The following is a 48,380-nucleotide window of genomic DNA, read 5'->3' as shown; positions in this document are numbered from 1 at the left end:
GACTGGCGCTGGCCCCGACGCTGCTGGAGGATACGAAGCGTTTTAGCGCAGCGGGCGCTCCGCTTGCCCTCGTCATCGCCCCCACGCGCGAACTGGCGCTGCAGGTCAAGCGCGAACTCGAATGGCTCTATGAAGTGGCAGGCGCCACCATCGCCTCCTGCGTCGGCGGCATGGATATGCGCAACGAAAAGCGTTCGCTCGAACGCGGCGCCCACATCGTCGTCGGCACTCCGGGGCGGCTCTGCGACCATATCCGCCGGGATTCGCTCGACATATCGGCGCTACGCGCCGTGGTCCTGGACGAGGCAGACGAAATGCTGGACCTCGGCTTCCGCGAGGATCTGGAATTCATTCTCGAAACGGCGCCGGCCGACCGCCGCACGCTGATGTTCTCGGCGACCGTCCCGCGCTCGATTGCGACGCTTGCCAAGAACTATCAGCGCGATGCCGTCCGCATCAGCACCGCATCCGAACAGAAACAGCATGGCGATATCGAATATCGTTCGCTGGTCGTCGCCCCGGGCGACCGGGAAAACGCGATCATCAACGTGCTTCGCTATTACGAGGCGCGGAATGCCATCGTCTTCTGTTCAACCCGTGCCGCGGTCAATCACCTGACGGCCCGCTTCAACAATCGCGGCTTCTCGGTGGTGGCGCTCTCCGGCGAACTCAGCCAGAACGAACGTACCCACGCGCTGCAGGCCATGCGCGACGGCCGCGCCCGTGTCTGCATCGCGACCGACGTTGCGGCACGCGGCATCGACCTGCCGGGCCTGGAACTGGTAATCCACGCCGATCTGCCGACCAATCCCGACACCTTGCTGCATCGAAGCGGACGCACGGGGCGTGCGGGCCAGAAGGGCGTTAGCGCGCTGATCGTCCCCGTCAATGCGCGCCGCAAGGCCGAAAGGCTTCTGGAAAATGCGCGCATCACCGCGACCTGGGCGAAACCACCGTCGGCGGACGAGGTTACGAGCCGCGACGATGAGCGCATCGTCGCCGATCCGGCATTCGACGAACCGCTCCGCGACGACGAGCAGGCAATCGTGCGCGCCCTGATCGACCGCCACGGTGCAGAGAAGCTGGCGGCGGCCTTTGTGCGGCAATTCCGCTCCGGCCGCTCCGCGCCGGAAGACCTCGCCAATGTCTCGTTCGGCGACGACCGCAGGAAGAGTCCGCGCGATGCGGCCGTGATGTCGCGCGACGATTTCGACGCACCGCGCGCCGACTTCACCGACGGCAGGTGGTTTTCGCTCTCTGTCGGCCGCAAGCAGAACGCCGAGCCGCGGTGGCTGATCCCGATGCTCTGCCGTCACGGCAAACTTTCGAAGCGCGACATCGGCGCGATCCGGATGCAGCCGGAGGACACCTATGTCGAGTTGACGGCCGAAGGCGCCGAACGCTTCCTTTCGGCGATCGGCCCGAACCGCACACTGGAAAAGGGCATTCGCGTCAAGGCGCTCCCGGGCACCCCGGATCTCTCCCAGCAGCGACAAGAGAAAACCGCCTTCGCGAAGAAGCAGTCGCCCGACGCTGCACGCGAGGATTTCAAGCCGAAGCGTAAGTTCGAAAAGAAGCAGCCTTTTAGCCAGGATGCGCGTCTTGAAAAACGGGACGAAAAGCCCCGGAGCAAGAAGGGCAAGCCCGAAGCGCAAAAGGACGCGGGCGGGTTCAAGCCCAAGGCGAAACGCGCCAACGCCAAGAACCGGCAGCACTAGGCAGCACTAGATAGTCGGCCTGACACCTTCGTTGATGCGCGTCGCATTCTTGCCACGGCGGGAACGCGGCGCGCGAAACGCCGGCCGGGAGACCGCGGAGCCCCATGGCGAGCGCCTTGCGCAGCGCGAAAATACCTGCGTCTCTTCGAACATGGTTCGATGAATACCAGCGCTGCGTGTGTCGCAGAGATGTTTTTCTCCAAAACATGCATACCACGCCGCTGACATTCTCTTTGCGGGTCGATCTCGCACGTTTCCTCCTCGAAAAGCGCCACGATTGCGCTATTCTGCGAAAAACAAACGCACAGCCGCAAAGGAGCAGACCATGAGCCTCCGTATCAACCAGACAGCCCCCGACTTCACCGCTGAGACCACCCAAGGCACAATCAATTTTCATGAATGGATCGGCGACGGCTGGGCCGTCCTCTTCTCCCATCCGAAGAATTTCACGCCCGTGTGCACCACGGAACTTGGCGCCATGGCCGGAATTGAAAACGAATTCCGCAAGCGCGGCGTCAAGATCATCGGCATCTCCGTCGATCCCGTCGAAAGCCACAGCAAATGGAAGAACGACATCAAGGTCGCAACCGGCTTCGACGTCGAGTATCCGCTGATCGGCGACCGGGACCTCAAGGTGGCCAAGCTCTACGACATGTTGCCGGCCGACGCCGGTGATACGGCGGAGGGCCGCACACCGGCCGACAATGCCACCGTTCGTTCGGTCTATGTCATCGGCCCGGACAAGAAGATCAAGCTGATACTCACCTACCCGATGACGACCGGCCGCAACTTCAACGAGATCCTGCGCGCCATCGATTCGATCCAGTTGACCGCCAAGCACCAGGTGGCGACACCGGCGAACTGGCAGCAGGGCGAGGACGTCATCATCACCGCGGCGGTGTCCAACGAGGACGCGATCCAGCGCTTCGGCTCTTTCGATACGGTCCTGCCCTATCTCCGGAAGACGAAACAGCCGACCGCATAACGTCAGCGGCTCAGGCGTCCGAATATGCGGCCCATGAAGCGCCTACTCGGCGTTCATGGGCCGTCGGCTTTTCGAAGGCCGGCCGGGCTCAGGCCTCCAGAAACCGCAGCCCTGCCACGGCAACGATGATCATCGCGATGCAGACGAGGCGAAGCCAGGACACCGGGTCACCGAAAAGCACGATGCCGAGCACGGTGATGCCCACGGATCCGATGCCGGTCCAGGCGGCATAGGCGGTGCCGGCCGGCAGCTCCCGCATCGCGATCGTCAGGAGGTAGACGCTGCCGAGTGCCGCCGCGACACCGATGATGCTTGGAACGAGCCGCGTCCAGCCTTCGGCATATTTCAGCGCAAGGCCCATGGCGATTTCGACGGCGCTCGCCGCCAGCAGGGTGATCCATGCCATTGCTATCTCCATCCAGATTTTCAACTCTGGACCCAATCTGGTAGGGTAGGCACCTAAGGGCAATTACGCACCTTTTGGTAACTATCAGAATGTCTTCCGAACCGGCAGAGAAATCCGCGGCCTCGACGCCGAGCGTCTTCGACCCGACCTGCTCATCGCGCCACGCGCTGGAGCTTGTCGCCAGCAAATGGGCGATGCTGATCATCTCCGCCCTGGATGAGGGGCCGATGCGCAATGCCGCGCTGATGCGCAAGCTCGGGGATGTGTCGCAGAAGATGCTGACGCAGACGCTCAAAGAACTGGAGCGCAACGGGCTCGTGATCCGCGACGACAAACAGACCGTGCCGCCGCACGTCGAATACCGCCTGAGCGCGGTCGGGCGGTCGCTGAGCGATACGCTTGTGGTTCTTGACCGCTGGGCCGAAACCCATTTCGGGGAACTCGATGCAGCGCGCGAGCGCTATGACGCGGGACGCCGCGATTGAGCTGCGTCAAGCTTCGTTCGGTCTACTCGCCATCCATCTGCGACTGTGCGATCACCTTCACCGCCCAATCGGCGAAAACCCGCAGCCGGCTGCTCAAATGCCGGTTGGGTGGATATACGAGATAGATCGGCGCCGGTTCGATCTGCCAATCAGCGAGCACCGGCCTCATCGCACCGGATTGCAGATCGTCGCGCACCATGAAGCGTGGTGCCTGGACGACTCCGAGACCTGCCCGCGCGGCGGCAAGATAGGTCGTCGCTTCGTTTGCCGCGACAGCGTAACGGCCTTTGACCTCGATCTCCTCATTTCCTCGCTTGAAATGAATCGGCATCGGCTGCCCGGTCTGCGGCCGGAAATAACCGACGACATAGCAATTCCTCTCGAGGTCGGCCGGATGCTGCGGCGTCGAGTGGCGATCGAGATAGGCCGGTGACGCGCAGGCGATGAAGCTCATTTCCGTAATGCGCCGGGCGATCAGCGACTGGTCGGTCAGCGTGCCCACGCGGATCGCACAATCGACGTTTTCGGCGACATAGTCGATCGTCCGATCCGAAACGCCGAGATCGATCTGGATGTCGGGATATTTCTTGTGGAACTCGGGCAGCGCGGGAAGGATAACGAGGTTGGCGATCGCACTCGCCATTTCGACCCGCAACCGCCCCTTCGGCAGGCTCTGCGCGCTCGACAGGCTGCCGTCGAGTTCGTCGAGATCGGAAACAAGGCGGGCCGCTCGTTCGTAATAGAGTGCGCCGTCGGGCGTCACCAGAACGCGCCGCGTCGTGCGGTTGAGCAATTTGGTGCTTAGGTGCGCTTCCAACCCCTGGATGAGGTTGGTCACCGTCGCCTTCGGCATATTGAGCGATACGGATGCCCGGGTAAAATTGCCGGTCTCCACCACTCGAAGAAAGGCGCGCATGGCCGTGAGCTGGTCCATTTTCAATAACCGAATTGTTCGAAATACCGAATAGTGTAATCAGAACCCGCCGACTATTCCAGACAAAAGACAATGTTATGCTGCAAACATCGCGGGCTGTCCCTCATCTAGGGATTGTCCTATGGCAGAGACAAGAGAGATGAACACGCATTTTACGGAAGAGACGATGCAGACGGCCCACGGGGCGTGCCGCGCGCGCGTCTACCGAGGCGCGTCGTTGCTCGTTCCGCCTCCGGTGGTGCTTCATTTTCACGGCGGTTCCTTCGTCGGGGAATCGGTCGCGGCCGGCGAGAAAGTTGCGAGCGCGCTTGCTGCCGCTGGGGCCGTGGTCATTTCGCCGGAATATCCTTCGGCGTGCCTCAGCCCGTTCCCGGCGGCGCTCGAGGCTTCATACGCCATGCTGTCGTCGATGCGTAGCCGCTGTCCGCAGTTCGCGCACAAGAAGTCCATGCTGTTCGTTGCCGGGGAGGAAGCGGGCGGAAATCTCGCAGCCGGCCTGGCCCTGATGGCACGCGACCAGTTTCTCTCGGACCTCAAGGGGCAGATCCTGCTGTCGCCCCTGCTCGATCCCTGCATGGCGACGGCGTCGTTCCGCAAATTCTGTCCGCAGAGTTCGGTGCAGTCCATCGCCGAAGGCTGGCAACGCTATCTCGGTGAACGCAGCGGGCTGACCCACCCCTACGCGGCCCCCGGGTATTGCACGCGATTGCAGGGGCTTGTTCCGGCCCTCGTCATCACCAGCGAGCAATGTCCGATGCATGACGAAACGGAGGCCTATGCGGAGCGCCTTCGCCAGGCCGGGGTCCCGGTAAAAATGCACGTCCTGCCGGGGAGCGCCACCTGGCTGCCTGCCAACACCTCGTCGCAGGAAAACTGGCCCGCGCAGGAACAGACCATATCCGGCATTTTCTCCCGCTTCTTCCAGGATGCAGGGGCGAAGCCAAACTCGCAGATGAAAACGAACTAGGCCGGCTCCCAACCGGCAAGGAGAAAACATGACGTCGACCGTTACCCGCCGGGTCCTTTGGGGCGCCGGCCTGAGCATCCTATTGTCCATCGCCGGGGGAACCGCCGTGTTCTTCGGCGTGCCCTATCAGTACAAGGCCGACGCCGCGACTGAAACAGCTGCGGCGCCTGCCGTCCCCGTTTCGGTTGCGAAGGCGGAATCCCGGCGGATCACGACCTGGGAGAGCTTTTCCGGACGGCTCGAAGCGATCGAGCGCGTCGAGGTGCGTCCCCGCGTTGGCGGCGCCATTCTCAAATCGCATTTCCGTGAAGGCGCACTGGTGGAGAAGGGAAACCTTCTCGTAACCATCGACCCAGAACCTTATGCTGCCGCCGTCGAGCGTGCAGAGGCTCAGGTCGCCGCGGCCGAGGCGCGGGTTGCACTCGCGAAAACCGAGCTCGAGCGCGGCCGCAAGCTGGTCACTACGAGCGCGATACCGCAAAGCGGAGTCGACCAGCGCCTAAGCGTCTTCGACGAGGCTCAGGCGAATGTCCGCTCGGCAAAGGCGGCGCTGCGTTCCGCCCGGCTGGACCTGCAATATACCGAAGTTCGCGCACCGATCTCCGGCCGCGTTAGCAGGCTTGAGGTGACGGCCGGCAACCTGGTCGCCGCCGGCTCCGCCTCGCCGGTCCTGACCACGCTCGTCTCGATCGACCCGATCTATGCGAGCTTCAACGTCAGCGAGGAAGTGGTCGCGGCGGCTCTCGCCAAGCTCTCCGCTTCGGCGGCCGGCAGCGCGATCGAGAGCATTCCCGTGCAGATCGGCACCGCCGCCGACGAGGGAACGCCGATCAGTGGCCACATCCAGCTCATCAACAACGAGGTCGATGCTGCAACCGGTACCATCCGCGTGCGGGCGGCGCTCAAGAACGCCGACAGCAGGCTGATTCCGGGACAGTTCGTCCGCATCCGCATCGGCGATCCGGCTCCCGCGGAAAAGCTGGTGATCAGCGACCGTGCCATCGGCTCGGACCAGGACAAGAAGTTCGTGCTGGTCGTCAGCGCCGACAACAAGGTCGAATACCGCCAGGTAACACTCGGACCGACCGCCGATGGCCTTCGGATCGTCGAAGCCGGGCTGAAGGCGGGCGAGAGCATCGTCGTCAATGGGCTGCAGCGCGTCCGACCGGGCGTCCTCGTTGCCCCGCAGCCGGCCGAGGAAGCGACCGCTTCGATCGCCAAGCGATAGTTGAACGCGCCGCCTCGCCTCTCTCGAGGGGACGCGCGGCGGCGCCCGACCGAACATCAAAGTGCATGCTTCCACGCTCGCGGTGAGCATTCTCGCCGCGGATGCCTGGTTCTTGCCCGAAGTCATCCCAAGGGGGATTGTTATGAACTTCTCACGCTTTTTCGTCGACCGCCCGGTCTTCGCGGGCGTTCTCTCAGTGCTCATCTTCGTCGCGGGCCTGATCGGCATGACAGGTCTGCCGATCTCGGAATATCCGGAGGTCGTGCCGCCGCAGATCGTCGTGCGCGCCCAATATCCCGGCGCCAACCCATCGGTGATCGCCGAGACAGTCGCGACGCCGCTCGAGGAGCAGATCAACGGCGTCGAAGGCATGCTCTATATGCAGAGCCAGGCGACCGCCGATGGTTTGATGACGCTGACCGTCACCTTCGAACTCGGCACCGATCCTGACCAGGCCCAGCAGCTCGTGCAGAACCGCGTCTCGCAAGCCGAACCGCGCCTGCCGGAAGAGGTGCGCCGTCTTGGCGTGACGACCGTCAAGAGCTCGCCGGACCTGACACTGGTCGTTCACCTCCTCTCGCCGAACGGTCAATACGACATCAACTATCTGCGCAACTACGGCGTCCTCAACGTCAAGGACCGCCTGGCTCGCATCGATGGCGTCGGCCAGGTGCAGATCTTCGGCGGCGGCGACTATTCGATGCGCGTCTGGATCGACCCGCAGAAAGCCGCCGAACGCGGGCTCGCCGCCGGCGATGTCGCAAACGCCATCCGCCAGCAGAACGTGCAGGCGGCCGCCGGCGTCATCGGCGCCTCGCCTTCGGTTCCCGGACTCGACCTGCAGCTCTCCGTGAATGCACAGGGACGTCTGCAGACGCCGGAGGATTTCGCCGACATCGTCGTCAAATCCGGAGAGGGTGGCGAGGTCACGCGTCTCGGCGACGTCGCACGTGTGGAAATGGGCGCTGCGGACTACTCGCTCCGGTCGCTCCTCGACAACAAGGCCGCCGTCGGCATGGGCGTCTTCCAGGCGCCGGGCTCCAATGCCATCCAGATTTCGGAAAACGTGCACAAGGCCATGGCCGAGCTGAAGCTGACCATGCCCGAAGGCGTGGATTACGAGATCGTCTACGACACGACCCAGTTCGTGCGCGCCTCGATCGAGTCCGTCATTCATACGCTGCTCGAAGCGATCGCGCTCGTCGTCCTCGTCGTCATCGTCTTCCTGCAAACCTGGCGCGCCTCGATCATTCCGCTCGTAGCCGTCCCGGTGTCGATCGTCGGCACCTTTGCAGTGATGTATGTCTTCGGCTTCTCGATCAACGCGCTCAGTCTCTTTGGCCTGGTGCTGGCGATCGGCATCGTCGTCGACGACGCGATCGTTGTCGTCGAAAACGTCGAGCGCAACATCGCGCAGGGACTGTCGCCCGTGCAGGCCACCTACCGCGCAATGTCGGAGGTGTCCGGTCCGATCATCGCGATCGCGCTGGTGCTGGTCGCCGTCTTCGTGCCGCTCGCCTTCATCACCGGGCTGACGGGACAGTTCTACCGCCAGTTCGCGCTCACCATCGCGATCTCGACGGTGATCTCCGCCTTCAACTCACTGACGCTTTCACCGGCACTGGCGGCGCTGTTGTTGCGTGATCACCACGCACCGAAAGACTGGCTTACACGCGCAATGGACAAGCTCTTCGGCTGGTTCTTCCGCGGCTTCAACCGCTTCTTCGGCCGCAGCTCCGAGGCCTACGGCCGCGGCGTGGGCGGGATCCTCTCCCGCAAGTCGCTGATCATGGGCGTCTATGTGGTACTTCTCGGCGTCACCTTCGTCTTGTTCCGGGCCGTTCCCGGCGGTTTCGTGCCGGCGCAGGACAAGCAGTACCTGATCGGCTTTGCTCAACTGCCAGACGCAGCGACCCTCGACCGGTCGGAAGACGTCATCCGCCGCATGAGCGACATCGCGTTGAAGCACCCGGGCGTCGAGAACGCCATCGCCTTCCCGGGCCTTTCGATCAACGGTTTTACCAACTCGTCCAACTCCGGCATCGTCTTCGTGGCGCTGAAGCCCTTCGAAGAGCGTAAGACGCCCGAGCTTTCGGGCGGCGCGATCGCCATGCAACTGAACCAGGAGTTCGGTGCGATCCAGGACGCCTTCATCGCCATGTTCCCGCCGCCGCCCGTCCAAGGCCTCGGCACGACGGGCGGCTTCAAGCTCCAGATCGAAGACCGGAACGGGCTTGGCTATCGGACCCTCGACGAGGCGGCAAAGGCCTTTCTCGCCAGGGCCGCTCAGGCACCGGAACTGGCTGGCCTCTATTCGAGCTACCAGATCAACGTGCCGCAGCTTTTTGCCGATCTCGATCGTGTGAAGGCGCGCCAGCTCGGCGTGTCCGTCACCGACGTATTCGAAACGCTGCAGATCTATCTGGGGTCATTCTATGTCAACGACTTCAACGCCTTCGGCCGGACCTACAGCGTGCGCATCCAGGCCGACGCGAACTACCGCAGCCATGCCGACGATATCGGCCGGCTGAAGGTTCGATCGCAGTCGGGCGAAATGATCCCGCTTTCGGCGCTGTTGAAGGTCGAGCAGACCGTCGGCGCGGAACGGGCGATCCGGTACAACGGCTTCCTCTCGGCCGATATCAACGGCGGTCCGGCACCAGGCTACTCCTCCGGCCAGGCGCAGGCCGCGATCGAAAGGATCGCCGCCGAGACGCTGCCGCCCGGCATCGGCTTCGAATGGACGGATCTGACCTACCAGCAGATCCTCGCCGGCAACTCGGGCATCCTGGTCTTCCCGCTGGCGCTGCTGCTCGTCTATCTCGTGCTGGCGGCCCAGTATGAGAGCCTGACGTTGCCGATCGCGATCGTGCTGATCGTGCCGATGGGCATCATGGCCGCACTGACGGGCGTCTGGCTGACGGGCGGAGACAACAACGTCTTCACCCAGATCGGGTTGATCGTGCTCGTCGGTCTCTCCGCCAAGAACGCGATCCTGATCGTCGAGTTCGCCCGCGAGCTCGAACTTTCCGGCAGCAGCGCAGTGAGCGCGGCGATCGAGGCGAGCCGGTTGCGCCTCAGGCCGATCCTGATGACCTCGATGGCCTTCATCATGGGCGTCGTGCCGCTCGTCACCTCCACCGGTGCCGGTGCGGAAATGCGCTCGGCCATGGGCGTCGCCGTCTTTGCCGGCATGATCGGCGTTACCGCCTTCGGCATCTTCATGACGCCGGTCTTCTACGTGCTGATCCGCAAGCTCGCCGGCGAGCGGCCGCTGAAGCACTCGGGAGCACACATCGAAGCGCCGCACCTCGCCCCAGCCGAGTGAACGGGAGTCCCCTGCCCGATGGCGCCTCAAGCGGGCCGGACGAGAAATCGTCCGGCCCGCTCACGTTACGTCATTTCATTGTTTCAACAGTGAAATGATCTGGCCCTTTGAAACAGCGCAATCCGGACGGAAAACCGCTACACACCTTTCCTGGAATTGCACTGGGAGCCTACTGCATGTTCCTTGAACCGAGCGCGGGGCTGTAGCGCCGCCATCGCGCGTGACAGCCGGCACTCGATCGGATAAACCAGCAGCCTCCGACCTCACAGGCCTGCGTGCCGCGCAGATGGCATTCCGATAGATGACCTCCACCGATCCGATCACCAATCTTTCCACGCTTATTCGCTGCCCGTCCGTCACCCCCGCCGAAGGCGGCGCCTTGACCGCGCTGGAGGCGATGCTGACTCCGCTCGGATTCCGGGTCGATCGAGTGATAGCAAGCGAAGTCGGAACGCCGGACATCGAGAATCTCTACGCCCGGCTGGGAAGCGATGGCCCGCACTTGATGTTCGCCGGCCATACCGACGTCGTGCCGGTCGGCGACGAAGCCGCCTGGACGCATCCCCCCTTCTCCGCGACGATTGCCGGCGGCGAAATGTATGGGCGCGGCGCCGTCGACATGAAGGGCGGCATTGCCTGCTTCGTGGCGGCCGTTGCCCGCCACATCGGGAAGCATGGAGCGCCGAAAGGTTCGATCTCGTTTCTCATCACCGGCGACGAGGAAGGCCCGGCCATCAACGGTACGGTGAAGCTTCTTCAGTGGGCGGCGGCGAAAGGCGAGCGCTGGGATGCCTGTCTCGTTGGCGAGCCGACCAATCCCGATGCGCTCGGCGACATGATCAAGATCGGCCGGCGCGGCTCGCTCTCCGGCCGCATCACCGTTCACGGCGTCCAGGGACACGCAGCCTATCCGCATCTTGCCGACAATCCGGTGCGCGGCATCCTGCAGCTCACGGAGGCATTGATGGACCTCCCTTTCGACGGCGGCACCGAGAGCTTCCAGCCCTCGAACCTCGAGGTCACGACCATCGATGTCGGCAATCCGGCCGTCAACGTCATCCCGGCGAAGGCGAGCGCCAGCTTCAACATTCGCTTCAACGACAAATGGACCGCCGAAAGCCTCATGGCGGAAATCATCGCGCGGCTCGATCGTGCCGCGGCGAGCGACAAGCTCAGGCCGGGCCGTGCGCCGGTCCGTTACGACATCGTCTGGAACGAGCGTCCGAGCCACGTCTTTCTGACGCGCAACAACGCCTTGATCGAGTCGCTTTCCGGCGCGGTCGAGGCCGTCGTGGGGCGCCAGCCGAAGCTCTCGACCACCGGCGGTACCTCGGATGCGCGCTTCATCAAGGATTATTGCCCCGTCGTCGAATTCGGCCTCGTCGGGCAGACGATGCATATGGTCGACGAGCGCGTTGCCGTCGCCGATCTCGAAACCCTGACCGAGATCTACGAAACCTTCCTCGCCCGCTGGTTCGGTCATGCCGCTGCTTGAGGAGGTGCTCGCCTACATCAAAGGGCTGTGGCTGCTCATCCGCGGTGACCGCGAGGGGTTCCGCTGGCTGGACATCAGCGAGAGCGGTCTATGGCGCTCATTCGCAGCGATCCTCTGGTCCCTGCCGGCGATCGCCGTGACCTGGGCGTCCTGGCGGCTTTATTACCTTTCGGCGATGCCGGCCGGCACGACGATCGGCTTCGGCTTCATCCTGAAACTGTTTGTCATAGATCTTGCCAGTTGGCTCCTGCCGATCATCCTGATCGTGATCCTGTCGCGTCCGCTGGGATTTGCCTTTTTCGTGGTGCCCGTGATCGTCACTACCAATTGGCTCTCGGTGCCGCTCTCCTATGCCATGGCGCTACCGGCGGCGATCCGTCTGGTGATTCCGGGCAGCGAGGGACTGACAAGCCTCATCTGGCTGCTGCTGCTGGTCGCAAGCGTCGGCTTGCTCTTCCGGCTTCTGCGCACGGTCACCGGCGACCAGACCTTGCTCGCGGCCGCGCTGACGGCGCTTTTCCTGCTGCCGTCGATCATGATCGGCGAGTTCCTGCAGCGTTTCTTTGGTCTTGTTCCAGGCTAGCGAAACGCTAGGCATAAAGACCGCGCCTGACGAGGATCAATAATCCACCTGCATGAAATAGAGGCCGTCGGGCGGTGCAACCGGCCCGCAGGCCTTCCGGTTGCGCGCTTCGAGCGCAGCCTGCAAATCGTCCGGCGTCCACTTGCCCTCGCCGACCAGCTTCAGCGAGCCGGCGAAGGAGCGAATCTGATTGTGCAGAAAACTCTGGGCCGTCGCGCGAATCTCGATGAGATCTCCCGTTCGCGTCACGTCCAGCCGGTCGAGCGTGCGCAGCGGGCTCGTTGCCTGACAATGGGCCGAGCGGAAGGTGGTGAAGTCATGATAGCCGACCAGCCGCTGCGCCGCCTGATGCATCGCCTCATGGTCGAGCGTCTTCGGCACCCACCAGGCACGCCGTGCCTCAAGCGCCAGCGGCGAGCGGCGGGAGATGATGCGATAGAGATAGTGGCGGCGAAGCGCCGAGAAGCGGGCGTCGAACTCCGGTGGCGCTTCAAGCGCGTCGAGAATCGAGACGCGCTCGCCGGCAAGCGTCAGATGGGCATTGAGCGCGTTGCGCAGCGTGTGCGTCTTCCATTGGCGTGTGAGATCGGCATGCGCCACCTGCCCCATCGCGTGAACGCCGGAATCGGTGCGTCCCGCGCCGCGGACGGAGACCGTCTCGCCGGTCAGCGACAGGATCGCTTTCTCGATCGCCCCCTGGACGGAGGGGCCGTTTTCCTGGCGCTGCCAGCCCACATAATCGGAGCCGTCATATTCGACGGTCAGACGATAGCGCGGCATCAGGCGATCCTCGTGCCGGCAGCGACAGGCGTTCCGCGCAGGAACTCGGCGACCTCAAGCGGCTTGCCGCCGGCCTTCTGCAAGCGGGTCGGCCGGACCGCGCCGTCGCCGCAGGCGATGGTCAACGCCTCGTCCAATACGGTGCCCGGCGCGCCGGTTCCCTTGGTCTTCTCGGAATTCAGCACCTTTATCCGTTCAAGTTTCCCGCCGATCGTCAGCTCGAACCAGGCGCCGGGAAAGGGTGAAAGGCCGCGAATATGGTTGTGCACCTCACTCGCCGGTTTGGTGAAATCGATGCGGGTCTCGGCCTTGCTGATCTTGGCGGCATAGGCTGCGCCCTCTTCCGGCTGCGGCGTCAGCGGCAGGTCACCCGCTTCGAGCTTGGCCATCGCCTCTTTCATCAAGGCCGCTCCGACCTGCATCAGCTTGTCATGCAGTTCGCCCGCGGTCATCGTCTCGCCGATCGCAACGGCCTTGGTGAGCGCGACCGGACCGGTATCGAGCCCCTTGTCCATCTTCATCACCATCATGCCGGTCTCGTGGTCACCGGCCATGATCGCGCGCTGGATGGGCGCTGCGCCCCGCCAGCGCGGCAGGAGCGACGCATGTCCGTTATAGCAGCCGTGCCTCGTTCCAGAGAGGATTTCCTCGGGCAGGAGCAGCCCATAGGCGACAACGACGGCGACGTCGGCATTGAACTTGCGGAAGGTCTCACGATCGGCCGCATCCTTGAAATTCGGCGGGGTCAGAACCGGAACGCCGAGAAGTTCGGCTGCCTGATGAACAGGCGATTTCTGCAGGTCGAGTCCGCGCCGACCGCCGGGACGCGGCGGCTGCGTGTAGACGGCTACGATCTCATGGCCTGCCTCGGCGAGCGCGACAAGTGTGGGCACCGAGAATTCCGGCGTCCCCATGAAGATAATGCGAAGCGGCAAGGCGGCAAACTCCGTCTCTTGAAATCAGGCTGCGCCCGCGATTTTGGCGCCGACGCGCGGGTGCTTCAGCTTGTAGTGAGAGCGGGACGCGGACGGAAAAACCGCACACAGTTTTCCTCATCCCGCTCTACGGCACCGCGCGTCTTATCAGACGCGCAAGGATCGCCGTAGCATTTTGGCCTCAAATCGATTCCGGTTTGAGGAACCATGCAGTAGATGTCAGATCGCCTTGGCGCCGCGTGTCTTGGCCGCCTTGGTGAACTTGCGGATCACCATATCCCGTTTGAGCTTGGAGATGTGATCGATGAACAGAACACCGTTCAGGTGATCGATCTCGTGCTGCAGGCAGGTGGCAAGCAAGCCGTCCGCCTCGACCGTCTGTTCCTTGCCTTGGCGATCGAGATATTCGACGGTGATTGCGGCCGGGCGCTCCACCTCCGCGTAGTAGTCCGGGATCGACAGGCAGCCTTCCTCGTAAACCGAGCGCTCATCGGAGGACCTGACGATTTTTGGATTGATGAAAACGAGCGGGCTCTTCTCCTCGTCTTCCTTCGACACGTCGAGAACCAAAAGGCGCTTCGGTACGCCGATCTGGATTGCGGCAAGGCCGATGCCCGGCGCATCGTACATGGTTTCCAGCATGTCGTCGGCCAGGCGACGGATGTCATCGTCAACGGTCTCCACCGGTTTTGACACCTGGCGCAGAACCGGATCGGGAAGGATGATTAGCGGCTTGATCGTCATGCTGATCCCATAGCCGATCTTTCCGCTTGCGCGCAAGAACATTGCCTCCGGCAAAGATCGCACAAACCGCTGCTTGCTGCTTGCGAAAGCTGCGACATGTTTGTTCTTGTTTTGATCTGGTCTTCGGGCGCGAATCTGTTAGGCTGCGGCCATGGAGCCCATCGCCCTTTCCTTCGAACAGCCGCTGTTTCTCATCGGCGCCCTGCCCGTTACGGCCGGTCATCTCGTCACGGCCGCCGCCGTTCTCATGATGCTCGCGAGCCTCATGCTTGCGCGCCGCGCGCGGTCGGCCCGCGACGAGCGAGACGAGCAAATGGCAACGCTCCTTGCCGCGCAGACGGAATTGCAGGGCCGGATCGCCGCCATGACCGAAGTTTTCGGCACGCGCCAGGCGGAACTCAACCAGTCCCTCAGCCAGCGCATCGACGGAATGACGCACCGGATCGGCACTTCGATCAGCGAGCAGACGAAAGCCACGCACGAAAACCTCCGCCGCCTACAGGAGCGGCTCGCCGTGATCGACAACGCCCAGAACAACATACAGTCGCTGGCCAAGGACATGGCCGGGCTGCAGAGCATTCTGGCAAACAAGCAGACGCGCGGGGCGTTCGGCCAGTCGCGCATGGAAGCGATCGTTGCCGACGGGCTGCCGATGGGCGCCTTCGCCTTCCAGGCGACGCTCTCCAACGGCGCGCGTCCGGACTGCACCATCCGCATGCCGAATGGCCAGCCGCCGCTGGTCATCGATGCAAAGTTTCCGCTCGAAGCCTGGAACGCCATGCGCGACGCGGCGACGGCCGAACGGCGGCAGCAGGCGGCGCAGGCCTTCCGCCGCGACATGGAGGTGCATATCCGCGATATCGCCGGCAAATACCTTTTGCCGGGAGAAACGCAGGACACGGCCTTCCTCTTCGTTCCCTCCGAATCGATCTTTGCCGAGATCCACGAGCACTTCGAGCCGATCGTGCAGAAGGCGCATCGCCAGCGCATCGTCATCGTCTCGCCGTCGCTCCTGCTCCTGTCGATCCAGGTGATCCAGGCGATCTTGAAGGATGCCCGCATGCGCGAGCAGGCGCACCTGATCCAGGGCGAAGTCGTGCGCCTGATGGAGGACCTTTCGCGGCTCGACGAACGTGTGCGCAAGCTTCAGGGCCATTTCGCGATGACCCAGAAGGATGTCGACGATATCCTCATATCATCAGACAAGCTGACCCGGCGCGGCGCCAAGATCGAAGCCCTGGAACTTGCGGCCGAGGCCGAACCCGGAAAGAGCGAGCAGGGCGGACGGCCACTTGACAACCGGATGGGGCAATTGAAGCTGCGGGTGGTTGACGAGGACTGACGCGGTCGGGCACTCTTCGCGAAAGTCAATAATCCGACGGGGCATCTCCACATGATCACTGTCCTTGGGTCCATCAACATGGACCTGATCGCCACCACCGCGCGCCTGCCGAAGCCCGGCGAAACCGTCGCCGGAACCGGCTTCTCGACCGCCGCCGGCGGCAAGGGCGCGAACCAGGCGCTAGCCGCCCGCCGCGCCGGTGCGTCGGTGCGTATGGCCGGCGCCGTCGGCTGGGACAGTTTCGCCGAAGGCGCGCTGGCGCTGCTGAAAGAGGCCGGCGCCGACCTTAGCCTTATCAAGACGGTCGATGCTCCTACCGGCACTGCACACATCATTGTCGGCGGCGATGGCGAAAACGTCATCGTCGTCGTCGCCAGCGCCAACGCGACGGTGAGCGATAGCGACGCAACGACGGCGCTCGAAACCATGTCAGCCGGTGACACGCTGATGCTGCAGCTTGAAATTCCCGCTACCTCCGTAGAGAAGGCGCTTGCGGAGGCCAAACGCCGTGGCATCCGCTCCATCATCAACATCGCGCCGCTGACGCCCGACGCCGCCCGCCTCGGGCGCATGGCCGACACCGTGATCGCCAACGAAACCGAATTCGAGTTGCTGGCCGGCAAAAGCGGCATCGACGCCGCTGCGCGCGAGGCGGCGATGAAACAACTTCACCAGGAGACCGGGCAGACCGTGATCGTGACGCTTGGCGCCGAAGGCGTGATCGCCATTCACGACGGGGCCGTTCACCGCGCCAAGGGTTTGACCATCGAACCGGTCGACACCGTCGGCGCCGGCGACACCTTCTGCGGCTATCTTGCCGCAGGGCTCGATGCGGGACTGGCCTTCGCCGACGCGCTGCGGCAGGCGGCGGTCGCCGGATCGCTCGCCTGCCTCAAGCCTGGCGCGCAACCGGCAATACCGCTGGCAATCGAGGTTGCGGCTCGCCTCTGAGCCGCGCGCCCTTTTGCGGCCCATTTGCACCCGCTTCGCAAACCCGACAGCCCATGTCGCGCCAGTTAAACTCAGACCGCGGAATTTGCGTTTGGCGATGGTGATTCAGCCTCGGCGTTGGCCGGATCTTAAGATTTGATCCTCTATTCAGATGCGTGAGAAGGTCGACCGCGATCAGGTTTGACCGCCTCCTTCGTGCCGGTTGGCATCTGGCGCTCCATGATGGAGTTTCACCCCACAATTCGGAATGCGTCACGCCGCGGGTACCAAGCCCGCGGACCTCTCAGTATGTGAGGATTTCATGTTCAAGTTCCAAGCCAAATCACTGGCGACCAAACTGATCGCTGTGACAGGCGGTACGATCGCGCTCGTGCTGCTCGCCTCGAATTTCGTTCTCATCTCCCAGACGCAGGATCGCGTCGAGACACTGGTCTTCGACGGGGCCCAAGCCGAAGCGAGGGCCATCGCTTCCGACATTGCGGGAAGCGTCGGCGAACTCGCTGCCGCAGCACGCACCATGTCCGGCGTGCTTGGCCGGGGCCACGCCGGAAAATCGACCGATCGCGTCGGTGCAATCAATCTCTTGAAGGCCAATCTCGAGCAGCACAGCTTTGCCTTCGGCAGCTGGTTCGCCGAGGAAGCGAAGGCCTATGACGGGCGCCAGGAAGACGTTGCCAACAACAAGGAACTCGGCGGCAACGAGGAAGGCGTCTTCACGCCCTACTGGTCGAAGAACCGCAACGGCGAAGCGCAGTTCTCGACCTTCAAAGCGGACTACGCCGCCGAGTGGTACAGCCTGGCCGCCAAGAGCGGCAAGGGCGCGATTACGCAGCCCTACCTTGCGGAAGGAACCGACGTCCCGACCACGATGAGTTCGATCGCCTATCCGGTAATGTCCGACGGCAAGCTGATCGGCGTAGCCGGCGTCGACATTTCACTTGCCTCGCTCGCCGATGACCTCGCAAAGCTCAAGCCTTTCGGCTCGGGCCGCGTCTATCTGCTGTCGCAGAGCGGCAAGTGGCTTGTTTCGCCGATCCCCGATCTGCTGATGAAGGACTATGAAGGCGAAGGTGCCGATATCGTCAAGAATGCCCTGTCGTCGGCGACGTCAGGCACGATCAAGAATCTCACCTATGACGGAAACGAACCCTTCGACCGTGTCGTCTATCCGTTCAAACTGCCGAACGTGAACGCCAACTGGGTGGTGCTCGTCGATGTGCCGCGCGCAGCGATCAACGCGCCGGTCCGCGACCAGACCTATATGATGATCGTCGGCGGCCTCGTCGTCCTCGGTGCCGTCCTTATCGGCCTCTATTTCGCCGTTCGCGGCTTCGTGCAGAAACCGCTCGCCGGTCTCGTCAGCGACGTTCAGACGCTCAGCAACGGCGACTACACGAACCCGATCGCTGGTCAGGACCGTTCCGACGAAACTGGTTCCGTCGCCAAGGCGCTCGAAGGCTTCCGCCATCAGCTCGCCGACACCAGGCGTCTCGAAGGGGAAGCCCGCCACGAGCGCGAGCAGGCGGAACTGCAGCGCAGCCGCTCGGAAAGCGAGCGCGCCGAGAGCAGCGCCCTTCAGCGCGACATCGTTGCCCGCCTCGGCAAGGGTCTGTCGCATCTGTCCGCCGGTGACCTCGCCTTCCGCATTACCGACGAATTCCCCGGTGAATATGCGCAGTTGAAGCGTGACTTCAACGCGACCATGGAGAGCCTCGAGGAGACGATCCGGACCGTCAATCACTCGGTCGTCAACATCGGCAGCGGCACCGCCGAGATCAGCAACGCCGCCAACGACCTGTCGCACCGGACGGAACAGCAGGCCGCGAGCCTTGAAGAAACAGCGGCCGCCCTCGACCAGCTCACTTCACAGGTGCACGCCAGCGCCGAGAATGCCAAAGTCGCGGCAAAATCGGTCGAGGTGGCGAGCAGCGATGCCGAGCAGTCGGGCGAGGTCGTGCAGAAGGCGATCGCCGCCATGCAGGGCATCGAGCAATCCTCGCACGAGGTCAGCCGGATCATCGGCGTCATCGATGAGATCGCCTTCCAGACAAACCTCCTGGCGCTCAACGCGGGCGTCGAGGCTGCCCGCGCCGGCGACGCCGGCAAGGGATTTGCGGTCGTCGCCCAGGAGGTCCGCGAACTCGCGCAGCGGTCGGCAAATGCTGCGAAGGAGATCAAGACGCTGATCAACACCTCCGCCGGCCAGGTCCGTGAAGGCGTGGATCTCGTCGGAAAGGCGGGCAGTGCGCTCGAAAAGATCGCCGAGCAGGTGGTGCAGATCAACGGCCTGATCCGCCAGATCTCAAGTTCCGCCTCGGAACAGGCGGTCGGCCTGAAGGAGATCAACTCGGCCGTCAACCAGATGGATCAGGTGACCCAGCAGAACGCCGCGATGGTCGAAGAAACCACGGCCGCCAGCATGGCGTTGAACGACGAAGCCGGCGCATTGAGCACGCTGGTTTCCCGTTTCCGGGTCGCTCAGCAGACGCCGGCCCCGTCTTCTTCCGAGATGCTGCGTGGTGCAGCCGAACGAATGCGCGCGGCCGAGCGCCCCGCCTCTGCTTCGGCTGCCGCCAAGGACAGCCGCCCGGCGCAACCGCGCAGCGGCTATTCGGCATCGACACAGCGCGTTATTGCGCAGACGTCCGGCGCCAACGCGCTCGCCCAGGACAATTGGGAAGAGTTCTGAGCCCCGATACGACGAACAGCAAGACGGCGCCCGAGAGGCGCCGTTTTCATTTGCAGGAAAGGATTGAGCTTGGCTGCGCCATCATGTCGCCCGTCAGATGCGCGCCAGGCGGTCCGTCAGGAGATCGAAAAAGCCCTGATCATCGATGTGGCGCATCACCTTGGCATTGTGCTCGCGGCCGGTCACCTGCCACCAGTCGACGACGGTCATGCCGGCCGTCAGGGCGGAGTTCGTCTCGATCTCGACATTGCAGTCGCGCCCGGTGAACAGTTCCGGCCGCAGGAGATAGGCGATCACCGTCGGGTCATGCAGCGGCCCGCCGTCAGTGCCATACTTTTCGATGTCGAAGCGCTCGAAGAACTCCAGCATTTCGGCCATCGCGATCGCCGCGGGACTGCCGATCTCGCGGATCTTCTGCACCCGGGCCTTGTGGGTCAGGACGCGGTGCGTCACGTCGAGCGGCATCATCACGATCGGAATGCCGGAGCGGAAGACGATCTCGGCAGCCTCCGGATCGACATAAATGTTGAATTCCGCCGCCGGCGTGATGTTGCCGCCCTCGAAGAACCCACCACCCATCATTACGAGTTCACGTATCCGAGGCGCGATTTCCGGCGCCTTCGTCAGGGCAAGCGCGATGTTGGTCAAGGGGCCGAGCGTGCAGAGCGTAACCGTGCCTGCGTCCTCGGCGAGCAGGGTCTCGATGATGAAGTCGACGGCGTGCTCCTCCTGCAGCGGCATCGTCGGCTCTGCCAACACCGGACCGTCGAGCCCGGTCTTGCCGTGGACATGCTCGGCCGTCACCAGAGGTCGCGCGACCGGCCGCTCGGCGCCCGCGTACACCTTCACATCGGCCCTGTTGCAAAGCTCGCAGACGATGCGCGCGTTCCGGGCTGTCAGCGAAAGCGGAACGTTGCCGGCGACAGCGGTGATGCCCAGAAGGTCGATCTCCTCCGGACTGCCGAGGGCGAGCATGATGGCGGCTGCGTCGTCCTGCCCGGGATCGGTGTCTATGATTATCTTTCTTGCGTTCGACACTTTCTCCACCCTCCTGGCTCACGATGATCCGGATCTCGTTAATCCGCGAACGTGGCCGATTCTACGATATTGAAGCAGGATTCGAACGGAAAACCGCTCACACTTCCCTTCCCGCTCCGATTTGGCGCAGCGAACTATGATTTGCGCGCGCAGCCTAGGCAAGCGGCTTGCACTCGTTGCGCACAGCTACCATATTGCAGCGTGGATGCTGCTTGGCAGGTCCGCATGATGGTCGCTTGAGCTGCAAGGACTTGGGAAATGAGCAGGATTACGCCCTTTACCAGCCCGCTTCTGCTGGGCTTCGACACCATGGAAAAGACCCTTGAGCGCATCGCCAAGGGCAACGACGGATATCCACCCTATAACATCGAGCGCATTCGCGGCGACGCATCTTCCGATGCGCCGGAACGGTTGCGGATAACGCTCGCGGTCGCCGGCTTTTCCGAAGAGGACCTGGACGTCACGACGGAAGAAAACCAATTGGTGATTCGCGGCCGCCAGGTCGACGTCGGCGAACGGGACTATCTGCATCGCGGCATTGCCGCCCGGCAGTTCCAGCGCACCTTTGTTCTCGCCGACGGCATGAGGGTTCTCGGCGCCGAGCTGCGCAACGGTCTCCTCTCGGTGGACCTCGTGCGGCCCGAACCGGTCCGTATGGTAAAGAAAATTAACATTTCCGTCCCAGAGTAGGATAACCGGCGGGATTTTCCCCTACCCGGCGACCACGGAGTGTCACCATGGGACTGAAAGCCATCAACACATCGCTGTCGAAGAACGACCTTGCGCATCTTGGCGAGGGCGAAGTCGGCTATATCCGCAAGATGCGTTCGGAGGAGGTCTCCCGTTGTTTCCCGGAAGCACCCGAGATGGGACCCGGAATCGACCTGTGGGCCTTGTTCGGCGCCGACGGCACGCCGATCCTTTTGACCGACAATCGGTCCAGCACCTTCTTCAAGGCGGCCGAGGACGATCTTCGCACCGTCAGCCTTCATTGAGCGGCTGAAGCGAATCACCTGAATTGGCCCCTCATCCGGCCTCTCCCTGCGAGAGGGGGTTAGGGTGAGGGCGAAACGTAGCAAGTCCTAGACACGGCGAAAGGTGAGATAGGCGGAACTCCGCCCCTCGCGGCGCGCCTTGGCCTCGTAGCGCGTGCTCGGCCAACCTTCGAAAGGCGAGAGCCAGTCTGCTGCTTTCTCCGCCGTCCACTCGAAGGCTGTGTGATCGCGGCAATGGATGAGCGTCCAATTGACATAGGTGTCGATGTCGGACGCGAAGCAGAAGAGGCCGCCGGGCTTCAGGATGCGGGCGAAGCGATCCAGGTTGACCTTGGAAACGAAGCGCCGCTTCCAATGCTTCCGCTTCGGCCAGGGATCGGGATAGAGCAGGTCGATGTGGTCGACGGAAGCGTTCGGCAGCCAGTCCAGCACCTGCGTTGCGTCGTCGTCATATAGCCGGACATTCGCGAGCTCTCGCGCTTCGATCTGTCCGAGCAGCTTCGCCATCGAGTTGACGAAAGGCTCGACGCCGATGAATCCGGTTGCAGGATCCTCGGCGGCACGATGAACGAGATGCTCCCCACCTCCGAAACCGATTTCCAGGCGAATGCGCTTCACCGGCTGCGGGAAGAGCGTCGTGAGTTCAGCCGGTGCGGGCTGCGCGAGATCGAGCCGCAGCGAGGGCAGCAGATGCTCGAGATGGGCTGCCTGGCGTTCACGCAAGGGCTTGCCCTTGCGGCGGCCAAAGAATGCCTCCGTGGCTCTGGCACGGCGCGGTTCAGTCATCACGATCTTCCTTCAAAGAGCAAAGCGGACACTCCAATCCGGAGCATCCGCTCTTGATCCTGCAATGTGGTACGCCTGAATAGCAGCGCACCCGACCATTGCAATATTTTTTCGACGCCTGCGACCTCGTCCAAGGCCGCTTCGACTGCGGCGTTATGCAGCGCGGCCCGGCGCTCTCTGTTCGGAGAAAGCTGCGGAGTCCAGATCGATCGCTTCCTTCAGCGGCTTCACCAGATCGAGCTTCTCCCAGGAGAACGAACCGTCGCGGCCGGCCTTGCGGCCGAAATGGCCGTAGGCGGCGGTCTTGGCGTAGATCGGCTTGTTGAGGTCGAGGTGACGACGGATGCCCGTCGGCGAAAGGTCCATCGTCTTGCGGATGGCGCTTTCGACCTGGTCTTCCGAGACCTTGCCGGTGCCATGCAGATCGACATAGATCGACAGCGGCTGGGCGACACCGATGGCGTAGGCGAGCTGGATCGTGCAGCGGTCGGAAAGGCCGGCGGCAACGACGTTCTTCGCCAAGTAGCGCGCGGCGTAAGCCGCCGAGCGGTCGACCTTGGTCGTGTCCTTGCCCGAGAAGGCGCCGCCGCCATGCGGCGCTGCGCCGCCATAGGTGTCGACGATGATCTTGCGGCCGGTGAGGCCCGCGTCGCCGTCCGGTCCGCCGATGACGAACTTGCCGGTCGGGTTGATGTACCAGGTGCAATCGTCGGAGATCTTCAGATCCGCAAGCGCTTCGCGGATATACGGCTCGACAACGGAGCGGACCTTGGCGGAATCCCAGCTGTCGTCGAGATGCTGCGTCGAAAGCACGATCGAGGTAACTTCCCTCGGCTTGCCGTCGACATAGCGCACGGTCACCTGGCTCTTGGCGTCCGGGCCGAGCTTGGCGACTTCGCCTTCGCCCTTCTTGCGAGCGGCAGCGAGCGTCTGCAGGATGCGGTGCGAGTAATAAAGCGGCGCCGGCATCAACTCGGACGTCTCACGGCAGGCATAGCCGAACATGATGCCCTGGTCGCCGGCCCCTTCCTCGCCCTGCTTGTCGGAAGCGTTGTCAACGCCTTGCGCGATGTGAGCGGACTGGAAGTGCAGGAGCACGTCGATCTTCGCCGTCTTCCAGTGGAAACCGTCCTGCTCATAACCGATGTCGCGGATCGCCTTGCGGGCGGCCGACTTGAACTTCGACGGATTGATGACCTCGTTGCCGTTCTTGTCCTTCTTCAGCAGGCTCGGCGGCAGGCGGACTTCGCCGGCGATCACGACGCGGTTCGTCGTCGCCAGCGTCTCACAGGCAATGCGCACACCCCAAGGATCGACGCCGGTTTTCGCCGCCTCGCGGTAGACCAGATCGACGATCTCGTCGGAAATACGGTCACACACCTTATCCGGATGACCTTCGGCTACGGATTCACTCGTGAACAGGTAGTTTGCGCGCATGCGGGAAGTCCCCTCAATGAAAAAGCGGTGCGAACGTGTTAGTGGTTTTGCGGTCGAAAAACAAGCGAACAACGACATAAATATATCTTTATATCGATATTACAACCTGAATTCATCCGCTGCATGCTTCCTCAAACGGTAGCTGATTCAAGAGTTGAAACATGCAGAGGTTCAAGATGCTGCAGCGTGATTTGCGCGTCGGATGAGAGACCCGCTGGCTGTAGCGGTGGACCGTATAAAAAAAGCGGCACTCGGGCCGCTTTGCTTTAGGTCGGTGAAATGCCCTGGCTATTCGCTTTCCGCCTCGGCGGCCAGCGCCTTCACCAGGTCCACCAGTTTCCGACGCACCTTCGGGTCGGAAATCTTGACGAAGGCACGGTTGAGTTGAAGGCCCTCGGAGGACGACAGGAAATCAACGACATAGTTCGAGCTGGAGGCCTCGGCCATGCCGGATGCGGCGGCGCCCTCGCCCGGAGCATCCTCGAAGAAGAATGACACCGGGACATTGAGAATGGAGGAAATGTTCTGCAACCGGCTGGCGCCGACGCGGTTTGTTCCCTTCTCGTATTTCTGGATCTGCTGAAAGGTAATCCCCAGGGCTTCGCCGAGTTTTTCCTGGCTCATACCCAGCATCGTCCGGCGGAGGCGAATCCTGCTACCGACATGAATGTCGATCGGGTTCGGCTTCTTCTTGTTTTCAATCATGTCCGCGTTCCTAAACACGCTGTTTCGGGTACCTGCAACCTGGCATCGAACAGAGCGCCCTGTCGCAATCATATCGGCAAAACAAGAGCTCCACTCGCAGGTGAAGGTTGATGGATCTGGTCACTATGCAATTTTAGGGGTTTTAGGTCAATTCTTCCTAATATTAAAACCAATACGCGAAAATGCTGCAACCAGAAAGAGCAATCCGGCTGCCAACCAGAAAATCCGACCGCGCGTCGCGGCATCGGTTACGCTAAGCATTTTTCCCGGCAGAATTGTGTCTGTGACCCCCTTGTAATTGTATCCCAATCCTACCACTAAAACACCACGTGCATCAACAATTGCTGATATACCGTTGTTGGCTGCCCGGATCATTGGTGTGCCGGTCTCGACTGTGCGAAGCCGCGCCTGATGGAAATGCTGGCGCGGGCCAGGCGTGTCGCCGAACCAGGCGTCGTTGGTAATGTTGAGCAGGATATCGGCAAGGCGGGCGTTACCCTCGATCTCATCGGCGAAGATCGCTTCGTAGCAGATAAGCGGATAAGCCGTCCTGCCGTCCGGCAGCGTGAGAAGCGTGCGGGTCTGGGCAGGCGAAAAGCCGCCAGGCATCGAGGCGGCGACAGCGCTCAGCCCCCAGGAGGCAAGAACATCCTCGAACGGCAGATATTCGCCGAAGGGGACGAGGTGAACCTTGTCGGCAGCGCCGATGATCTGGCCGCGATCGTCAATCGCGTAAATCGAATTGTAGAAGCGCCGCGGCAGGCCCGCCCCGGCATCCTCGACGCGAACGGCACCGGCAATGAGGACCTGCCCCTCCTCCAGGACCTCTGCGATGCGGGCGAGCGCGTCCGGGTTGTCCGTCAGTATGAACGGGATCGATGTTTCCGGCCAAACGATGATGTCCGGGCGTTTGCCCCCGTCCTGCCACGGCACGGTCGTGAGAGCGAGATGCTCCTCGAAGACCGACGCGCGTTCCCCGTCATCGAGCTTCTTCGCCTGATCGACTACCGGCTGAACGAGGCGCACGGTCAGCTCAGGCGTTAGCGGTTGAGGCGCCGGCTGGGCAAGACGATAGAAGCCGAAGGCGAGGTGCGCGGCAAAGAGCACCACGGCGATCGCGAGGCCTGCACGCGCGCCCTTTCCAGTGGCGATGAGAGCGGGGGACGCAAACACGAAGACAGCGACCATGTTGATCGTCGCAAGGTTCACGACGCTCGCCGATTGCATCATCAGTGGCATCGGCATCAAGGCATAGCCGATGGCATTCCAGGGAAAGCCAGTGAAGAGAAAGCCGCGGAGCCATTCCGCGATGCCGAAGCCGAATGCAAGGGCGGCGATCCTGCCCATGCCGTCGGACCAGATGCAGCGCGCCAATGCGACTGCAAAGGCATAGAAGAGCGCGAGGAAGGCAGGCAGACCGACAACGGCGAGCGGCAGGGCCCAGGCAAAAAGATCCGCTTCGATCAACAGGGCGTTGCCAAGCCACCAGAGGCCGCCAAGGAAATAGCCGAAACCGAAGCTCCAGCCGATCGACAAGGCCGGCCAAAGCCGTCCGAGCAGCCCCCGTTCAGGATCGCCCGGTGCGCCGTCGATCAGCCAGACGAGGACGGGAAATGAGACGAAAGCGGCCGCAAAGATACCGAACGGTGGTTGGGTGAGAACCGTCAGGAGCCCCGCGAGGAAGGCGATGAACACCCTCGACACTCCGGAGAGGAGCATAATCCTGCCTGCCAGCCTACTCATACAGCCTCCAATAGGCGCAGGACCGCGATCCTGCGCAGGAAAAACGACCGAATCAATCGGCGGCAGTGTTCCAAAAAAGCGGCTGCTTGTCCCTCGCCCCTGCGTTGCACAGCACGGCATCGCGGCAAAAATCGAGAGCGATTTTGGCACCGATGGGACTGCATGTTAATTCGTTGTCGATTCAAGGACAAAAACAAAGTGCCGCAGTGTTCTTTGCGCGTCTGGTAAGACGCGCGGCGCTGTAGATCATTTCATTGTTCCATTGAAACAGTGAAATGATCTAATCGAACCTACGCGATGCCGGACCAAAAACCGCTGCACACTTTTCCGGGGATTGCTCTGACGGCCGGGATGGGAAGGCGGACCGCCGCGACCGCCGGAACGGCTATTGCTCGGATGTCGGCTGTGGTCCGACACGGACCTCGGTGTCGCGACCGGCCGGCGGCGTTTCAGATGGCGTCTCCTTCTCTGCCTTCACGACCCGGCGGCGAGCGAGCGGCCGCTTGCGCATGATGCGCACGCGTTTGACACGCCGGGGGTCAGCATCGAGAATCTGAAATTCGAAACCGGGGATTGCCTGGACCACCTCGCCGCGAACCGGGATGCGTCCGAGCGAAGCGAACACCAGGCCGCCGAGCGTGTCGACGTCTTCGATCTGTTCGCGCACGTCGAAGTCCGGGCCGATCGCTTCGGCGATCTCCTCGAGCTCGACGCGGGCATCGGCGACGAAGATGTCATCCGTGGTGCGCGCGAACATCACCTCTTCATCGTCGTGCTCGTCTTCTATATCGCCGACGACCATCTCGACGATGTCCTCCAGCGACACGAGACCGTCCGTGCCGCCATATTCGTCGATGACGAGGGCCATCTGGATGCGCGCGGCCTGCATCCGCTGCATCAGATCCGAAGCCAGCATGGAGGGCGGCACGAACAGGAGCTGGCGAACGATGCCGGCCTCCTCGACCGTTTTTCCAAGATCGACGCGAGAGAGGTCAAAACCGGCCCTCTGCTGACGCGGCGCCCTTTCCGTCCTTTCGGCCGAGGCCATGGGCTGCGCCTTGCCGTTGCGCCGCCGGTTGCGGGCCTGCTTGGTCACATAGGCGAGAAGGTCGCGGATATGCACCATGCCGCGCGGGTCATCCAGGCCCTCGCTGTAGACCGGCATGCGCGAGCGCCCCGACTCCTCGAAGATGACCATGAGCTCGCCGATTGTGATGCTCTGGTCCACGGCCTCGATATCGGCGCGCGGCACCATCACGTCCTCGACGCGAACCTCTCGGAAACGCAGGATGTTGTTGAGCATCGCCCGTTCTTCGGGAGAGAACGCGGCGTTGCTGTCCGCGTCCGTCATCAATGCGTCGGCGAGATCTTCGCGCAGGCTCGATGGGCTTGCCCCGCGCAGGATGCGCGCGGCGCGGCTCCAGAAGGAGGTTGTGGATTTGCTGCCCTCCTGTCGGGGGGCGGCGGTACTACTACTGCCCGCCTCAGCTTCTCCGGAAGCTTCCGCTTCCTCGGCCGCAACGGCGGCCGGCTGTGTGTTGATGTCGCTCATCGTTCCAAACTATCAATCCGGGGATCTGTCCCCGTATGGATCAGATAGGCCAAGACGCGCCAAAATGCGAGTCTCCAGGCCTTCCATTCTTTCCGCCTCGTTGTCTTCCAGGTGATCATACCCGAAAAGGTGCAGGAATCCATGGACGAGAAGGTGCATCAGATGCGCGTCAAACGGCTTCTCCAGTTCGGCCGCTTCGCGCTTCAGCGTTTCATAGGCAACGACGATATCGCCGAGCATCGGCCCCGGCATCTTGCCCGGGGTCACGGGAAAAGCGGGAAAAGACAGCACATTGGTCGGCTTGTCCTGGCTTCGCCATTCCGCATTGATTACCTGCATCGACACATCATCGGTGAAGACCAAGGAGAGTTCCGGCGGATCCAGCGGAAAAGGCTGCTTTTCCTCGCGCACGAGGAAATCCGCCGCCGCCTCGAGAATGCGCGCCGAGAAGGAGTGCAGCTCGTCCTCCGACGGCCAGTCCCCTTCCTCGACGCTGATCTGGATATCCAAGGCTGTCATGGCTGCAACGAACCGCCGTTAGATCACGATGATTTTGGGTCGATTCGACCCAAAATCATAAACGTGATCGATTCCAACAAAACAGAGCGGGATGCGGGCGGAAAACCGCATACACGTTTCCTCATCCCGCTCTAAAGCGTGATCTGAAAAGCGGAAACCGTTCTTCGGACAAATCACGCAATAAACAAGGACTAGCGATCGCTCTGCTCGCTTTCGTCGTGAACCGCCGTGTGGCTTTCATAGGCCCTGACTATCCTCGCCACCATCGGATGGCGGACGACATCGGCATCCTTGAAGCGGATCACCGAAACGCCCTCCACTCCATGGAGAATTTGCAGCGCCTCCACGAGGCCCGATTTAACGCCACGCGGCAGGTCGACCTGGCTGGGATCGCCGGTAACGATCATCCGGCCGTTTTCGCCGAGACGCGTCAGGAACATCTTCATCTGCATCGATGTCGTGTTCTGGGCCTCGTCGAGAATGACGGCGGCATTGGCGAGCGTTCGCCCGCGCATGAAGGCGAGCGGCGCGATCTCGATCACGCCGGCGGTGATCGCCCGCTCGACCTTGTCACCCGGCATCATGTCGTAAAGCGCGTCGTAAAGCGGCCTGAGATAGGGATCGACCTTTTCCTTCATGTCGCCCGGCAGGAAGCCCAGGCGTTCGCCGGCCTCGACAGCCGGCCGCGAAAGAATGATGCGATCGACTGCGCCACGCTCCAGCAACTGAGCCGCATGGGCGACGGCGAGGTAGGTCTTGCCGGTACCGGCCGGTCCGATGCCGAAGACGAGCTCGGATCGCTCGAGCGCACGGATGTAGGCATCCTGCATCGGCGTGCGTGCAGCGATGGTCTTTTTGCGCGTCGAAATCTGCGCCATCGTCAACTTGGCTTTGCGTTCCATTGTCGGCAACTGCAACTGATCGTCGGCAGCGACCGCCATACGGATCGCGCCTTCGACGTCGGACGTATCGATCGATCCGCCACTCTGCAATCTTCCGTAGAGATAGTCGAGAGCGCGCCGCGCCTGGTTTGTCGCCACCACATCGCCCGAGATGGCAACGGAATTTCCGCGCGGCCTGGCGTCAATGCGCAGGCGCTCTTCGAGCAGCTTCAGGTTCTGGTCGAATTGGCCGAAAAGTTCGCTGGCAAAGCGGTTGTTCTCGAAAGTGAGCACGAAGTGATTGGCGTCTGTCGCAGATGTTTTGGACTGGCGCGATGATGAAGAAATCAATTCGTGTCCATTCAAGCGGTTAGGCTCCTCGCTCTCGGTCCCTTATCCGATCATCTCGGCGAAAAGGCTGTTGGGCCCGGCTTTGATGATTCGTACTCTGACAATGTCACCGATTTGCGATGCTTTTGCATCAACATTCACGGGCTGCAGCCACGGCGAACGGCCGACGAGCTGGCCGGGCATGCGGCCGGTTTTTTCCAAAAGCAGATCGATCTCCCGTCCCACGCATGCCTGGGCGAAATCGCGCTGCTGCTTGATAAGCAAAGTCTGCAATCTTTCCAGTCGCTTGGCCTTGACGTCCTCAGGAACCTGTTCCTTGAGCTCGGCCCCCGGCGTGCCCGGACGGGTCGAATACTTGAAGGAAAATGCCTGTGCATAACCCACCGCCTCCACGAGACGCATGGTATCCTCGAAGTCCTCGTCGGTCTCACCGGGGAAGCCTACGATGAAATCGCCCGAGAGGGCAAGGTCGGGCTGGGCGGCGCGGATGCGATCTATCAGGGCGAGGTATTCGCCTGCCGTATGACGCCGGTTCATCGCCTTCAGGATGCGATCGGATCCCGATTGGACCGGCAGATGCAGGTAGGGCATCAGCTTCGCCATCGACCGATGCGCCTCGATCAGGCTGTCATCCATGTCGCGCGGATGGCTGGTCGTATAACGCAGGCGCGCAAGGCCCCCGATTTCGGCAAGGCGGACGAGAAGATCGCCTAATCCCCAGTCGCGGCCGTCCGGGCCTGTGCCATGCCAGGCATTGACGTTCTGCCCAAGCAGGGTGATTTCGCGCACCCCGCTTTCGACCAGCCTTTCGGCCTCGGCAACGATCTGCGCCACCGGTCGCGACACTTCCGATCCACGCGTATAGGGCACTACGCAGAAGGTGCAGAATTTGTCGCATCCTTCCTGCACCGTCAGGAAGGCGGTGACGCCGCGGGCGCGGGTCTTCGCCTTGTCCGGCGCTGGCAAGTGCTCAAACTTGTCCTCGATCGCATAATCCGTTTCGACGACGCGCTCGCCGCCTCGTGCGCGCTTCAGCGCTTCCGGGAGACGGTGATAGGTCTGCGGTCCGATGACGAGGTCGACCGCTGGCGCACGGCGAAGGATTTCGTCGCCTTCGGCCTGCGCGACACAGCCCGCAACGCCGATGACCATTTCGCGGCCCGCGCGCGCCTTCTCCTTCTTCAGCTCGCGCAACCGGCCGAGCTCGGAATAGACCTTTTCAGCCGCCTTCTCACGGATATGGCAGGTATTGAGCAGGACGAAATCGGCCTCCTCGAGAACGTCCGTCGAAACATAACCGTCGCGCGAGAGCGCATCCGACATGCGGTCGGAATCGTAGACGTTCATCTGGCAGCCATAGGTCTTGACGAAGACCTTGCGCGAAGGTGCATGTTCCTCGCCCGGCACCGGCGTTTTCGACAGAAGAGCTGTTTCCTGGGTCATGCGGCGTTCTTTAGTGCATGGCGGCCCAAAGTTGAAGCATTTTTGGCGCGACTCACTACGGTTCGACGCGCGCGACGTCCCGTTCTACCCTCGGCCGCCCCCTCAGACGATCCGACAGCATGCTGCGAATGCGCTGCTCGATCGTGCGGCTCACGTCTTTCCGGTTGGCATGGCGGTCATAGTCCACCGCCTCGCCGAAATCGACATCCACGTCCAGCGCGCCTTCCCTCAGCACGCCAAAAAGATGCGGCAGCAGGCCGGTGTCGCCCGGCCATGCGGCGATCGGCCGGTTGTAGCGCCCCATGGGCATGCCGTGGATGCCGGTGTAGGAAATGGCCAGAGGCTGGACATGAACCACCCCGGTCGGCGAATATGGAACGGCGGAGGCCGCTGCTCCGAACAGCGACGTCTTAATGTCCAGCAGGCGGTTGCCGTCGGACGTCGTGCCTTCCGGAAAGAGGACGACGATTTCGCCATCGGCGAGCCTTCGACCGATCTCATTCACCTGATTGCCCGTCGTGCGCTTCTGGTCGCGCTCGACGAATATGGAGGCCTGCAAGCGGGCGAGAAGGCCAAAGACGGGCCAGGTCTTCACCTCGGATTTGGCGACGAAGACGACGTCGGCCACGGAAGACAGCACCAGAATGTCCTTCCAGGACACGTGATTGGCGCTGAGCAGCAGCGGGCGGCGGCGTTCGGGCTCGCCATGGACGCGAACGCGAAGCCCGAGCAACAGGCATGCCACACGATGCCAGAACCGCGGTAGCCACCGCCGCGGCTTCAGGTCCAGCCACAGGCAAAAGATCTGCACCGGGATCAGTACGAGCGAGATCAGCACGAGCAGGATGCCGCACAGGGCGACGCGGACCCAATTGATCATCTGCGAAGGCTTTCCAAGCCGCTCATCCTACATTCCGCATCACTCGGCGCCGCGAGTCGAAATGCCAGAGCGCCCACTATTTTTGAAACGCGGCCGTGCGCCTTCCAGACGGGGATGCGCACCAGACATGTCGTGAATCGGACTAGCGAAGATCGAGTCGCATGACAAGCGCGGCCGTGCGCGCTCCTGCAGCCCCCTGATAGTAGGCCCGGCGTTCGCCGACCTTAAGAAAGCCGAGCTTCTGATAGAGACCGAGCGCGGCCTGGTTGGTTTCATCGACTTCGAGGAAAAGTGCGTCGGATCCTTTGACGAGCGCCTCGCGCATGGCCGCCTGCATCAGTCGCCAGCCAAGGCCGGACCGTGTGAAACGCGGGTCCACGCCGATGGTCAGGATTTCGGCTTCGCCGGCCACGGCTCGTGAGAGTACAAAACCGCCGAGGGCGGGGCGGAAAGCACCGTTTGTCTGGCGCGCCACGAAACCGAAGACCGTATCCTGCGACAACAGCGCGTGAATTTCGCCGTCGCTCCAAGGTGATGCGAACCGTTGCCGATGCAGCTCCGCGGCAGCGGCGAGATCGCCCTCCTCGAGCGGGAAGATATCGAACTCCGTTCGACGGGTGAAATAATCGGTCAAACTCATCTTGGTCTAGGCTCGGGTTACGGCGAAACCCGCCTGGGGCTTCGCATCCGGTCCACGCAAGTAAAGCGGTTTCGGCTTGGCCGAGGCTGGATCGGCTCCGGCACCCAGCCGGGCAACGACAGCAATGTCGATATTGTCCGGCACCCCATCCGTCGGTACGTCGGAAACGGGGGAAGGGCGGACGAGGGAAGCGCCGGAACCGCACACGACCCCTTCGACGCCTGAAAACCGCGCGCGCGCCTCCGTTACCGACAGAATTTCGGGCTCGTCCTTTGCTCTGCCGAAGGCGTCGAAAAGCTGGGCATAGACTTCGTCCCGCTTCGCATCGATGACAACGAGAACCGCCTGGCCGGGTGTCGTCAGCCTTGCATTTTCGGCGGCGACCTCAAGCGTCGTGATCCCGACCGCCGGCTTGCCGAGGGCGAGCGCGAGGCCACGCGCGGCAGCAACGCCGACACGAATGCCGGTGAAGGATCCGGGACCGACGGTGACCGCAATGCGTTCGATTTCTGAAAGCTGCCTGTCGGCGGCGAGCAGTGCCTCGTCGACGAACTCCATCAGACGCTCGGCGTGGCCGCGTCCGATGTTCGCGCCGGCGCGCGCCAGAACCTCGGCGGCCGCGCTGTCGTAGACAGCGGCGGCGCAACCGGTGCCGGATGTATCGATTGCAAGCACTAACATTTCAGCCGCAATGGCCTCCCTCCATTGCTTCGCACGCAGAACCGGCGCGAAGTGCCCTACAGCGCCGCGCGTCCTTCGGACGCGCAAAGGACGCTGTAGCACTTTGAAATTGCTGCATGTTCCTGTCCTTAAATCGCGTTAACTTTCAAGGACACATGCAGCCGCACCCGCTCTCGTGACGGACGACGTGGGGACGGGCCGGATCAGACGGATTCGACTGCTTCGACTTCCGGAACGAAGTGGCGCAGCAGGTTTTGGACACCATGCCTCAACGTCGCGGTCGAGGACGGGCAACCGGAGCAGGCCCCTTTCATGTTTAGGAACACGGTGCCATCCTTGAAGCCGCGGAAGGTGATGTCGCCACCGTCTTGGGCAACCGCCGGTCGCACGCGGGTTTCAAGCAATTCCTTGATCGTGGCAACGATCGCCTCGTCGCCCTCGTCGAAGAACTCGCCTTCCTGGTCCGCTTCCTCTGCGCGGCCGGCACCCGACATGACCGGCTGGCCGGACATGAAATGTTCCATGATCGAGCCGAGGATGGCGGGCTTCAGGTGTTGCCACTCCTGCGCTTCCTTGCTGACCGTGATGAAATCGTAACCGAAATAGACACCGGTTACGCCCGGGATCGAGAAGAGCCGGGCCGCCAAAGGCGATCCTGCACGGGCCTCGTCCTCGCTCCGGAATTCGGCCGTGCCGTTCTCCATCACCACCTTGCCCGGCAAGAACTTGAGCGTGGCCGGATTCGGCGTGGCTTCCGTCTGGATGAACATCTTTCTCTCCGTTTCGCCGGAAGTCGATTCCCGACCGGCTCTTTAGAATTGTTCGAAAATATAGGTGCTTCGTCGCGGCCCCGCAAGAGCGCATCCCGTCGCACCTTGGACTGTCATGATCGACACGCGGGAAGCGTGCGGAGGACCGCTCTTTCCGACTTGGAGACGACGCAAATCCGGACGGAAAACCGTACCCACTGGAATTGCTCTAGCTCAGCGCGTCTATTTCCTCGTCCGTCAGCAAATCGGGAATGACGGTCACGGGAATCGGAAAGGCTGCAGCCTTTCCGGCTATGGACGACACCAGCGGTCCCGGCCCTTCCTTGGCCGATCCCGCCGCAAGCACCAAGATGGCAATGTCCCGGTCCTCCTCGATCACCGCGTGGATCTGCTCCGTGGCGATCCCTTCGCGAATGACGATCTCCGGCTCAATGCCGATCGTTTCGCGCACCGTCTGAGCCACCTTGGCCAGCGTCGCCTCGGCCTCTTCACGTGCCTCCGCCCGCATGATCTCCTCGACCCCCAGCCATTGCTGGAAGTCGCCATCGGCGATCACATAGAGCAGCACTAGGCCGCCGTTGGAATTCTTCGCGCGCATGCCGGCATAATGCACGGCGCGGCCGCATTCGGGCGTATCATCGATCACCGCCATGAACTTGCGGCGATGACCTTCCAGTCGTGAGAGTCGGGTGGAAACCATGCGGCGAACATTACATCGCCGCTCGCCGCCCGCAAGGTCTCATTTTTGCGTGCTACTGCAAAAATCCGATGATTTCGCGAACCTCGCGCATCGTCTTTTCGGCCCGCGCCCGCGCTCGTTCGCCGCCACGCCTCAGGATCGCGTCGATGTGTGCCGTATCGTCCATCAGACGACGCATCTCGCCCGTGATCGGCGACAGCACGGTTACGGCAAGCTCGACCAGAGCCGGCTTGAAGACCGAGAACTGCTGGCCGCCGAATTCGGCGAGAACCTCATCCTTCGTCTTGTCCGAAAGCGCCGCATAGATGCCGACGAGGTTTTCCGCCTCCGGACGGCCGGCGAGACCGCCGGCTTCGCTCGGAAGCGCGTCGGGATCGGTCTTGGCCTTGCGGATCTTCTTCGAGATCGTATCGGCATCATCCATCAGATTGATGCGCGACAGATCGGAAGGATCGGACTTCGACATTTTCTTCGTGCCGTCGCGCAACGACATGACGCGCGGCGCCGGCCCGCCGATCAACGGCTCCACCGGCGGGAAATAGGCATGGATTGGCTCTTCGCCGACGACGATGTCAACGCCGTAGCCGCGCGCCCGGATATGCTCCATGAAGTCGATGTTGAACTTCTGGGCGATGTCGCGTGTCAGCTCCAGGTGCTGTTTCTGGTCGTCGCCAACCGGAACATGCGTGGCGCGGTAGACGAGGATGTCCGCCGCCATCAGGCTCGGATAGGCAAGCAGCCCGAGCGAGGCGTTTTCGCGGTCTTTGCCGGCCTTGTCCTTGAACTGGGTCATCCGGTTCATCCAGCCGATGCGGGCGACGCAGTTGAAGATCCAGGCAAGCTCGGCGTGCTGCGGCACCGCCGACTGATTAAAGACGATATGCTTTTCCGGGTCGATGCCGGAGGCGATGAAGGCGGCCGCGATCGAGCGGATCTGGCCCGCCAGATCCTCGTGCACGAGCTGCGCCGTGATCGAGTGCAGGTCGACGACGCAATAGATGCAGTCGTTGTATTCCTGCAGGGCCACGAACTTGCGGATCGCGCCGAGATAGTTGCCGAGATGCAGGTTGCCGGTCGGTTGTACGCCGGAAAATACGAGCGGCTTGAATTCGTTCATGTCGTCCTCAATCGGGCTTGTGGAGGGCCCGTCTCCAGTTGATATCCGCCGCGCTTATGCACGGCAGCCAAAGCGCAATCAAGGGGGTACGGGCCTGCAAAGGATCACGACGCCGGTTGCAGCAGATCCCAAAGATTGCCGAACGGATCGGTAAACACCGCGACGGAACCGTAGGCCTCCTGACGAGGAGCCTCGCGGAATTCGACGCCGGCGGCAAGCATCGCCGCGTGATCGCGGGCGAAGTCGTCGGTGAACAGGAAGAAACCGACCCGGCCGCCGGTCTGGTTGCCGATCGCAGCCCGTTGCCGCTCACCCTCGGCCTTGGCAAGGAGCAGGGCCGTCTCTGCGGCGCCTCTCGGGCGGGCGAGCACCCAGCGCTTGCCGTCGCCAAGCTCTGTATCCTCGATCAGGTCGAAGCCGAGCTTGCCGCAATAAAAGGCGATGCCGTCATCGTAGTCCGGTACGACGATGGCGACGCGGGCGATCGTCTGCTTCATGACGCATCGGGCTCCTGGCTCGCCGCGGCTTCGACCGGACCGCCGGCGCCCCTGCGCCGCAGACTGCGGCGGATCATGCCGAGGCTTGCGCCGCCAAGACCGAAGGCGAAGGCGAAATAGATCACCATTGCCGCCGCCACGAGGCCGCATAGGGTTAGAGCGCGCATCAGGAGCGGTGCGGCGGACGAAAGCGGAAACGCCAGCCACTGGACTGCAAAATGCAGCGCGACCGCCATGATCGCCGCGGCAATTACCAGGCGCGGAACGCGGGTCAGGAGCGGAATGTCGCGGCCCCAATGCCCCCGCCAGACGAGGGTTGCGAACAACAGTACGGCGTTCACCCAGCCGGCTACGATCTCGGCGGTGGCGATGCCACTCGCGGCGAGCGTCGGAAACAGCGTCAACGCCAGTGACACGTTCACCGCCACTGAAATCGCGGCGAAGATCATCGGCGTGCGCGTGTCCTCGCGTGCGAAGAAACCCGGGATGAAGGCCTTGATCAGCACGAAGGCCGGCAGGCCAAGGCCGTAGATCGCCAGGATTTGACCGACCACGACCGTCGATTCGGGCAGGAACTTGCCGCGCTCGAAGAGTAGCCGGACGATCGGTTCCGACATGACGAGCAGTGCGGCGGCGGCCGGCAGCGTCAGGAACAGCGTGAATTCGACGGAGCGGTTCTGCAGGTTCGACGCTTCGTTGATATTGCCGGCGCGCAGCGCCCGTGAAAGCTCCGGCAGCAATACCGTCGCGACGGCGATGCCGACGACGCCGAGCGGAAGCTGGTAGATGCGGTCGGCATAGACGAGCGACGACACGGCGCCCGCCTTTGCCGAAGCGATATTGGTGTTGATCAACAGATTGATCTGGGTAATGCCGCCGGTGATCGCTGCCGGCAGCGCCAGCACAAGCAGCCGCTTGACGTTCGCCGTCAGCCGCGGGCGTCGGAAGCCGATCCGGATACCGGCATTGCGCACAGCGAACCAGACGATCGCGAGTTGCACCAGGCCCGCAGCTAGCACGCCCCAAGAAAGGCCATAGCCAACGGCAACCGCGTCGTGGCCGCTATGCCAGGCATAGGCAAGAACGCCGATCAGGATGATGTTCAGAAACACCGGCGCGATCGCCGCCGCGAAGTAGCGGTGCAGCGAATTCAGCATGCCGGCCATCATCGCCGCCAGCGACATGCAGGCGAGATAGGGGAACATGATCGTCGCGAAGGATACGGTGCTCGCGAACTTCGCCGGATCGTCGGCAAAGCCCGGAGCAATCAGCTCCCGCACGATGAACGGCATCGCCAGCTCCATGGCGATGGTCAGAAACAGGAGCACGGTGAAAAGCACACCGAAAACCTCTTCCGAAAAGCGCCGCGCGCCGTCCATGCCGCGCGCTTCGATTTCCTTGGCGAAAAGGGGCACGAAGGCAGAGTTGAAGGCGCCTTCGGCAAAGAGCCGACGGAAGGTGTTGGGCAGCCGGAAGGCGGTGTTGAAGGCGTCGGCAACCGGTCCGGTGCCGAGCGCCGCCGCCATGAAGGTTTCGCGGACGAAGCCGAAGATGCGGCTTCCGAGCGTAGCGCCGCCGACGGTTGCAAATTTCTTGACGAGGCTCATGTTTCGGCTTTTGTCGCTTTGGAACCGTGCGATGCGCGCGGCGCATGCGCCGGTGCGATGATACCAGACGGCATGCGGTCGCGAGCCTCGTCCACTTCGTCGGCCAACACCGCCTTGAGGCGCGCCGCGATGTTCGTCTGTCGGTTCTCGCTGGTGACCTTCTGGCCGACCAGATCGGTGACATAGAAAGTATCGATGACCTTCTCGCCGAAGGTCGTGATGTGGGCCGAGGCAATATCGAGGGACAGATCGGAAAGCACCGCCGTGACTTCGGAAAGCAGGCCGGGCCGGTCGAGTCCCTCGACCTCGATCACGGTGAACTTGTTCGAGAGCGAATTGCTGATCGTCACTTCCGGCGTGACGGTGAAGGCCTTGCTGCGCTTCTTCACCCGGGTGCGGCTGGCGATCACTTCGGGCAGCCGCTTGCGGCCAGAAAGCACGTCCTCGATCAGCTTACCGATGCTCGCGGCCCGGCGTGTTTCATCCTCGTCGACCGGAAATTCCCGGTTGACAAGAATCGTGTCCAGCGCCCGTCCGTCCGACGTCGTGAAGATCTGCGCGTCGACGATGTTGGCGCCTGCCGCGGCGCAGGCCCCGGCAATCACCGTCAGCAGGCGCGGATGGTCCGGGGAAAGCACGGTGATTTCGGTGATCGCATGGAATTGATGCGTGCGCACCATGGTCGCCAGCGTCTTGCCGGCCCGGTCCGCATCGCGGATGAACTTCGCGTGCCGAACCTGATCCTCAAGCGCCACGGAAAGGAGATAGGGCTGATAATGCAGCCGTACATAGGCGTCGCGATCCGCCTCCGGCCAATCGGTCAGCGCCTCCCCCAGCATGTGGGCCGCATGTTTTGCCCGCTCTTTTCGCGACAGTTCCGAGAAGCCGCCGGAGAGCAGAAGCTCGGTCTCGTAATAGAGCGTGCGCAGCAGCTGTCCCTTCCAGCCGTTCCAGACACCAGGCCCCACCGCCCGGATGTCGCAGACCGTCAGGATGAGCAGCATTTTCAGGCGGTCGAGAGACTGCACCCGCTCGGCGAAATCGACGATGGTCTTGCGGTCGTTGAGATCGCGGGTCTGGGCCACCATCGACATAGTGAGGTGCTCCTCGACCAGCCAGACCACGGTTTCGGTCTGCTTCGGCGAAAGCCCCAAACGCGGGCAGAGCTTGCGGGCCACCTTGGCGCCGCCAATCGAATGATCCTCCGGTCGGCCCTTGGCGATATCGTGCAGCAGCACGGCGACGTAAAGGACCTCGCGATCCTCGATGCTCGGCATAAGCGTCGCCGAAAGCGGATGCGCCTCCTCCTCGATGCCGCGCTCGACCCGTGAGAGTATATCGACGGTGCGCAGCAGATGCTCATCCACCGTATAGTGATGGTACATGTTGAATTGCATCATCGAGACGATCTTGCCGAAGTCCGGAATGAAGCGGCCGAGGACGCCCGACTCGTTCATGCGCCTCAGGATCAGCTCCGGATTGCGCCGCGACGTCAGGATCGAGAGGAACAGCCGGTTGGCTTCTTCATCTTCGCGCAATTGCGGTGTGATCAGGCTCAGCGAGCGGGTCACCTGCTTCAGCGCCGCCGGATGGAATTCCAGCTCGTTGATGTCGGCGACATGAAAGAACCGCAGAAGGTTTACCGGATCGCGCTTAAAGACATCGGGGCTCGAAAGCGCAATGCGTCCGCCATCGTCGACGAAGTCGAGCGTGCCGGCAATCTTGCGGGTGCGGTGCCTGAAACGGCTGATAACTCCGGAAATCCCCGGTGCGTCCTTTGCCTGCTGATCCTCCAGCGCGGCGCAGAAGATGCGCGTCAAATCACCCACATCCTTAGCGACCAGGAAGTAGTGCTTCATGAAGCGCTCGACTGCCGAGAGGCCGGGGTGATCGTGATAGCCCAACGCCTCGGCGATTTCGCGCTGGATGTCGAAGGACAGCCGCTCCTCCGCCTTTCCGGTCAGGAAATGCATGTGGCAGCGCACCGCCCAGAGAAAATCCTCCGACTTCTGGAAAAGCTTGTATTCCTGTCGCGACAGGACGCCGAGCTTGACGAGATCGGCCGAGTCCTTAACCCGGTAAAAATATTTGGCAATCCAGAACAGCGTGTGCAGATCGCGGAGCCCGCCTTTGCCCTCCTTGATGTTCGGCTCGACAAGATAGCGGGTATCGCCCGCCTTGCGATGGCGCTGGTCACGCTCGGCAAGTTTGGCGGCGATGAAATCGGGCCCTGTATTGCGGACGATCTCATGGTCGAAGCGTGTCTCGAGCTCGCCTGCCAGCGCCTCGGAACCGCAGATGTAGCGGCATTCGAGGATCGCCGTGCGGATCGTCATGTCGGCGCGCGACAGCCGGATGCACTCTTCGATCGTCCGCGTCGCATGGCCGACCTTGAAGCCCAGGTCCCAGAGGATGTAGAGCATGAACTCGATCGCCGGCTCGGCCCAAACCGCTTTTTTCGCAGGCAGCAGGAACAAAAGGTCGATATCCGACCCCGGGGCAAGCGTTCCGCGTCCATAGCCGCCAACGGCGGTCACCGCTATGCGAGAGGCCGACGGTGCTTTCGCCGCGTCGAAAACCTCGTTCAGCACGAAATCATGCAGAAGGGCGATGAGCTGGTCCTGGAGCCAGGAGATGCGTTCGGCGCATTTTATCCCGGCGCCGTCGGCGGCAAGCAGTTCGCGCGCCTTGGCGCGTCCTGCGAGATTGGCCTGCTTGAAAGCGGCGAGCAGGGCCTGGCGCATCGGTTCTCGCTGCTCCGCATGCGCAGAGGCGATGAAGCTCAATTTCGCTCGCAGCGCCGCAACATCGAGAATTTCGGAAAAGGAAGTTTCGTGTCTGGCCATGAAGTGCCGAGGGGCGTCCTGTCCAACTGGTTGAGTAATCCGCTGCATCTGCCAGCGCTCCTGCATGTCGCCGTGGACCGGCCGGAAACATGCAGCATTTCAAAAATGCCACGTCCTTTGCGCGCCGCTGTATAGCCTTTCTATCCCGCAAATGACAGGAAAAATCGGTCCACCATGCAACAACCGATCAATGCCGCCTTCGCGGAAGATCAGCGGGCGCCAAGTTGTTTCTTCAGCGAATAGAGGGCGTCGAGGGCGTCGCGCGGCGTCATGTCGTCGGGATTGAGCGCCTTCAGTGCCTCCTCGACCTTCGAAGGTCCGGCTCTTGCCGATTCCTCGCGCCGTATCGCCACCTGGAAAAGCGGCAGGTCGTCGATCAGCTGGCTTGCCGGGTTTTTACGGTCGGCGTCCTCGAGCTTGGCGAGCACATCCTTGGCCCGCGCGACGACAGACGCGGGCAGGCCCGCAAGCCGCGCCACCTGGATCCCGTAGGACCGGTCGGCGGCACCTGGACCGACCTCGTGCAGGAAGATCACGTCGCCGTCCCATTCCTTGACCCGCATAGTCGCATTCGAGAGGCGGCCGAGCTTTTCGGAAAGCACCGTCAGCTCGTGGAAATGGGTGGCGAAGAGGCCGCGGCAACGGTTGACTTCATGCAGATGCTCGACCGCGGCCCAGGCAATCGACAGGCCGTCGAAGGTCGCGGTGCCGCGACCGATCTCGTCGAGGATCACCAGCGAGCGGTCCGTCGCCTGATTGAGGATCGCCGCGGTCTCGACCATCTCGACCATGAAGGTCGAACGGCCGCGGGCGAGATCATCCGATGCGCCGACTCGCGAGAAAAGCCGGTCGACGACGCCGATATGCGCCGTCGCTGCCGGTACGAACGACCCCATCTGCGCCATGATCGCGATCAGCGCGTTCTGACGCAGGAAGGTCGATTTACCGCCCATGTTGGGACCGGTGAGCAGCCAGATCGCCCCGCCCTCGTGACCATCCGGAGGCGACAGGTCGCAGCCATTGGCAACGAAGGCATTGGCCGCCTGGCGCCGGAGCGCCTGTTCGACGACGGGATGGCGCCCGCCGTCGATCGCGAACATCCGCGATCGGTCGACGACGGGGCGTGCATAGTTCTGTTCCTCGGCAAGGACGGCCAAGCCGCTCGAGACATCGAGCGTTGCGAGCGCCAACGCCGCAGCCTTGATCGCTTCGGCATGCGCAACAACCTCGCCCGCCATCGCCTCAAATGCTTCGAGTTCAATCGCGAGGGCGCGGTCGGCCGCATTGGCGATCTTGGTTTCAAGTTCCGCGAGCTCGGTCGTGGTGAACCGCATGGCATTCGCCATGGTCTGGCGGTGAATGAAGCGCGCGCGCCCTGCGTCCGTGTCGGTCATCGCGCCGGCATTTCCCGCCGTCACCTCGATGAAATAACCAAGCACGTTGTTGTACTTGATTTTCAGCGACTTGATCCCGGTCTCTTCCCAATATTGCAGTTGCAGGCCCGCGATCACTCGGCGCGACTGATCGCGCAGCGCTCGCATCTCGTCGAGTTCGCCATGCGCTCCCTCACGCACGAAGCCGCCGTCGCGCTTCAATAGCGGCAATTCTTCCGCGAGCATCGACTCGAGTCTCGCCAGCAACGCCTCCGGCAATGCGTCGATCGCGGCATGCGCCTCGGTCAGTTCCGTCGATAGGCTGCCGCGCGACAACAGCGCCGATATGGTCGCCGCGGCCCGAAGCCCGGCCTGGATCGCGCCCAGATCGCGCGGGCCGCCACGGCCGAGCGCCAACCGCGACAGAGCGCGCGGCATGTCGGGCGCGCGCCGCAAGGCATCGCGCAGATCCATCGTGAAACTCGGCTGGTCGGCCAGGACCTCGATGGAATCGAGTCGCGTGTTGATCCGATCGGGGTCGGTCAGCGGCGACATCAGCCGCTCCGCGAGTAGCCGTGCGCCGCCGCTCGTCACCGTTCGGTCGAGGGCTCTGAGCAAGGTTCCCTCGCGGGCGCCGGAAAGCGTCTTGACCAGTTCGAGGTTGGCGCGGGTCGCCGGATCGATGAAGAGCGTCGAGGCGGCACTTTCCCGCTCGGGAATCCCGAGCGCCGGGCGTTCGGCAAGCTGCGTCTTCTCGACATAGGAGATCGCCGCCGAGGCGGCCGCGAGCTCCGCGCGCGAAAAGCTGCCGAAGCCGTCAAGGGTCTTCACGCCGTAATAACGGGCAATGCGGCCCTCCGCCGTCGCGCTGTCGAACAGCACCGCCGGCTGCGGCACCGCTACCCGGCCGAGCACGTCGAATACCGGTCGAAGCTCCGGATCGTGAAAGACGGTATCCGGCAGGACCAGTTCACGCGGCTCGATCCGCAATATATCGGCGAGCAAGCGGCTTTCGGCTGTCTCGGCGAGGCGGAAAATGCCCGTCGATATGTCGATCCAGGCGAGCGCATAGGCCGGCTCCGTGCCGCTGCGGATGCGGGCGAGTGCCATCAGATAGTTCGATTCTGCCGGCGAAAGCAGCTTGTCCTCGGTGATCGTTCCCGGCGTCACCAGCCGGACGACGTCGCGGCGCACGACCGACTTGCCGCCACGCTTCTTTGCTTCCGCCGGATCCTCAACCTGATCGCAGACCGCGACACGAAAACCAAGGGCGATGAGCTTCTGCAGATAGTCGTCGGCCGCGTGGACCGGCACGCCGCACATGGGGATTTCCTGCCCCATGTGCTGGCCCCGCTTGGTGAGTGTGATGCCGAGCGCGCGCGAAGCTTCGACAGCATCCTGGAAGAACAACTCGTAGAAGTCGCCCATCCGGTAAAACAGCAGCGAATCCGGATTGTTCGCCTTGATCTCGATGTACTGCTCCATCATCGGCGTCGCGGTGGAGCGGCTCTCCTCGCTTGCCAGATCGGACACGGATAGGACATCGCCCGCGCGGCTCGATGGGTCTGTCACGAAATTCATGATTGTTCCAAAAAAAGAGATGTCACACTATCCGCAAGCATTTATAGACGACAATAACAAAGAGGCTGACCTCGGCGGTCGCCCACAGGAGGTTGAGGAAACATGCCGGCTACCGACAAGACCGACCGCACGATGACGAGCGTCACCGCCCAGGAAGCGCTCGATTTCCACTCCCAAGGTCGGCCCGGGAAACTGGAGATCGCCCCGACAAAGGCGATGGCGACGCAGCGCGACCTTTCACTCGCCTACTCGCCCGGCGTCGCCGTGCCGGTGAAGGCGATCGCCGAAGACCCTGCAACCGCCTACGACTATACGACGCGCGGCAACATGGTCGCCGTGATTTCCAACGGCACGGCGATCCTCGGCCTCGGTAATCTGGGTGCGCTTGCCTCCAAACCGGTCATGGAGGGCAAGTCGGTCCTGTTCAAGCGGTTTGCGGACGTCGATTCGATCGATCTCGAAGTCGATACGGAAAACGTCGACGAATTCGTCAACTGCGTGCGCTTTCTCGGCCCGTCTTTCGGGGGCATCAACCTCGAGGATATCAAAGCGCCGGACTGTTTCATCATCGAGCAGCGGTTGCGCGAGATCATGGACATTCCGGTGTTCCATGATGATCAGCATGGCACCGCGATCATCGCCGCCGCGGGCCTCATCAATGCGCTGGCGCTCACCGGGCGTGACTTCAAGACGACCAGGCTCGTCTGCAACGGTGCGGGCGCTGCGGCGATCGCCTGTGTCGAGCTCATCAAGGCGATGGGTTTCAACGGGGAAAACGTCATTCTCTGCGATACCAAGGGCGTGATCTACAAGGGCCGCACGGACGGGATGAACCAGTGGAAGTCCGCCCACGCGGTCGATACCGACCGCCGGACCCTGACCGAGGCGCTGGAGGGGGCTGACGTTTTCTTCGGCCTGTCGGCAAAGGGCGCGCTTTCGACGGAGATGGTGCTTTCCATGGCGCCGAAACCGATCATCTTCGCCATGGCCAATCCTGATCCCGAAATCACGCCGGAGGAAGTCGCCCGCATCCGCGACGACGCGATCGTCGCGACCGGTCGTTCTGACTACCCGAACCAGGTCAACAACGTTCTCGGCTTCCCCTATATCTTCCGCGGCGCCCTCGACGTGCGCGCCTCGACAATCAACGACGCCATGAAGATCGCCGCGGCAGAGGCGCTCGCGAGCCTTGCGAAGGAAGACGTGCCGGACGATGTCGCCGCCGCCTACCAGGGCAACCGGCCGCGTTTCGGGCCGCAATACATCATTCCCGTTCCCTTCGATCCGCGCCTCATCTCGGCGATCCCGATTGCCGTCGCGAAGGCGGCCATGGAAACGGGCGTTGCGCGCAAGCCGATAACCGATCTTGCCGACTATGCGCAGCAGCTTTCGGCGCGGCGCGACCCGATCGCTTCGACGCTTCAGCGCATCTTCGAACGCGTCCGCCGCCAGCCGAAGCGCATCGTCTTTGCCGAAGGCGAGGAAGTGCAGATGATGCGCTCTGCGATCGCCTATGCCAACCAGGCGCTCGGTACGGCGATCCTGCTCGGACGCGAGGAGCAGATGCGCGAAACCGCCGAGCGGGAAGGCATCGACCTCAACCGCGCCGGCATTCAAATCGTCAATGCACGCCTCTCCAAGCGCGTCGGCGCATATACCGATTTCCTCTACGCCCGGCTCCAGCGCAAGGGCTATCTTTTCCGCGACGTTCAACGGCTGATCAACAACGACCGCAACCACTTCGCCGCCTGCATGGTGGCGCTCGGCGACGCCGACGGCATGGTGACGGGCCTGACGCGCAATTATTCGACGGCTCTCGAAGACGTGCGCCGCTGCATCGACGCCAAGCCCGGCCATCGGGTCATCGGCGTATCGATCGCGCTCTGCCGTGGTCGCACGGTGCTTGTCGCCGATACCGCCGTGCACGACATGCCGACGGCCGAGGAACTGGCCGACATCGCCGAGGAGGCCGCCGGGCTTGCCAAGCGTCTTGGCTATGTGCCGCGCGTCGCGATGCTCGCCTATTCGACCTTCGGCCACCCCTCGGGCGAACGCTCCGAGAGGGTGCGCGAGGCGGTGAAAATCCTCGACAAGCGCCGCGTGGATTTCGAATACGATGGCGAAATGGCGGCCGACGTGGCGCTCAATCAGCGCGTGATGGAGCAATATCCGTTCTGCCGGCTTTCCGGCACCGCCAACGTACTGGTCATGCCGGCGTTCCACTCCGCCTCGATCTCGACCAAGATGCTCCAGGAACTCGGCGGCTCGACCGTTATCGGCCCGCTGCTCGTCGGCCTGGATAAATCCGTGCAGATCGCATCCATGTCGGCAAAGGATTCGGACATCGTCAACATGGCGGCAATCGCGGCCTATAATGCCGGGACCTGAACCGAGCAACGATGCGCCGTTTCAGGACATTGCTGCATCGGTTGCGAACATTGTTTGACTAGACCGTGCGGCAATGGCACACTGACCTCCAGTAAAACAAGAGCCCACTTCCTCGGCAAAGGAAGTGGGCTCAATACGTTATGGCAGATCTATCACTTAGGTTATAAAAATGAGAGGAAATTGATTGCAATATACGCCACCCTCCTGACGCATTGCCTATCTTTCCCTTTATTTTTTACACTCCTTCGTCATGAAATTCAGACCAACCGTGGAGATACACTTCTTCTTTTCACGGAAGAAAGTCAAACATATCCTTAATAACTGGTTAATACTGCGGCGACTGCTCAGGATACCGTCGAAGAGAACCGTCCGGCATCTGCTCCGTAGTAGTTGAGGTAGCGGCCGGAAATATTGCTGATCGGCAACACGATCAGCACGTCCGTCGTGCGGAAAGCGTGATCGACGACAGCGCCATCGCCAACCATCGCGCCGAGGCGCATATAGCCCTTGATCAGCGGCGGAAGAGCGGAAAGCGCCTTCTTGGGATTGATCGCTTCCGAGGGCATCAGGTCCATGGTCCGATAAAGCTCCGGCCGCGCGGAAACTGCCCACTCACCCCTAACGCGAACATTGTGGTGCAGGAAGGAAAGCGCCAATGCGTGCTCTTCCGGGACAACGCCGGGGAACGAGCCGCATCCGAACATCGCGTCGACACCATGCTTCAGCGCGTAAGCCCAATTGCCCTGCCAGAGCAGTTCGACCGTGCGCTTCGTCCTGTAGTCGGGCAGCACGCAGGAGCGGCCGAGTTCCATGAAGCGCTTGTTCGGATGGCGCTGAAGCAGCTCCGCGATTGCAAACTCCGAGGCCGAGTAGAAGCCGCCGGCCCGCTCGGCGACCTCCTGCCGTAACAGGCGGTACGTGCCGACGATCTGGTCCTCCGGGTCGCCTTCGATCGACGTATCCAGGACCAGCAGGTGGTCGCAAATCGAGTCCCAGCTGTCGACGTCGCGCTTGCGCCGCTCGGCGTCCGGACCCACCTGTGCCTTCATCTCCTCGACAAAGATCTTATAGCGTACCGCCTGCGCAGCATCGATCTCGGCGGCGGAGCGGGCGAGTCGCGTCTCGAGATTGCCGATCCGCCCAAGAACCTCGGTTGCCGGGGTCGCAATCGTCTTGCGGATGCAAGTCTGTGAAGTGTCAACCACGTTCGCCGAATCCAGAAATTCGATCGTCATTCCGTGTTATCCCGAATCGCCTATGCCTGCCGGGCTTAAACCACGTTTCTGCAACAAGATAGTGACACCGAGGCGGCTTACAACCCCGACACGGAGGGGATGACGGGAATGCTGGTCGCGCGCTCTTCAGACTTCGAGAAGGCGTGCGATTTCGGCCGCGAGGCGGCCCGGCTCCGGCGGCTTCGGCAACACCGAATCCGCTCCGGCAGCAAGCAGGATTTCGCCGAGATCACCGCGCACATCCGACGTCAAGACGAGGACTGGCACCCGGCGGCGATGACCGGCCGCTTCCTGCTCGCGCAGGCGCTTCAGCATCGCCAGCCCATCGCCGCCCGGCATATTGAGGTCGGTAAGAATCAGGCGCGGCCCCTTGCCTGTAATTTCGCCGGCGCCGTGCAATTCGCGGTCCAGGCTGGTGAAATCTCCGACGTGGCGCACCAGGTAGCCCGCCCGATGAAGTGCCGTCCGCAGGATGAGTGCATTGACCGGATCGTCCTCGGCAAGGAGAATGTCGTGAGCGCCTTGTTCGCTCGCCTCGCCCGTCGTCGACGCCTCCCGAAGGATCGGCCGGTTATCGTTGATCGCATCCCGCTTCTCGATGCCCTTCAGTCGCCCGAGCAGAACCTCAACCAGCGACTTTTCGCGCAAAGGGCGGATGAGCCATGCCTCATAGCCATCGATCTGGTTTACCGGATGAGAGGTGCGCTCCTCCGGGTTGATGAGATAGGTCCGGCGAAGCTTCAGGCCGGCAATTGCCGGTCGGCGAGACAGAAGACGGCGGAACTGCTCCGCGTGGCGATGGTCAACGATGATATCAGTCAGCGGCAGGTCGTTCGACAACACGGCCGCGACGATGGCTTCGGCGGCGGCAAGCGTCGGCGCGCGATGACACGCGCCACCAAGGGTAGCAACCGTCGCGGCGAGCGCGGTCGAGACCGGCCCCTCGGGAGCCAGAACCAGCACATGCGCGCCAGATAGCGGGCCGTGCCGAGCCGCGGGGGCCGGCGGATGGACGCCCCGCAGCGGAAACCGGACTTCGAAGCGA

At 62.6% G+C, this 48,380-nt stretch carries 40 protein-coding genes; 14 read left to right on the top strand and 26 right to left on the bottom strand.

What is annotated here, in order from left to right; all coding sequences use genetic code 11:
- Both QN219_RS16815 and QN219_RS16810 read left to right on the top strand, forming a co-directional pair.
- On the top strand, window positions 1-1,718 hold a 1,718-nt coding region (locus QN219_RS16815), incomplete at its 5' end, for a DEAD/DEAH box helicase (protein WP_284000875.1).
- A gap of 325 nt (window positions 1,719-2,043) precedes the next feature.
- Window positions 2,044-2,703 (top strand): peroxiredoxin, encoded by a 660-nt coding sequence (locus tag QN219_RS16810; protein ID WP_269278763.1) that lies wholly within the window; start codon window positions 2,044-2,046, stop codon window positions 2,701-2,703.
- A gap of 88 nt (window positions 2,704-2,791) precedes the next feature.
- Here the strand turns inward: QN219_RS16810 and QN219_RS16805 are convergent, their stop codons facing one another.
- Complete coding sequence (locus QN219_RS16805; RefSeq protein ID WP_284000873.1) at window positions 2,792-3,109, bottom strand: multidrug efflux SMR transporter; 318 nt, start codon at window positions 3,107-3,109, stop codon at window positions 2,792-2,794.
- Window positions 3,110-3,198: 89 nt separating this feature from the next.
- On the opposite strand from QN219_RS16805, the gene QN219_RS16800 reads away from it, so the two are divergent.
- The gene (locus tag QN219_RS16800) at window positions 3,199-3,594 is read left to right on the top strand and encodes a helix-turn-helix domain-containing protein (RefSeq protein ID WP_284000872.1); all 396 of its coding nucleotides are present in this window, start codon (window positions 3,199-3,201) and stop codon (window positions 3,592-3,594) included.
- 22 nt (window positions 3,595-3,616) lie between these two features.
- Here the strand turns inward: QN219_RS16800 and QN219_RS16795 are convergent, their stop codons facing one another.
- Window positions 3,617-4,528: a LysR family transcriptional regulator gene (locus tag QN219_RS16795; RefSeq protein WP_173511079.1), complete on the bottom strand. Its 912-nt coding sequence runs from the start codon at window positions 4,526-4,528 to the stop codon at window positions 3,617-3,619.
- Between the two features lie 139 nt (window positions 4,529-4,667).
- On the opposite strand from QN219_RS16795, the gene QN219_RS16790 reads away from it, so the two are divergent.
- The 5 genes from QN219_RS16790 to QN219_RS16770 all read left to right on the top strand — a co-directional run bounded on the left by QN219_RS16790 (window position 4,668) and on the right by QN219_RS16770 (window position 12,129).
- Window positions 4,668-5,495 (top strand): alpha/beta hydrolase, encoded by an 828-nt coding sequence (locus tag QN219_RS16790; protein ID WP_284000893.1) that lies wholly within the window; start codon window positions 4,668-4,670, stop codon window positions 5,493-5,495.
- A 28-nt stretch (window positions 5,496-5,523) separates the two neighbouring features.
- Complete coding sequence (locus QN219_RS16785) at window positions 5,524-6,723, top strand: efflux RND transporter periplasmic adaptor subunit (protein WP_284000871.1); 1,200 nt, start codon at window positions 5,524-5,526, stop codon at window positions 6,721-6,723.
- A 142-nt stretch (window positions 6,724-6,865) separates the two neighbouring features.
- Window positions 6,866-10,051, top strand: coding sequence for a multidrug efflux RND transporter permease subunit (locus QN219_RS16780; RefSeq protein ID WP_284000870.1), 3,186 nt, complete (start codon window positions 6,866-6,868; stop codon window positions 10,049-10,051).
- 301 nt (window positions 10,052-10,352) lie between these two features.
- Complete coding sequence (gene dapE, locus QN219_RS16775; RefSeq protein WP_284000869.1) at window positions 10,353-11,546, top strand: succinyl-diaminopimelate desuccinylase; 1,194 nt, start codon at window positions 10,353-10,355, stop codon at window positions 11,544-11,546.
- Window positions 11,533-12,129: a hypothetical protein gene (locus tag QN219_RS16770; protein ID WP_284000868.1), complete on the top strand. Its 597-nt coding sequence runs from the start codon at window positions 11,533-11,535 to the stop codon at window positions 12,127-12,129. The genes dapE and QN219_RS16770 overlap by 14 nt, the downstream gene beginning before the upstream one ends.
- A gap of 36 nt (window positions 12,130-12,165) precedes the next feature.
- On the opposite strand, the gene truA is transcribed toward QN219_RS16770, so the two are convergent.
- From truA to def, 3 genes are all read right to left on the bottom strand, one after another.
- Window positions 12,166-12,909, bottom strand: a complete 744-nt coding sequence (gene truA / locus QN219_RS16765; protein ID WP_284000867.1) for a tRNA pseudouridine(38-40) synthase TruA — start codon at window positions 12,907-12,909, stop codon at window positions 12,166-12,168.
- Complete coding sequence (gene fmt / locus QN219_RS16760; RefSeq protein ID WP_284000862.1) at window positions 12,909-13,844, bottom strand: methionyl-tRNA formyltransferase; 936 nt, start codon at window positions 13,842-13,844, stop codon at window positions 12,909-12,911. The genes truA and fmt overlap by 1 nt, the downstream gene beginning before the upstream one ends.
- Before the next feature lie 219 nt (window positions 13,845-14,063).
- A complete protein-coding gene (gene def / locus QN219_RS16755; protein WP_284000892.1) occupies window positions 14,064-14,588 on the bottom strand; it encodes a peptide deformylase in 525 nt (174 codons plus the stop codon).
- Window positions 14,589-14,739: 151 nt separating this feature from the next.
- Here def and QN219_RS16750 point away from each other — a divergent pair, with 151 nt between their 5' ends.
- The 3 genes from QN219_RS16750 (at window position 14,740) to QN219_RS16740 (ending at window position 19,570) form a co-directional block, all read left to right on the top strand.
- A complete protein-coding gene (locus QN219_RS16750) occupies window positions 14,740-15,930 on the top strand; it encodes a DNA recombination protein RmuC (protein WP_284000861.1) in 1,191 nt (396 codons plus the stop codon).
- Between the two features lie 51 nt (window positions 15,931-15,981).
- On the top strand, window positions 15,982-16,881 hold the full coding sequence (locus tag QN219_RS16745) for a ribokinase (protein WP_284000860.1): 900 nt from the start codon (window positions 15,982-15,984) through the stop codon (window positions 16,879-16,881).
- Window positions 16,882-17,182: 301 nt separating this feature from the next.
- Complete coding sequence (locus tag QN219_RS16740; protein ID WP_284000859.1) at window positions 17,183-19,570, top strand: methyl-accepting chemotaxis protein; 2,388 nt, start codon at window positions 17,183-17,185, stop codon at window positions 19,568-19,570.
- A 93-nt stretch (window positions 19,571-19,663) separates the two neighbouring features.
- Here QN219_RS16740 and QN219_RS16735 read toward each other — a convergent pair whose 3' ends face one another.
- Window positions 19,664-20,608: a nucleoside hydrolase gene (locus QN219_RS16735; protein ID WP_284000858.1), complete on the bottom strand. Its 945-nt coding sequence runs from the start codon at window positions 20,606-20,608 to the stop codon at window positions 19,664-19,666.
- Window positions 20,609-20,866: 258 nt separating this feature from the next.
- Here QN219_RS16735 and QN219_RS16730 point away from each other — a divergent pair, with 258 nt between their 5' ends.
- Both QN219_RS16730 and QN219_RS16725 read left to right on the top strand, forming a co-directional pair.
- Complete coding sequence (locus tag QN219_RS16730) at window positions 20,867-21,298, top strand: Hsp20 family protein (RefSeq protein ID WP_173511090.1); 432 nt, start codon at window positions 20,867-20,869, stop codon at window positions 21,296-21,298.
- Between the two features lie 47 nt (window positions 21,299-21,345).
- Window positions 21,346-21,603 carry a DUF1150 family protein gene (locus QN219_RS16725; protein WP_136506763.1) on the top strand — a complete coding sequence of 86 codons (258 nt, stop codon included), beginning with the start codon at window positions 21,346-21,348 and terminating at the stop codon, window positions 21,601-21,603.
- An 87-nt stretch (window positions 21,604-21,690) separates the two neighbouring features.
- Here QN219_RS16725 and QN219_RS16720 read toward each other — a convergent pair whose 3' ends face one another.
- The 18 genes from QN219_RS16720 to mutS all read right to left on the bottom strand — a co-directional run bounded on the left by QN219_RS16720 (window position 21,691) and on the right by mutS (window position 43,712).
- Window positions 21,691-22,389, bottom strand: coding sequence for a tRNA (guanosine(46)-N(7))-methyltransferase TrmB (locus tag QN219_RS16720; protein ID WP_284000857.1), 699 nt, complete (start codon window positions 22,387-22,389; stop codon window positions 21,691-21,693).
- A 153-nt stretch (window positions 22,390-22,542) separates the two neighbouring features.
- Entirely contained in the window at window positions 22,543-23,826 is a 1,284-nt protein-coding gene (gene metK / locus QN219_RS16715) for a methionine adenosyltransferase (RefSeq protein WP_284000855.1), read from the bottom strand.
- 288 nt (window positions 23,827-24,114) lie between these two features.
- Window positions 24,115-24,531, bottom strand: a complete 417-nt coding sequence (locus QN219_RS16710) for a helix-turn-helix transcriptional regulator (RefSeq protein WP_284000854.1) — start codon at window positions 24,529-24,531, stop codon at window positions 24,115-24,117.
- Between the two features lie 147 nt (window positions 24,532-24,678).
- Complete coding sequence (gene lnt, locus QN219_RS16705) at window positions 24,679-26,274, bottom strand: apolipoprotein N-acyltransferase (RefSeq protein ID WP_284000853.1); 1,596 nt, start codon at window positions 26,272-26,274, stop codon at window positions 24,679-24,681.
- A gap of 385 nt (window positions 26,275-26,659) precedes the next feature.
- Entirely contained in the window at window positions 26,660-27,826 is a 1,167-nt protein-coding gene (locus QN219_RS16700; RefSeq protein WP_284000852.1) for a hemolysin family protein, read from the bottom strand.
- Between the two features lie 12 nt (window positions 27,827-27,838).
- Entirely contained in the window at window positions 27,839-28,345 is a 507-nt protein-coding gene (gene ybeY / locus QN219_RS16695; protein ID WP_284000851.1) for an rRNA maturation RNase YbeY, read from the bottom strand.
- Window positions 28,346-28,536: 191 nt separating this feature from the next.
- Window positions 28,537-29,592: a PhoH family protein gene (locus tag QN219_RS16690; protein WP_284000850.1), complete on the bottom strand. Its 1,056-nt coding sequence runs from the start codon at window positions 29,590-29,592 to the stop codon at window positions 28,537-28,539.
- Window positions 29,593-29,619: 27 nt separating this feature from the next.
- The gene (miaB, locus tag QN219_RS16685) at window positions 29,620-31,020 is read right to left on the bottom strand and encodes a tRNA (N6-isopentenyl adenosine(37)-C2)-methylthiotransferase MiaB (RefSeq protein ID WP_284000849.1); all 1,401 of its coding nucleotides are present in this window, start codon (window positions 31,018-31,020) and stop codon (window positions 29,620-29,622) included.
- 55 nt (window positions 31,021-31,075) lie between these two features.
- Window positions 31,076-31,900: a lysophospholipid acyltransferase family protein gene (locus QN219_RS16680; RefSeq protein ID WP_284000848.1), complete on the bottom strand. Its 825-nt coding sequence runs from the start codon at window positions 31,898-31,900 to the stop codon at window positions 31,076-31,078.
- A gap of 142 nt (window positions 31,901-32,042) precedes the next feature.
- A complete protein-coding gene (locus QN219_RS16675) occupies window positions 32,043-32,540 on the bottom strand; it encodes a GNAT family N-acetyltransferase (protein ID WP_173511100.1) in 498 nt (165 codons plus the stop codon).
- A 6-nt stretch (window positions 32,541-32,546) separates the two neighbouring features.
- The gene (gene tsaB / locus QN219_RS16670) at window positions 32,547-33,221 is read right to left on the bottom strand and encodes a tRNA (adenosine(37)-N6)-threonylcarbamoyltransferase complex dimerization subunit type 1 TsaB (RefSeq protein WP_284000847.1); all 675 of its coding nucleotides are present in this window, start codon (window positions 33,219-33,221) and stop codon (window positions 32,547-32,549) included.
- Window positions 33,222-33,424: 203 nt separating this feature from the next.
- Window positions 33,425-33,991 (bottom strand): NifU family protein, encoded by a 567-nt coding sequence (locus tag QN219_RS16665; protein WP_284000846.1) that lies wholly within the window; start codon window positions 33,989-33,991, stop codon window positions 33,425-33,427.
- 208 nt (window positions 33,992-34,199) lie between these two features.
- Window positions 34,200-34,691, bottom strand: coding sequence for a universal stress protein (locus QN219_RS16660; RefSeq protein ID WP_173511103.1), 492 nt, complete (start codon window positions 34,689-34,691; stop codon window positions 34,200-34,202).
- A 52-nt stretch (window positions 34,692-34,743) separates the two neighbouring features.
- Window positions 34,744-35,808 carry a tryptophan--tRNA ligase gene (gene trpS / locus QN219_RS16655; protein WP_284000845.1) on the bottom strand — a complete coding sequence of 355 codons (1,065 nt, stop codon included), beginning with the start codon at window positions 35,806-35,808 and terminating at the stop codon, window positions 34,744-34,746.
- Window positions 35,809-35,912: 104 nt separating this feature from the next.
- Window positions 35,913-36,305, bottom strand: coding sequence for a VOC family protein (locus QN219_RS16650; RefSeq protein ID WP_284000844.1), 393 nt, complete (start codon window positions 36,303-36,305; stop codon window positions 35,913-35,915).
- Window positions 36,302-37,912: a murein biosynthesis integral membrane protein MurJ gene (gene murJ, locus QN219_RS16645; RefSeq protein WP_284000843.1), complete on the bottom strand. Its 1,611-nt coding sequence runs from the start codon at window positions 37,910-37,912 to the stop codon at window positions 36,302-36,304. Before murJ ends, QN219_RS16650 begins: the two co-directional genes overlap by 4 nt.
- A complete protein-coding gene (locus QN219_RS16640) occupies window positions 37,909-40,758 on the bottom strand; it encodes a [protein-PII] uridylyltransferase (RefSeq protein WP_284000842.1) in 2,850 nt (949 codons plus the stop codon). The genes murJ and QN219_RS16640 overlap by 4 nt, the downstream gene beginning before the upstream one ends.
- Before the next feature lie 209 nt (window positions 40,759-40,967).
- The gene (gene mutS / locus QN219_RS16635) at window positions 40,968-43,712 is read right to left on the bottom strand and encodes a DNA mismatch repair protein MutS (RefSeq protein ID WP_284000840.1); all 2,745 of its coding nucleotides are present in this window, start codon (window positions 43,710-43,712) and stop codon (window positions 40,968-40,970) included.
- A gap of 102 nt (window positions 43,713-43,814) precedes the next feature.
- Here mutS and QN219_RS16630 point away from each other — a divergent pair, with 102 nt between their 5' ends.
- On the top strand, window positions 43,815-46,100 hold the full coding sequence (locus QN219_RS16630; RefSeq protein WP_284000839.1) for an NADP-dependent malic enzyme: 2,286 nt from the start codon (window positions 43,815-43,817) through the stop codon (window positions 46,098-46,100).
- A 344-nt stretch (window positions 46,101-46,444) separates the two neighbouring features.
- On the opposite strand, the gene QN219_RS16625 is transcribed toward QN219_RS16630, so the two are convergent.
- Both QN219_RS16625 and QN219_RS16620 read right to left on the bottom strand, forming a co-directional pair.
- Window positions 46,445-47,335 (bottom strand): GNAT family N-acetyltransferase, encoded by an 891-nt coding sequence (locus tag QN219_RS16625; RefSeq protein WP_284000838.1) that lies wholly within the window; start codon window positions 47,333-47,335, stop codon window positions 46,445-46,447.
- A 126-nt stretch (window positions 47,336-47,461) separates the two neighbouring features.
- The coding region (locus QN219_RS16620) for a response regulator (RefSeq protein ID WP_284000837.1) at window positions 47,462-48,380 on the bottom strand (919 nt) is incomplete at its 5' end.

This window comes from Sinorhizobium sp. 8-89, assembly GCF_030124325.1.
Classification (GTDB): domain Bacteria; phylum Pseudomonadota; class Alphaproteobacteria; order Rhizobiales; family Rhizobiaceae; genus Sinorhizobium.
This window is presented reverse-complemented; position numbering and strand designations above follow the sequence as displayed.

Excerpts from the sequence above, each read along its gene's own strand:
- QN219_RS16810 (WP_269278763.1), top strand. The coding sequence starts at position 2,044 with ATGAGCCTCCGTATCAACCAGACAGCCCCCGACTTCACCGCTGAGACC.
- QN219_RS16805 (WP_284000873.1), bottom strand. The coding sequence starts at position 3,109 with ATGGCATGGATCACCCTGCTGGCGGCGAGCGCCGTCGAAATCGCCATG.
- QN219_RS16800 (WP_284000872.1), top strand. The coding sequence starts at position 3,199 with ATGTCTTCCGAACCGGCAGAGAAATCCGCGGCCTCGACGCCGAGCGTC.
- QN219_RS16795 (WP_173511079.1), bottom strand. The coding sequence starts at position 4,528 with ATGGACCAGCTCACGGCCATGCGCGCCTTTCTTCGAGTGGTGGAGACC.
- QN219_RS16790 (WP_284000893.1), top strand. The coding sequence starts at position 4,668 with ATGAACACGCATTTTACGGAAGAGACGATGCAGACGGCCCACGGGGCG.
- QN219_RS16785 (WP_284000871.1), top strand. The coding sequence starts at position 5,524 with ATGACGTCGACCGTTACCCGCCGGGTCCTTTGGGGCGCCGGCCTGAGC.
- QN219_RS16780 (WP_284000870.1), top strand. The coding sequence starts at position 6,866 with ATGAACTTCTCACGCTTTTTCGTCGACCGCCCGGTCTTCGCGGGCGTT.
- dapE (WP_284000869.1), top strand. The coding sequence starts at position 10,353 with ATGACCTCCACCGATCCGATCACCAATCTTTCCACGCTTATTCGCTGC.
- QN219_RS16770 (WP_284000868.1), top strand. The coding sequence starts at position 11,533 with ATGCCGCTGCTTGAGGAGGTGCTCGCCTACATCAAAGGGCTGTGGCTG.
- truA (WP_284000867.1), bottom strand. The coding sequence starts at position 12,909 with ATGCCGCGCTATCGTCTGACCGTCGAATATGACGGCTCCGATTATGTG.
- def (WP_284000892.1), bottom strand. The coding sequence starts at position 14,588 with ATGACGATCAAGCCGCTAATCATCCTTCCCGATCCGGTTCTGCGCCAG.
- QN219_RS16750 (WP_284000861.1), top strand. The coding sequence starts at position 14,740 with ATGGAGCCCATCGCCCTTTCCTTCGAACAGCCGCTGTTTCTCATCGGC.
- QN219_RS16745 (WP_284000860.1), top strand. The coding sequence starts at position 15,982 with ATGATCACTGTCCTTGGGTCCATCAACATGGACCTGATCGCCACCACC.
- QN219_RS16740 (WP_284000859.1), top strand. The coding sequence starts at position 17,183 with ATGTTCAAGTTCCAAGCCAAATCACTGGCGACCAAACTGATCGCTGTG.
- QN219_RS16730 (WP_173511090.1), top strand. The coding sequence starts at position 20,867 with ATGAGCAGGATTACGCCCTTTACCAGCCCGCTTCTGCTGGGCTTCGAC.
- QN219_RS16725 (WP_136506763.1), top strand. The coding sequence starts at position 21,346 with ATGGGACTGAAAGCCATCAACACATCGCTGTCGAAGAACGACCTTGCG.
- QN219_RS16720 (WP_284000857.1), bottom strand. The coding sequence starts at position 22,389 with ATGACTGAACCGCGCCGTGCCAGAGCCACGGAGGCATTCTTTGGCCGC.
- metK (WP_284000855.1), bottom strand. The coding sequence starts at position 23,826 with ATGCGCGCAAACTACCTGTTCACGAGTGAATCCGTAGCCGAAGGTCAT.
- QN219_RS16710 (WP_284000854.1), bottom strand. The coding sequence starts at position 24,531 with ATGATTGAAAACAAGAAGAAGCCGAACCCGATCGACATTCATGTCGGT.
- lnt (WP_284000853.1), bottom strand. The coding sequence starts at position 26,274 with ATGAGTAGGCTGGCAGGCAGGATTATGCTCCTCTCCGGAGTGTCGAGG.
- QN219_RS16700 (WP_284000852.1), bottom strand. The coding sequence starts at position 27,826 with ATGAGCGACATCAACACACAGCCGGCCGCCGTTGCGGCCGAGGAAGCG.
- ybeY (WP_284000851.1), bottom strand. The coding sequence starts at position 28,345 with ATGACAGCCTTGGATATCCAGATCAGCGTCGAGGAAGGGGACTGGCCG.
- miaB (WP_284000849.1), bottom strand. The coding sequence starts at position 31,020 with ATGACCCAGGAAACAGCTCTTCTGTCGAAAACGCCGGTGCCGGGCGAG.
- QN219_RS16680 (WP_284000848.1), bottom strand. The coding sequence starts at position 31,900 with ATGATCAATTGGGTCCGCGTCGCCCTGTGCGGCATCCTGCTCGTGCTG.
- QN219_RS16675 (WP_173511100.1), bottom strand. The coding sequence starts at position 32,540 with ATGAGTTTGACCGATTATTTCACCCGTCGAACGGAGTTCGATATCTTC.
- tsaB (WP_284000847.1), bottom strand. The coding sequence starts at position 33,221 with ATGTTAGTGCTTGCAATCGATACATCCGGCACCGGTTGCGCCGCCGCT.
- QN219_RS16665 (WP_284000846.1), bottom strand. The coding sequence starts at position 33,991 with ATGTTCATCCAGACGGAAGCCACGCCGAATCCGGCCACGCTCAAGTTC.
- QN219_RS16660 (WP_173511103.1), bottom strand. The coding sequence starts at position 34,691 with ATGGTTTCCACCCGACTCTCACGACTGGAAGGTCATCGCCGCAAGTTC.
- trpS (WP_284000845.1), bottom strand. The coding sequence starts at position 35,808 with ATGAACGAATTCAAGCCGCTCGTATTTTCCGGCGTACAACCGACCGGC.
- QN219_RS16650 (WP_284000844.1), bottom strand. The coding sequence starts at position 36,305 with ATGAAGCAGACGATCGCCCGCGTCGCCATCGTCGTACCGGACTACGAT.
- murJ (WP_284000843.1), bottom strand. The coding sequence starts at position 37,912 with ATGAGCCTCGTCAAGAAATTTGCAACCGTCGGCGGCGCTACGCTCGGA.
- QN219_RS16640 (WP_284000842.1), bottom strand. The coding sequence starts at position 40,758 with ATGGCCAGACACGAAACTTCCTTTTCCGAAATTCTCGATGTTGCGGCG.
- mutS (WP_284000840.1), bottom strand. The coding sequence starts at position 43,712 with ATGAATTTCGTGACAGACCCATCGAGCCGCGCGGGCGATGTCCTATCC.
- QN219_RS16630 (WP_284000839.1), top strand. The coding sequence starts at position 43,815 with ATGCCGGCTACCGACAAGACCGACCGCACGATGACGAGCGTCACCGCC.
- QN219_RS16625 (WP_284000838.1), bottom strand. The coding sequence starts at position 47,335 with ATGACGATCGAATTTCTGGATTCGGCGAACGTGGTTGACACTTCACAG.